At 55.8% G+C, this 57532-nt stretch carries 55 protein-coding genes (1 of these 55 cut by a window edge); 14 read left to right on the top strand and 41 right to left on the bottom strand.

Features of this window, described 5'->3' with window-relative positions; all coding sequences use genetic code 11:
• From IB237_RS17485 to IB237_RS17430, 12 genes are all read right to left on the bottom strand, one after another.
• Positions 1-1297, bottom strand: partial view of an FAD-dependent oxidoreductase gene (locus tag IB237_RS17485; RefSeq protein WP_192489984.1) — the 5' portion only. Its footprint begins 98 nt before the window's first position; 1297 of the gene's 1395 nt are visible here — the first part of the coding sequence; it begins with the start codon at positions 1295-1297; the stop codon falls past the left edge of the window.
• A gap of 19 nt (positions 1298-1316) precedes the next feature.
• Positions 1317-2102 (bottom strand): SDR family NAD(P)-dependent oxidoreductase, encoded by a 786-nt coding sequence (locus tag IB237_RS17480; protein ID WP_192489983.1) that lies wholly within the window; start codon positions 2100-2102, stop codon positions 1317-1319.
• A 569-nt stretch (positions 2103-2671) separates the two neighbouring features.
• Positions 2672-3934: a D-tagatose-bisphosphate aldolase, class II, non-catalytic subunit gene (locus IB237_RS17475; RefSeq protein WP_192489982.1), complete on the bottom strand. Its 1263-nt coding sequence runs from the start codon at positions 3932-3934 to the stop codon at positions 2672-2674.
• Between the two features lie 64 nt (positions 3935-3998).
• Complete coding sequence (locus tag IB237_RS17470) at positions 3999-4811, bottom strand: NUDIX hydrolase (protein ID WP_192489981.1); 813 nt, start codon at positions 4809-4811, stop codon at positions 3999-4001.
• Between the two features lie 86 nt (positions 4812-4897).
• Positions 4898-5662, bottom strand: a complete 765-nt coding sequence (locus IB237_RS17465) for a glucosamine-6-phosphate deaminase (protein ID WP_192489980.1) — start codon at positions 5660-5662, stop codon at positions 4898-4900.
• 54 nt (positions 5663-5716) lie between these two features.
• The gene (locus IB237_RS17460) at positions 5717-6814 is read right to left on the bottom strand and encodes an N-acetylglucosamine-6-phosphate deacetylase (RefSeq protein ID WP_192489979.1); all 1098 of its coding nucleotides are present in this window, start codon (positions 6812-6814) and stop codon (positions 5717-5719) included.
• Positions 6811-7752, bottom strand: a complete 942-nt coding sequence (locus IB237_RS17455; RefSeq protein ID WP_192489978.1) for an ROK family protein — start codon at positions 7750-7752, stop codon at positions 6811-6813. Before IB237_RS17455 ends, IB237_RS17460 begins: the two co-directional genes overlap by 4 nt.
• Positions 7749-8828: an SIS domain-containing protein gene (locus IB237_RS17450; RefSeq protein WP_210324010.1), complete on the bottom strand. Its 1080-nt coding sequence runs from the start codon at positions 8826-8828 to the stop codon at positions 7749-7751. The genes IB237_RS17455 and IB237_RS17450 overlap by 4 nt, the downstream gene beginning before the upstream one ends.
• Positions 8829-8894: 66 nt before the next feature.
• Positions 8895-9860 carry a hypothetical protein gene (locus IB237_RS17445; RefSeq protein ID WP_192489977.1) on the bottom strand — a complete coding sequence of 322 codons (966 nt, stop codon included), beginning with the start codon at positions 9858-9860 and terminating at the stop codon, positions 8895-8897.
• Positions 9861-9942: 82 nt separating this feature from the next.
• Positions 9943-11625: an iron ABC transporter permease gene (locus IB237_RS17440; protein ID WP_246788047.1), complete on the bottom strand. Its 1683-nt coding sequence runs from the start codon at positions 11623-11625 to the stop codon at positions 9943-9945.
• Entirely contained in the window at positions 11625-12704 is a 1080-nt protein-coding gene (locus IB237_RS17435) for an ABC transporter ATP-binding protein (protein ID WP_192489976.1), read from the bottom strand. Before IB237_RS17435 ends, IB237_RS17440 begins: the two co-directional genes overlap by 1 nt.
• A gap of 113 nt (positions 12705-12817) precedes the next feature.
• Complete coding sequence (locus IB237_RS17430) at positions 12818-13762, bottom strand: ABC transporter substrate-binding protein (RefSeq protein ID WP_192489975.1); 945 nt, start codon at positions 13760-13762, stop codon at positions 12818-12820.
• A gap of 341 nt (positions 13763-14103) precedes the next feature.
• On the opposite strand from IB237_RS17430, the gene IB237_RS17425 reads away from it, so the two are divergent.
• Positions 14104-15240 (top strand): ROK family transcriptional regulator, encoded by a 1137-nt coding sequence (locus tag IB237_RS17425; RefSeq protein WP_192489974.1) that lies wholly within the window; start codon positions 14104-14106, stop codon positions 15238-15240.
• Positions 15241-15372: 132 nt separating this feature from the next.
• On the opposite strand, the gene IB237_RS17420 is transcribed toward IB237_RS17425, so the two are convergent.
• Genes IB237_RS17420 through IB237_RS17385 form a run of 8 tightly spaced genes read right to left on the bottom strand, consistent with a single transcriptional unit; the run spans position 15373 to position 22195 of the window.
• A complete protein-coding gene (locus IB237_RS17420; RefSeq protein WP_192489973.1) occupies positions 15373-16131 on the bottom strand; it encodes an SDR family oxidoreductase in 759 nt (252 codons plus the stop codon).
• Positions 16132-16143: 12 nt separating this feature from the next.
• Positions 16144-17070 carry a dihydrodipicolinate synthase family protein gene (locus IB237_RS17415; RefSeq protein WP_192489972.1) on the bottom strand — a complete coding sequence of 309 codons (927 nt, stop codon included), beginning with the start codon at positions 17068-17070 and terminating at the stop codon, positions 16144-16146.
• An 18-nt stretch (positions 17071-17088) separates the two neighbouring features.
• The gene (locus tag IB237_RS17410) at positions 17089-18450 is read right to left on the bottom strand and encodes a dihydroorotase family protein (protein ID WP_192489971.1); all 1362 of its coding nucleotides are present in this window, start codon (positions 18448-18450) and stop codon (positions 17089-17091) included.
• Between the two features lie 46 nt (positions 18451-18496).
• Positions 18497-19312 (bottom strand): amino acid ABC transporter ATP-binding protein, encoded by an 816-nt coding sequence (locus tag IB237_RS17405; RefSeq protein WP_192489970.1) that lies wholly within the window; start codon positions 19310-19312, stop codon positions 18497-18499.
• Positions 19309-19962: an ABC transporter permease subunit gene (locus IB237_RS17400; protein WP_192489969.1), complete on the bottom strand. Its 654-nt coding sequence runs from the start codon at positions 19960-19962 to the stop codon at positions 19309-19311. The genes IB237_RS17405 and IB237_RS17400 overlap by 4 nt, the downstream gene beginning before the upstream one ends.
• A complete protein-coding gene (locus IB237_RS17395; RefSeq protein ID WP_192489968.1) occupies positions 19959-20738 on the bottom strand; it encodes an AroM family protein in 780 nt (259 codons plus the stop codon). The genes IB237_RS17400 and IB237_RS17395 overlap by 4 nt, the downstream gene beginning before the upstream one ends.
• Complete coding sequence (locus IB237_RS17390; protein WP_192489967.1) at positions 20735-21382, bottom strand: amino acid ABC transporter permease; 648 nt, start codon at positions 21380-21382, stop codon at positions 20735-20737. The genes IB237_RS17395 and IB237_RS17390 overlap by 4 nt, the downstream gene beginning before the upstream one ends.
• 15 nt (positions 21383-21397) lie before the next feature.
• The gene (locus IB237_RS17385; protein ID WP_192489966.1) at positions 21398-22195 is read right to left on the bottom strand and encodes an ABC transporter substrate-binding protein; all 798 of its coding nucleotides are present in this window, start codon (positions 22193-22195) and stop codon (positions 21398-21400) included.
• A 198-nt stretch (positions 22196-22393) separates the two neighbouring features.
• Here IB237_RS17385 and IB237_RS17380 point away from each other — a divergent pair, with 198 nt between their 5' ends.
• A complete protein-coding gene (locus IB237_RS17380; RefSeq protein WP_192489965.1) occupies positions 22394-23323 on the top strand; it encodes a LysR family transcriptional regulator in 930 nt (309 codons plus the stop codon).
• A gap of 109 nt (positions 23324-23432) precedes the next feature.
• The gene (locus IB237_RS17375) at positions 23433-24803 is read left to right on the top strand and encodes an amidase (protein ID WP_192489964.1); all 1371 of its coding nucleotides are present in this window, start codon (positions 23433-23435) and stop codon (positions 24801-24803) included.
• A 31-nt stretch (positions 24804-24834) separates the two neighbouring features.
• On the opposite strand, the gene IB237_RS17370 is transcribed toward IB237_RS17375, so the two are convergent.
• From IB237_RS17370 to IB237_RS17340, 7 genes are all read right to left on the bottom strand, one after another.
• Positions 24835-25890: an AbrB family transcriptional regulator gene (locus IB237_RS17370; protein WP_192489963.1), complete on the bottom strand. Its 1056-nt coding sequence runs from the start codon at positions 25888-25890 to the stop codon at positions 24835-24837.
• Positions 25890-27302 carry an amidase gene (locus IB237_RS17365; protein ID WP_192489962.1) on the bottom strand — a complete coding sequence of 471 codons (1413 nt, stop codon included), beginning with the start codon at positions 27300-27302 and terminating at the stop codon, positions 25890-25892. Before IB237_RS17365 ends, IB237_RS17370 begins: the two co-directional genes overlap by 1 nt.
• Positions 27303-27324: 22 nt before the next feature.
• On the bottom strand, positions 27325-28212 hold the full coding sequence (locus IB237_RS17360) for an ABC transporter permease (RefSeq protein ID WP_192489961.1): 888 nt from the start codon (positions 28210-28212) through the stop codon (positions 27325-27327).
• Between the two features lie 2 nt (positions 28213-28214).
• Positions 28215-29132 (bottom strand): ABC transporter permease, encoded by a 918-nt coding sequence (locus IB237_RS17355; RefSeq protein WP_192489960.1) that lies wholly within the window; start codon positions 29130-29132, stop codon positions 28215-28217.
• 61 nt (positions 29133-29193) lie between these two features.
• Positions 29194-30714 (bottom strand): ABC transporter substrate-binding protein, encoded by a 1521-nt coding sequence (locus tag IB237_RS17350; RefSeq protein WP_192489959.1) that lies wholly within the window; start codon positions 30712-30714, stop codon positions 29194-29196.
• Positions 30715-30728: 14 nt separating this feature from the next.
• On the bottom strand, positions 30729-31568 hold the full coding sequence (locus IB237_RS17345) for an ABC transporter ATP-binding protein (RefSeq protein WP_192489958.1): 840 nt from the start codon (positions 31566-31568) through the stop codon (positions 30729-30731).
• Positions 31561-32397 carry an ABC transporter ATP-binding protein gene (locus IB237_RS17340; protein WP_246788045.1) on the bottom strand — a complete coding sequence of 279 codons (837 nt, stop codon included), beginning with the start codon at positions 32395-32397 and terminating at the stop codon, positions 31561-31563. The genes IB237_RS17345 and IB237_RS17340 overlap by 8 nt, the downstream gene beginning before the upstream one ends.
• Before the next feature lie 106 nt (positions 32398-32503).
• Here IB237_RS17340 and IB237_RS17335 point away from each other — a divergent pair, with 106 nt between their 5' ends.
• The 5 genes from IB237_RS17335 to IB237_RS17315 all read left to right on the top strand — a co-directional run bounded on the left by IB237_RS17335 (position 32504) and on the right by IB237_RS17315 (position 38388).
• On the top strand, positions 32504-33436 hold the full coding sequence (locus tag IB237_RS17335) for a LysR family transcriptional regulator (RefSeq protein ID WP_192489956.1): 933 nt from the start codon (positions 32504-32506) through the stop codon (positions 33434-33436).
• Between the two features lie 708 nt (positions 33437-34144).
• Complete coding sequence (locus tag IB237_RS17330; RefSeq protein WP_192489955.1) at positions 34145-35026, top strand: lipid kinase; 882 nt, start codon at positions 34145-34147, stop codon at positions 35024-35026.
• 57 nt (positions 35027-35083) lie between these two features.
• The gene (locus IB237_RS17325) at positions 35084-36049 is read left to right on the top strand and encodes a magnesium and cobalt transport protein CorA (protein WP_192489954.1); all 966 of its coding nucleotides are present in this window, start codon (positions 35084-35086) and stop codon (positions 36047-36049) included.
• A gap of 491 nt (positions 36050-36540) precedes the next feature.
• Complete coding sequence (locus IB237_RS17320) at positions 36541-37326, top strand: ThuA domain-containing protein (protein ID WP_192489953.1); 786 nt, start codon at positions 36541-36543, stop codon at positions 37324-37326.
• Positions 37327-37332: 6 nt separating this feature from the next.
• Positions 37333-38388 (top strand): Gfo/Idh/MocA family protein, encoded by a 1056-nt coding sequence (locus IB237_RS17315; protein WP_192489952.1) that lies wholly within the window; start codon positions 37333-37335, stop codon positions 38386-38388.
• A gap of 94 nt (positions 38389-38482) precedes the next feature.
• On the opposite strand, the gene IB237_RS17310 is transcribed toward IB237_RS17315, so the two are convergent.
• On the bottom strand, positions 38483-38914 hold the full coding sequence (locus IB237_RS17310; RefSeq protein WP_192489951.1) for an OsmC family protein: 432 nt from the start codon (positions 38912-38914) through the stop codon (positions 38483-38485).
• 1200 nt (positions 38915-40114) lie between these two features.
• On the opposite strand from IB237_RS17310, the gene IB237_RS17305 reads away from it, so the two are divergent.
• The gene (locus tag IB237_RS17305) at positions 40115-40228 is read left to right on the top strand and encodes a hypothetical protein (protein WP_246788043.1); all 114 of its coding nucleotides are present in this window, start codon (positions 40115-40117) and stop codon (positions 40226-40228) included.
• A 15-nt stretch (positions 40229-40243) separates the two neighbouring features.
• On the opposite strand, the gene IB237_RS17300 is transcribed toward IB237_RS17305, so the two are convergent.
• Entirely contained in the window at positions 40244-41143 is a 900-nt protein-coding gene (locus IB237_RS17300) for a LysR family transcriptional regulator (protein ID WP_192489950.1), read from the bottom strand.
• Positions 41144-41274: 131 nt separating this feature from the next.
• Here IB237_RS17300 and IB237_RS17295 point away from each other — a divergent pair, with 131 nt between their 5' ends.
• The 4 genes from IB237_RS17295 to IB237_RS17280 all read left to right on the top strand — a co-directional run bounded on the left by IB237_RS17295 (position 41275) and on the right by IB237_RS17280 (position 44120).
• A complete protein-coding gene (locus tag IB237_RS17295) occupies positions 41275-41754 on the top strand; it encodes a carboxymuconolactone decarboxylase family protein (RefSeq protein WP_192489949.1) in 480 nt (159 codons plus the stop codon).
• Between the two features lie 66 nt (positions 41755-41820).
• Positions 41821-42573 (top strand): SDR family oxidoreductase, encoded by a 753-nt coding sequence (locus IB237_RS17290; protein ID WP_192489948.1) that lies wholly within the window; start codon positions 41821-41823, stop codon positions 42571-42573.
• Between the two features lie 33 nt (positions 42574-42606).
• Positions 42607-43029, top strand: coding sequence for a cupin domain-containing protein (locus IB237_RS17285; RefSeq protein WP_192489947.1), 423 nt, complete (start codon positions 42607-42609; stop codon positions 43027-43029).
• Between the two features lie 74 nt (positions 43030-43103).
• Positions 43104-44120, top strand: a complete 1017-nt coding sequence (locus IB237_RS17280) for a mechanosensitive ion channel family protein (protein WP_192489946.1) — start codon at positions 43104-43106, stop codon at positions 44118-44120.
• On the opposite strand, the gene IB237_RS17275 is transcribed toward IB237_RS17280, so the two are convergent.
• The 9 genes from IB237_RS17275 to IB237_RS17235 form a co-directional block, all read right to left on the bottom strand.
• A complete protein-coding gene (locus IB237_RS17275; RefSeq protein ID WP_192489945.1) occupies positions 44103-44591 on the bottom strand; it encodes an Rrf2 family transcriptional regulator in 489 nt (162 codons plus the stop codon). The two genes, IB237_RS17280 and IB237_RS17275, sit on opposite strands and share 18 nt — an antisense overlap.
• Before the next feature lie 410 nt (positions 44592-45001).
• Complete coding sequence (locus IB237_RS17270) at positions 45002-47746, bottom strand: TonB-dependent receptor (RefSeq protein ID WP_246788041.1); 2745 nt, start codon at positions 47744-47746, stop codon at positions 45002-45004.
• Between the two features lie 119 nt (positions 47747-47865).
• On the bottom strand, positions 47866-48723 hold the full coding sequence (locus tag IB237_RS17265; protein WP_246788094.1) for a FecR family protein: 858 nt from the start codon (positions 48721-48723) through the stop codon (positions 47866-47868).
• A gap of 203 nt (positions 48724-48926) precedes the next feature.
• A complete protein-coding gene (locus tag IB237_RS17260; RefSeq protein WP_192489943.1) occupies positions 48927-49445 on the bottom strand; it encodes an RNA polymerase sigma factor in 519 nt (172 codons plus the stop codon).
• A 619-nt stretch (positions 49446-50064) separates the two neighbouring features.
• A complete protein-coding gene (locus IB237_RS17255; protein WP_192489942.1) occupies positions 50065-50535 on the bottom strand; it encodes a nuclear transport factor 2 family protein in 471 nt (156 codons plus the stop codon).
• A gap of 104 nt (positions 50536-50639) precedes the next feature.
• Positions 50640-50966, bottom strand: coding sequence for a nuclear transport factor 2 family protein (locus tag IB237_RS17250; protein WP_192489941.1), 327 nt, complete (start codon positions 50964-50966; stop codon positions 50640-50642).
• Between the two features lie 13 nt (positions 50967-50979).
• Complete coding sequence (locus IB237_RS17245) at positions 50980-51963, bottom strand: trans-acting enoyl reductase family protein (RefSeq protein WP_192489940.1); 984 nt, start codon at positions 51961-51963, stop codon at positions 50980-50982.
• Positions 51964-52045: 82 nt separating this feature from the next.
• Positions 52046-52360, bottom strand: coding sequence for a VOC family protein (locus tag IB237_RS17240; protein WP_246788039.1), 315 nt, complete (start codon positions 52358-52360; stop codon positions 52046-52048).
• Positions 52361-52375: 15 nt separating this feature from the next.
• A complete protein-coding gene (locus IB237_RS17235; RefSeq protein ID WP_192489939.1) occupies positions 52376-53119 on the bottom strand; it encodes an SDR family NAD(P)-dependent oxidoreductase in 744 nt (247 codons plus the stop codon).
• Positions 53120-53255: 136 nt separating this feature from the next.
• Here IB237_RS17235 and IB237_RS17230 point away from each other — a divergent pair, with 136 nt between their 5' ends.
• Positions 53256-54128: an AraC family transcriptional regulator gene (locus tag IB237_RS17230; protein WP_192489938.1), complete on the top strand. Its 873-nt coding sequence runs from the start codon at positions 53256-53258 to the stop codon at positions 54126-54128.
• Positions 54129-54281: 153 nt separating this feature from the next.
• Here IB237_RS17230 and IB237_RS17225 read toward each other — a convergent pair whose 3' ends face one another.
• The 3 genes from IB237_RS17225 to IB237_RS17215 form a co-directional block, all read right to left on the bottom strand.
• The gene (locus IB237_RS17225) at positions 54282-55052 is read right to left on the bottom strand and encodes a LysR substrate-binding domain-containing protein (protein ID WP_210324009.1); all 771 of its coding nucleotides are present in this window, start codon (positions 55050-55052) and stop codon (positions 54282-54284) included.
• A 5-nt stretch (positions 55053-55057) separates the two neighbouring features.
• The gene (locus tag IB237_RS17220) at positions 55058-56725 is read right to left on the bottom strand and encodes an ABC transporter ATP-binding protein (RefSeq protein ID WP_192489937.1); all 1668 of its coding nucleotides are present in this window, start codon (positions 56723-56725) and stop codon (positions 55058-55060) included.
• A 113-nt stretch (positions 56726-56838) separates the two neighbouring features.
• Positions 56839-57532: ABC transporter ATP-binding protein (locus IB237_RS17215; protein WP_192489936.1), on the bottom strand; the 694-nt coding region annotated here is incomplete at its 5' end.

The raw sequence follows: 57532 nt of genomic DNA, 5'->3' as shown, positions 1-57532 counted from the left end.
CGATGCCGGCAGCCTGGCCAAGCGCAAAGCAGGGCGGCATGACGCGGATGGCACTCAACGCCTCATGCGTTGCTGACACGGCACGACCGGAAACCAAAAGACCATCGTGGATGCGCGGTACCATCACCCTATACGGGATCTGATAGATATTGGCAGCGTCGGGCCCTTCTCCACCCGTGCCGCCACCCGATCCCGTCGGATCGTGGATATCCAGCGGATAGCCACAGAGTACGACCACGTCTTCAAAGGCGCGACCGGAATGCAGATCCTCCAGCGTCAACTCGTAGTCGCCTTCGATGCGGCGGGTTTCCCGCACACCGATCTGCGTTGCGGTATCGCGCAACGTCGCCTCTTCGAAACCTGGCAACTCCTTGCGGAAGAAATCGAGAAGAGCTACGGTTTGCTCACGCCCCTCCACCTCGGCCAGTGACAGTTCGAGCGCATCGGCGCCGTTCCGTTTAAGCACCCGCCCGGTATTGATACGCCAGACCCCCGGCTCCATGGTCTTATAGAGGCCTATGCCGCGACGAGGCGCAGGGAAACGCCCCTCTTCCGTCGCCTTGGCGACAATCGAGGAAAACGGACGATAGTCGTCCGGGTGCGATCGAACATACTCCTCGACGACCTGATCATCGACATTTTGAACGCGAAAGAACAAGGTCTGGGGCTGGGAAAGCCCGTCGCTGTCACGCCCCTGCCGGGTGTGGACGCCGGCGTAGTGGGCGACATCGCCATCGGCAGAGCAATCGACCACCACTTTGGCGCGCGCGGCTCTCAAGCCACCTTTGCCAGCGCAAACAACACCGAGCACCCCGGGATTGTCGGCGTCGCGGTCGTCAACGATGGCGTCGACCACCATTGTGTGGAGCAGAAGTTCGACGCCCGCCTCAAGACACATGCGCTGGGCGACAACCTTTGCTGCCTCGGGCTCGAAAGGGGTGACCTTGTCATGTCCATAAACGATGAAGCCGCAATAGGCCGAACCAGCAGGAATGGCGCTTGGATGCAATGCGCCTCCCAACGCCATCATACCCTGCACGAATTCCTCGTAAATGCCCCGGATCAGCTGTGTTTTGCCATCAAGCGAATAGGACGTCATGCAGGGACCGACCAGACCTGCGGTCAGGTTGCCGCCCAAAAACCCATAGCGCTCGACGAGACGGACCCTCACCCCGAGACGGGCCGCCGCTACCGCTGCTGAAATTCCCGATGGTCCGCCACCGATGACGAGTACGTCGACATCATCGAGTTCGGGAACGTCGACCGAATAGGCATAATGCCGCTCTGTCTGATGCATCTTCTCCTCCCAGACTGATTTAGCGGAACATCGATCCGCCATCGACATCGAGCGCTGATCCATAGGTGAAACTGGCGGCATCTGAGCAAAGGAACATAATCGCAGCAGCCATGTCGTCCGGTCGACCCATGCGGCGCATCGGCAGATTACCAGCAATGCGCTCCTTCAGCGCAGGATCGATATGGGAATGCATTGGCGAGTCTGTTGGCCCAGGGTTCAGCGCGTTGATGCGGATTTTCTTGCCTGCCAGTTCTCGCGCTACAGATTTGACCATCGACAGGGTGGCCGCCTTCGATGCGGCATAGGGCGTATCGGCAATGAGCCCGCCACCGCCATGGACCCCAGCATCGGAAGCGGTGCATACGATATTGCCACCCTCAGGATTGTCGAGCATGCGTTTGACTGCCGCCTGAACCGTGAAGAAGGTGCCAAGCAGGTTGACGTCCAGCACGCGGCGCCAGTGCGCCCAATCCTGTTCAAAGATACGCTTGGCGGTAATGATTGCCGCGCAGGTGACCACGTTGTCGAGCCGCTGCAGATTGGCGTCACAATATTCGAATGCGGCCGCAATGCTCGCCTGATCGCTGACATCCACCCTTACTGTGTGGATTTTGGCTCCCGACCGCCGCAAATCGGCGCTGTAACGCTCAAGCCCGGCCTCGTCTCGGTCTGCCATGACCACTTCCGCCCCTTTGGACGCAAAAGCACGGGCGGTTTCAAGGCCCATTCCGCTGGCGGCACCCGTGATCAACACCGATCTACCGGCAAAACAGTTATCCGCAAAAGTCGCATATGTGTCTGGCATACTGGGTTCCTTTTCCTGGCCTCATAACATATCACCCACGCGGGTTTAAAAAGACCGGCTACTAAGAAACCTAGCAACTATGTTGGCTGGATGTAAAGATTATTTTTGCGTCGGCTGAATCAACGCCAACAAGATCGCCGTCGCGGAGTGAAGTTGACCCCATCTACCGCATTCAGCGGGTCCGCCCGGAGCGATATTTTGCCGGTTAACGGGGAGTTCAGCCGTGTTAAAGAGATCTGAACCAACAGTCCCAAAGCCGAGTGATTTGCAAACGGTAATTGCAGGCTGCTTAAATAGAGGGCCGTGCGCTCCTCTGGCCACGCGACGTCAGAATGTCACCATTGCCTCTCAACGCTCATCGATCATTGGAGGGCGGGGAACGTCTCATTTTATCTGAAGTCTTAATTCAGTGTTCCGCTTGGTTTCGTCGGCTAGGATTTCGCATGCGATTTTGAGCACACGTTCCGTATAATTCTTCGGTACACACGCCAGACCGCGATATGCGGGCGCTGGTGGACAATAGACCACCGCACGTCAGGCTCTTCTCAAACTTTCGAGTGACAGCCCCGTCAGTGGCCGCACGCTTTAGCATAATCACGCAACGTCGCCTGGACATAGGCAAGCTTTATCCCATCGAAATTAGCCACGACGTCGCCTGATCGCACTTTAGCAGTCAAAGGAGCGAGGTACTGGCTGATCAGTGTTTCAGGTATGGACCTATTCCCGATACGGGTTCTCACAACCTCTACTGCCTGTCGCGCAGCGGGCTGGGACCAATAATAGCGAATGCGGTCCGAATAACTGAAATGCCGTTGGAGGCGCTGTTGCGACGAAGTACCTGAATAATATTTAGCCCAGTGGTTGCGATCTCCCGTCATGATGTTTTCCATTGTTTGCTTCAGCATCGGGGCTTCACCATCAAGTTCCGACGCAATCAAATCCAACCCATAGAGCGCTTCCCGCAACGCAAACGTCAGGCCGGGACCAACCTTTAGAATGGCAAACCCGCCGCCCACGAGCGACGAAAGCGCCTCAGCAGTTTGGTAATCGGTCGAATGTGCTTCGAAGACCACATTGGGCATGTCGGTAAGCGATTGAGAGAGGTTCCTTGCTTGGTCCGGCCGGTAAGCCACAACATTTGCGTTGCCGAATTCGACACCGGGCTGCACAACCAAACCGATCACCCGTTGAAACGCCGCCTCCAGCCCGTGTTCCGCGAACGACTTGGAGTGCACATCATACGTCCTGCGCGCCGCGGCCGGATCTGTCACGTCAAGATCATCAACGGCATGAGAAGCACCACCTGGAACAGGCACTTCCGTTCCGACAATGTAGACGGGTGAAAAAGAGCTGTTGTCTTCGGCAACTGCTGCCAGCTGGGCTGCGCGCCGGGCCACAAGCTCATCGTCCAACGCTTCAGGCTCGCCAACGCATCCCATCGAGCAGTCGAGATGCAGCTTGGAAAATCCCGCACTGGCGTATGCTGCAACCATCTCCTTGGCCTTGGCCATTGCATCAGCGGCAGACAGATGTTTCCAGGGATTGGGACCTAGATGATCTCCGCCAAGGATGAGGCCTTCGGTATTGAAGCCCACACTGCCCGCGATCTCCTCAACAAACGTCCGGAATTTCGCAGGTGTCATAGACGTATATCCGCCGTCTTGATTCACCTGATTACAAGTGGCTTCGATCAAGACCGGCTGATCAATGTCGCGACCCAGTATCAAAGCCGCGCGAATGACATCGGGATGCGCCGAACAAACGGAGGTTATGCCATATGTTTCACCACGATCACGGCGCGATCGTAAAGACGTGAGTGTAGACGTATTCATGTAAATCTCTCAAATTGAGGGCAAAATTTCGCTGGCGGATGACCTGCATATCGTTGCGCGGTCATCAGCGGGATTTAAGGGCATACGGTTCAGGCGTGTGCCGCGACAGCGTTTCTGTTGCGCAGAAACGCACAGCCTTAGAAGCGTCCTCCCAACCGTCTTCCAGAAGCGGTGCGAGATAATCAACAATGCAGCCTTTGTTCACGCGGAAGAATTGGCTGAGTGTTTTAAGGTCGAACGTCACGGCATGGAGACGATCAAACTCGGGGAGTTCTCCGTCTGCCAGTTGTTTCGATCGATAACTAGCGAAAGAATTTTGCGCCTGCCCGGCGGTCATATCGAGAGACAGGGCGTAGAATATCCCGACGGTGGAATCTTTACCGCCACATTTTAAACCAAAGGGCCGAAACCATGCGATGTCTCTGACAAAATCCGGTCCAAGTTCCTCCATTACCTCGCGCTGGCAGCACATTCGTGCATTGAGTTCTCCATCGGCCCCAATTTCGACACCGCCTCCAGGAAACTGAATCCGGCCGGGGGATGACGTATGCTGCGCCATCTCGCCAAACAGCAGGTGGTTGTCAGAGGTCAAAATGGCGGCCGCACTAAAGAAAGCCTGGCAATCAAACTCATGGTTCAGGTCTTGGGCAGCGTAAAGATAATGCGCGTAGTCGGTCGTCGAAAGTTCGACAACCATGCCGGAACCTTCCGGAGTGACTGATGATGCGGCGAGCACCGGGCCGTTAAAGAACTGGCCGTTGTTGCTGATGCGAGCCCAGTATGTTTCGACTTTGGAACGATAACCATCGGGAAACGTCATTGCCGATTTGCTGAGGGCGGGCCGAACGTCCTGATTGATAAAGGTGATCTTCAGCATGGCGTTGTCCTCGGTCGGCATTGCGTTTGGAGGGTTTCGGACCGCAGCATCCGTTCTCAGCGATGTCAAAAACTGTCTTGGTTTTATCAAAGTGCGCTGGCAGCAGCGCTGTCGAGATACCAGTGGATGTTTCCATGAGACCTGAGCAATGAGGCCGGGCAATCGGTTGACGGCTGTTCCCGCAGACTGCGGCGAACTGCGGTCGCCTTTGCCGGTCCTGTCGCCAACATAATGATCTCGCGCGCATTCTGTATATCGGCGATCCCCAGGGTGATGGCCTGCGAGGGTACGGAGCGCAGTTCTACAAGACCAGGCTGGTTGGCTGACAGGGTTTCTTCAGAAAGATCGACGATCCGTACATGACTGTCGGGTGCCGAGCCGGGCTCATTGAAACCGATATGGCCGTTCGTACCCAACCCGAGAAGCTGTATGTCGACGCCACCGCTTTCGCGCAACAGGGCCGCATATCTTGCAGCCTCGGCTGCCAGATCGTCTGCGGCACCGTCGATGAGGTTGAGCTTGCCAGGATCGAAATCGGCAAGACCAAAGAGTTCGCGCTTCATGAACGCGGCAAAGGAATCCGGATGGGATGCCGCCAGACCACAATATTCGTCCAGATTGAAAGTCTCGACATCACGAAACGACACCTCGCCCTTAACAAACGCATTGATGAGACTTTTATAGACCCGGCGGGGCGTCTGGCCAGTTGCAAGACCCAGAACACTTTTGGGGTTTCGCTTAACGGTTGCGAGGAGGTGATCTGCGACCGCATCGGCAGCATCATTGGCCGTCGGAAATACCGTTATCAGGCAACCATCGCTGATAGCCGTCTTTTGCAATGAAATGTTCATTATTCCAATCCTCTAATGGGCCCGATCCTGCTACCCGATGGCCGCATTGCGGTGTCAGATCGCAACACGCCGCAGGGCGTCATCGAGCGCTATGATTTCGCTGGTGGGGGTTCCTTGGCGAAGTGCCGTTCGCTTGAGACCCATCACGTCCAGTGGGATCATGGCTGCCATCTGGTAAGCGTCTTCCAGTGACAGCCCGACATGCTGGACGGCGTTCGCAAGGCATGTGGCAAGATCGACATGCGCTCCGGCAAGAGAACCCGCCTGATTGATAAGTGCCCCATCCCGAACCCTTATTGTCTCGCCATAAAGTTCGAATTGATCGGGTCCGCCAATCGTCGCCATTGCATCGGAGACCATGAACATACGCCCCGGGGACGGACGCGCACGGCAGGCCAGAGCCACCATCGACCAATCGACATGATGGCCATCGACAATAATCCCGGCATAGGCATCCGAATTGATCGCCGCACCGAGGATGCCAGGCTCGCGCGAGCCCATGGGTGGCATTGCGTTATAGAGATGGGTGAAGCAGGTAACACCCGCTTCCAGTCCGGCTCTGGTTTCGTCCGCTGTTGCCGCAGAATGGCCTGCGGAGATGATCACGCCCATATCTGCAATGCGGCGGATCGTGTCCAAATCGACGGTCTCTGGCGCAAGCGTCAGCATCACTGGAATGCCAGCTGAACGCAGTTCTTCAAGGATCGCCAGTGTTGTTTCATCCATGGGCCGGATAAACGCAGGATTGTGCGTGCCTTTGCGCAACACATTGAGATGCGGACCCTCTATATGAAGACCGAGGAAGCCAGCCGTTCCCCAAGCGTCCCGTGCCGCTGTCGCGACCGCGCGCATACGTTCAGCTTCACAGGTGATGAGGGTTGGCATTACCCAGCCGGTGCCAAGAGAGCGTTGCGTCGTGACAATATGTGAGATTGACTGTGCCGAAGGATCGGAATTCAACATCACTCCGCCGCTGCCGTTCACCTGCAGATCGGTCAATGCCGGGCCAAGGAAATGGACCCGCATGTCCGGGTTTTCGTCGCTTTCAAGCGGCCGGAGTTCTCTCAGCTCACCGCTGGCGAATTCAGCCGCAAGCCCGGTTTGCATGGCACCATCCATCCAGATGAAATCGGCGGCGATGAGTTGGGTCATGAAAATGGGGCTCCAGACGGGTTAGATTGGTTTCGGCTTGCCATGATGGCGGCACCACGTGCTCCGGAGCTGTCACCATGGATGGCGGAGCGGATGGCCGGCATGCACATTTCGCCGAGCTTTATGGACTGAAACGGTTTTTCCAGCAGCGACACGACATCCGGAATGCTGGACAATCCGCCGCCCAGCACAATACAGTCGGGGTCGTGTGTAAGCTGGATGATCAGCAACAGTTCCGAGGCGATCTCTGCCCATAGGGACATTACCTCTTGCTGTTGCTTATCCCCGGCTTGCGCAGAGGCAACGATCTCTTCGGCCGTCACCGGTCGTCCCAACTTATGCCCGCCAAGTGCCGCCAGACCCGTGCCGGAGACATAGCGTTCGAAACATCCACGCTTCCCGCAGCCGCAGTCCCATAACGGCAAACCGTGAGCCACAGAGATATGGGCCGGAATGCCGATGTGGCCAATTTCCAGTGCCGAACCGTTCAGACGTGGCGTCAACCGACCGTCACACGTCAGACCTGCCCCGACGCCGGTACCCATGATCAGGCCAACAACGGTCTTGAACCCTTCACCGGCTCCACCATTTGCCTCCGACAGGGCAAACGCCTGGCAGTCGTTCATCAATGGCAGCCTGCGACCAATCCGTTCCTCCAGTATGGCGGCGATGTCGTAACCACTGGCTGGCAGGTTGGAGGTGAAAGCACGGCCCGTATGCACATCGACAAGACCAGGTATGGCCATTCCCACAGGTAACGCCTGGCCCTCATCCGAAAGCTGCTCGAGCCATCGGACCTGCTCGGCGAGGGCATCGATGAAATCGGCAAGCCGTTCCTTCGGCGTTGGGATGCGTCGCATTTCGACAGTCGCCAGATCGTTGGAAAACAGCCGTGCTTCGATCTTGGTGCCGCCGATATCGATGCCGCCGCAGATCATGCCCGCACCGGATAAAGCGTTACGCCGGAGACCACTCGAGAGAGATTTCCCTGTCCCGCAAACGGATTGTCGATGTTAAGCGCAAGTTCGCCTGACCATGCAACGGCCCACAACTGCGCCGCCAGCACATAAAGCGGTGCCTCCCAACGGGCGTCACCCAAGGTCCGAAGATTCACATCGCAACCCGTTCCACCAAGTGTCAGCACCGTGGCCTCTGGGTACTGCGCCATGATCTCGCGCGCCACATCGTGATCATAAAGCGCAGTATGCGCATCCGGATGGACCATGACGACGATAAGATCACGGCCGGTGATGACCGCCTTTGGACCATGGCGAAAACCAAGCGTGCTGTCCCACGAGGTCATGGTCTGGCCGGCCGTCAGTTCCAGAACTTTGAGCGCAGATTCACGGGCCACACCCTTCAGTGAGCCTGAGCCGAGAAAAACCACGCGGTCGGGCCTCGGCGGTGTCATAGCCTGCAGCGCTGGCAGTAGCGAGGATGCCTTGTCTGCGATCCTGTTGAGATTATCAGCAACATCCGCCCCAGTATCGAGGCAGGCCAGTGCAGATAACAGCATGGTCGTGAAACTGGACGTCATTGCAAAACCGCTGTCATGCGTCGCTTCGGGCAGCGCAATCACCTTTTGCTCTCCACTTCCCACAGGCGCACGCGTGGCAAGAGCACCCTTCGGGTTGCAAGTGATGTTCAGCCGCTGCACCTTGGGGAACTGCATATCGAGCAGATCAAGCGTGCCAATGCTCTCGGAGCTGTCACCCGAGCGGCCGAACTGCACGACGAGAAGATGCGGATCATTGCGAAGGCATTCGAACGGGCATGCCACGATATCGGTGGTCGGGATTGCCTTTATGATAAGTCCGTCAGATTGCGCAAAGCTCAATGCGTCACCGATAAAGGCCGAGGTTCCGGCACCGGCAAAGACAATCTCGGTGATCTGTTTTTCCTTGATCCAGGCACTGATTTCCTGTGCCTTGCCAGCAAGGATCGGACCCCATTCGGCCCAGATGCGCGGCTGTGCGAAAATTTCTTTCCATGTCTGGCTGTCCTGGGCCTGCATAATCAAATCCTGTTCTTCTTGGTTTCAAAGCCGGCCTGGTTGCGCGGCGGCAGCGGTGTTGTGGGTTCAGATCGCGACTGATCGTGGAAGCGTGGCAGAAAGGATCGTCCTGTCATCGCAGCTTTCGACAGAGGTCGAGCCTTTCACGGCAGGAAAGGCACCAGTCTTGTGAAAATCGACGGCTTCAACCCGCTCGAATTCCCTCTCCCAGTCGCCGACGTGAATTCCACCAGTCGGGATCGAGACGTAACCATCCGAGAAAATTTCGATGCTCGTCACGTCGTTTTTTGATAGAAGGACATCGGTCAAACCATCGATGGTGATGTCCTTGCCATTGATCGAGGCGTAGCCCAGCGGTTGCGTGCTATTGGCGTAATGGAATTGCGTGCGGATGCCGCCCTTTAGAAACTTTTCGGCGATTTCCAGAGCAGTCTTCGCGGTAGCAACGGCGGTGGCAATCGCTGTTGATGCCTCTAGTGCCGTCAAACGACCCGTCGCCACGGCTGCATCAAGACCATCAAAAATGACCCTGCGCGTCGCCATTTCGGCTTCGTCGCTGTCGTCCATCCGATCAGACAAAATCCCATGCACGGCAATACGTGCCGCTGTACTGACGGTATCGATCAGCTTGTGATGCTGATAGATGGTCTCGCCATTGATGCGAATGCCCGTGTCACCGAGTGCCAAGAGACGAAAATGATCGCCCGCGCTGACGACAATTGCCGCCGTCGTTGATGGTGGATGGGCAATGTTGCGCTCGATTGCCGCATCGCGGACGCTGTCGCTTAACGCCTGAAAGATCTCACGGCCCGACGCCGAAACAAGCGTGCCCGTAGCGGCAAGGCGCGCCGTGCATTGTGCGGCGCTTCGGGCTGCAATGCGACCGGAACTTTCGCCGTTGTAAAAGGCGCCAGTCGGATCGGTTGCGCCGTCGAAAACCGCCAGAAGTGTGTCCGGTTCGATGAGAATGATGTCATCACCCGGCTTGGCGCCGTTCTTATATTTGGATCGTGAAAATGCTTCGATATTCATAAATGCAGGTCCTGTTGGCGACAGGGGGCCGTCCGGCGCCCTGAAGCGCCGGTCACACCTGTCGATTGGCCGAGGCCGGGGATCAGACGAACGCGGATTCCTTACGATCCGAGAAACGGAAAACGATGAAGACACACAGTCCGGTCGAGGCCAGCAGCAAGGTTGACAGGGCGGCTGCCGTGCCAAACTCGCCGTCGATCACCTGCACGTAGATCAGCACCGGCATGGTCACTGTCCGCGACGTATAAAGGATAAGCGTCGACGACAGTTCGTTGATGGCAGTGATGAAGCTCATCAGCGAACCGATGATCAGGCCTGGCATCATCAGTGGCACGGTCACCGAGGCAAAGGTTTTTGCCGGTGATGCGCCGAGGTTAACTGCCGCCTCCTCGATCGATGGTTTGATCTGCCGCAGGATCGATGTGGTCGAACGCACGCCGTAAGGCAGGCGCCGGATGAAAACCAGAAGGATGATGATCAAGGCAGTGCCGGTGATATCGAATGGTGGATGACGGAAGGTTGCGACATAACCGATTGCCATGACCACACCCGGGATCAGGTAAGGCACCATCAGAACGAGATCGAGCGAACCGGAAACAACATTGTCCTTTCTGACGACGATGAAGGACAAGAGGCCGGAGACGACGGCAATCATGGCGACGGCTGCCAGTGAGAACAGGAAGCTGTTGTAAATTGCCTGCGGAGAATCCCGAAGAATACGCTCATAACTGCCAAGCCCAAAATTGCCGGTAAAGACGGGTCCGCTTGTCTCGAGAAACGATGTGTACACGACGGTAAATGCCGGCAGCATCGCAATGAAGACAACCAGATAGCAGAAGCCGTGCACGAGTAACGATTTCAGCGGTGACATTGACTTCTTGACGGGTCGGTTGGTCAGCGCGCTGGCATAACGACGCTTGGAGAGAATACGGCGTTGCAGCAGAAGCGCGATCATCGAAATTGCAATCATCAACATCGAAACCGTGACCGCCATCGTTGGCGTGCCGCCCATTTCGGATGTGTATTGCGAATAGGCGATGGTTGCCAGTGTGCGGACGCCGCGACCGAGAATGGCAGGCGTTCCAAAATCGGCGATCGACAGCACGAAACATATGATGGCACCGGTGCTGACAGCCGGGAATATCAGCGGCAAAGTCACCTTGTAAAAGCGCTGGAAAGCGGTACAGCCAAGATTTTCGGCAGCGTCCTCGTAGGACTTGTTGATCGTGTTCAGCGCGTTTTCCGTCATCAGATAGATGTATGGAAAGAATTTCAGGCTGAAGACCATAACGATGCCAGGAATTCCATAGATCGTCGGTGCCGGTATCCCAATAGCCTGTAGAGCGTTTGTAACTGCACCGTTTGAGCCGAACAGCATGATCCACGCATAGGCGCCGATGAACGGAGGTGCACAGAGTACCAGAACCGCGAAAGTGGCGATCACGGCGCGGCCGCGAATGCGGTAGCGGGACGTGCAAAACGCGAGCGGTATGCCGATCAGGCAGGCACCGAGCATCCCCATGAGACCGATCACGATCGTGTTCCACAAAGCCAGCGTGTAGAAACGCCGGGTCAGAACCTGCACATAGTTGGAAATGCCGAAATCGCCGGTTGACGCATCGAAGAAGCTGATCGCCAGGACATTGGCAATCGGCAGAAGCAGAAAAACCGCGAGGAGGATAACGGCCAGAGCGGTGATCACCGTCCAGAAACCGGGCATTCTCAAGCGGCTCAAGGGAGCGGATGTGGCAGTTGTCATAGCCATCAAAGCACCCTCGCCCCGGTCACGCCGTCCTCAAAAAGCTGCACGCTGCTGGCGGCAAATGCAAAAGTGGCATCGTCGTTGGGATGAAGCGCGATGATATCAGGCGTCGGCTTGGTGATCGCCTCAATTTCCTCGCCGGAGGCAAGCACGGCGGCGACGGCCATTTCGCGGCCAGTAAAGCTGACCTGACGGATTTTTACAGGCAGACGAATGAGATCATCGCCAGCTGCGGCATTGACCGAGATGAATTCCGGACGCACTGCGGCGACAAGCGGCTTACCGGTTGCCGCCCCTGTCAGTTGCGGCAGCACGACGGCGGTCCCTGCGATGGCAGCCTGTGCACCCTCTACCGAAAGTGCCATAAAATTGTTGGCACCGACGAAAGACGCAACAAACCGGTTGGCCGGACTGTTGTAGACTTCCCAGGGTGCTGCCGCCTGCTGGATCACGCCGCCATACATGACGCAAACGAAGTCTGACATCGCCAGCGCTTCTTCCTGATCGTGCGTGACGTAGATAGTGGTGATGTTCATTGACTGCTGAATAGCGCGCAGTTCGCGGCGCAGATCGACACGCAGCTTGGCATCAAGGTTGGAGAGTGGCTCGTCCATCAGCAGAACCTGCGGATTTATGACGAGAGCACGGGCAAGACCGACACGCTGTTGCTGGCCACCGGACAATTCGTGCGGCATACGCTGGGCGTAGGCCTTCAGTTGCACAACATCGAGAATATCTGCAACGCGACGCTCAATGTCACTGCGCGAAACCTTACGCTGCTTCAGACCGAAGGCGATGTTGTCTGCAACGCTGATATGCGGGAAAACTGCATAATCTTGAAAAACCATACCCACATTGCGCTTGTGCGCGGGCACGTTCTCAATCCTCTGGTCGGCAATCGCAATGCTACCGCTATCCTGCTGGTGAAAACCGGCGATCGTGCGCAGAAGGGTGGTTTTGCCACAGCCGCTTGGACCAAGCAGCGTAAAAAAAGAGCCGGACGGAATGGAGATATTGATGTCCGAAAGAGCGACGGTCGCCCCGTAACTTTTTCGGATGTTTGAGATTTCGACAGCGGACATAAAGCGTCTCCGTAGACCGTCAGGAGTTTTGATGCCTGCGGACGAACGAATGGGAATGGCGGATCAAATGGGAGAAACGGACACGGCAAACATGCCATGTCCGTCCGTTCATGTTACTGGATATCCAGCATGACATCGTTCCAGGTCTTCATGACCTGTTCGCGGTTCTCAGCGGCCCATGCAAAGTCGTATTTTGCATCCGGAACTTCAGACAGCGGCACGAGGGCAGCATTGGCTGCAACGTCACCACGGATCGGCCGACGACCATGTTTGGCGACAACCTCCTGGCCTTCCTTCGAGATGATAAAGTCGATGAAGGCCTCGCCGTTTGCTGCGTTCGGCGCCCCGTTGACAATGGCCATACCGTCCGGAGCAATTGCGGTGCCTTCCTTCGGATAGACGATATCGACCGGTGCGTTGCCAAGCTTGTAACGAAGCGCGGCGTCTTCGAGGGTAATGCCGATCGCCTGCTCACCATCATTGACGAAACGCGGCACGGCACCGGAGGATGTTGAGAAGACGGTGTTTGCAAGAATGCCCTTGTAAATTTCCCAGCCTTTTTCTTCAGGCTTAAAAAGCTGAAGCACGGTCGATAGCTGAATATATGCCGAACCGGACTGGTCGGCGCGAGCCGATGAGATCAGTCCCTTATATTCCGGCTTGGCAAGATCTTCCCAAGACGTGGGTACCGGGGCACCCTTTAGCGCATCACGATTGACGATGAACGCTGTGACAACAGCCGTGAAAGGGATCCAGTTCTTGCTTGGCGCCAGCGAGGGAGTAATCGCCGAAGCTTCTTTCGCCTCATAGGGCTGGAAGAGATCGGCGGAAAAATCGATGACGGTGCCATCAACACTCCACAGGACATCGGCCGCCGGTTTGCCGCTTTCCGCCTTGATGCGGTTCATCAACTCACCGGAACCGGCTTTGACGAGCTCGACCTTGGTGCCGGTCTTCTTCTCAAATGCTGGCAGCAAATCGTCCATCATCTGCTGGGGAGCTGCAGAGTAGATCACAACGGTCCCGTCAGCATGAGCAGCCGACAGCGAAGCGAACATAGCCGCACTCGTGGCGAGAGCGGTCACAAAATTACGAACATAGCCCAATGTGGCCTCCAGATTGTTTTGGTTCCCGAAAGCGCATGTCGATTTGCCGCGTCCAGTTTGCCTGGATCTATCAATCATATTCAGCGCTACGATTAATTTTCATTACGTAATTAAATAAGTCAAGACTGATTTCGCAAAACTATCATAATTTGAATAAGTAACTGTTATTGCTTATTTAAAGTCCGACCACCCCACAGAATTCATGCGCGTCCACGCAGGGGCAAAAAGAAATCAGATGCTACGTCTAGTGAACTAAGCTATGCAAATTGAGAGATGTGAGACAGGGGACAGATTTGATTAACCTCGGCTATAACGAACGTCGATTGATCGAAATGTTGCGCGGCCGCGGCGGCATGTCGCGGACTGAACTCGCGCGGGACATGGACGTTTCAGCTCCTACCCTCACACGACTGACATCGAGCCTGCTGGAGGCAGGTCTCATCCGTGAAGCCGAGGCTAATCGGACTGGTGGTTCCGGCCGGGGAAAACCTTCAACCGCTCTGGAGCTTGCTCCTGATGGCCTGTTCACTATTGGAGTCTACTTCAATCCGGATGATTTGAGGATCTGCGTGGCGGATCTCAATGGCAAGATCAGGGCGGAGGTTCGCGAAGATCTGAGCGATCACAGCTTCCGGCACATTATGAACATAGCAGCCCCAGCAACACGGGCGGTTGTCGCGGCATCAAAGGTCGACAAGCGGAGAATACTTGGTTGCGGCCTGTCATTTCCGGGCCATTTCTCTCGCAACCCGGGCCACGTCTTTCAAATCCCTCAGTTTACTGGCTGGCATGACGTCGACGTTGACAGGGATTTCCAGCCGTTCTTCGATTACCCGGTACATCACGAGAATGACGGTAAGGCTGTGATACTGTCTGAACTCTATTACGGTGTTGGCCGTAACCTCGCAAACTTCGCGATGATCTGGCTGACATATGGCATCGGAGGGGGTGTTGTTGTGCAGCGACATCTCTATCGAGGTAGCAACCGAAATGCCGGAGAATTTGGCGGCCTTTTCCCCAAATCACATCACCGCCCCTCAGGCCAGGATCTTTGCAATCTTCTGGACAGCAGCGGTGTCACGATCAATCGTCTTTGTGACATTGACGAAAGTTATTCTGATCACCCTATTGTTATGCAGTGGTTGGAGCGCGCGACGGATCAGCTTAGAAGCTTGGCGCTTACTGTTGCTAGAACACTCGATCCCTCCACGATTGTTTTTGGCGGGTCGTTGCCGGCCTGGCTCATAGCGGAAATTGTCGAAAGGCTTGGATCGCTGGAAACTCTCGGCGAGGACTTTTTCGTTGAGCCACCGGAAATCCGCAAATCGGAGTTAAGCGAAGTACCGCATTTAGGAGCCGCGACCATTCCACTCTATCGCGCGACGACGCCAAGCTACTACTCAGGTAGAGCCTTGAAAGGTTGGGCGTGATGGTATGCGCGGGGGCGCGCACATCCAGCTCTGACCGGAATGGCGACCAGCTTCAATCCCCGCGAACTATGCAATGCTCGAAATTTCGCTCGATCAGCACCATTGAGTATGAAGGCGTTCAGCCAGCACTCTTCATGCACCCCTAATCATTCCGCCATCAACGCGGATGGCGGAGCCGGTGACATAACTTGCATGTTCGCTGGCGAGGAAGACCGCGACGGCCGCGAATTCTTCCGGCTTTCCGTAACGACCGGCCGGGATTTCGGCGCGCGATGCTTCCTGCACGGCTTCCACCGTGTTGGCGGTCTTCTCGGCCCTGCCGGCATCCAGTTCGCGCACGCGGTCGGTGTCGATCCGGCCGGGCAGGATCATGTTGACTGTGATGCCGTGACGGGCAACTTCACCGGCCAGCGTTTTCGACCAGCCTGACACGGCGGCGCGCACACCATTGGAAAGCGCCAAGTTGGGTATGGGCTGTACAACGCCGGAAGACCCAATGGTAATGATGCGGCCCCACTTGCGGTCGATCATGCCTTCAAGCATCGCATCGGTGACCGCGAAGATCGAAGTCGCCATGCTTTCGAACGCGTTTGTCCAGCTGTCTTTCGACTGGCCGACCGCAGGACCAGCCTTCGGCCCACCGGAGTTGTTGACGAGTATATCGACGCCACCGGCAGCCTTGATCGTGGCGATCAGCGCTGCCACTGATGCGGCGTCGGAAAGATCAACGCTGATCGGAATGAAGCTCTCGGTCTCCTCCATCGCCGAGACATTACGGGCAGCGGCAAAAACTTTGACGCCCTCTGCGGTCAGTCCCTTGGCGATGGCGGCCCCCAGGCCGCGGCTGGCACCGAGAACGAGTGCGGTCTTGCCGGAAATCATAAAGTCCATGGTATCGATGCCTTACTTCAGTTCATCTAGTTTGCGTGTCTGACGCTCGATCAGTCGTTCGACTTCAGCGATGGCCTTGGCATTGAGAGAAGCGCCGGGACGGCGCTGTGCAGCGCTGGTGATGGCACCGCGTTTGGCCAGCACATATTTGCGGATAGCAAGGCCAAGGCCCGGCTGCTGTTCGTAGCGCATCAAGGGAAGATAAGCGTCGAACAGGTCCTGTGCTTTGTCATGATTGCCTTCATCGCAAAGGTGGCAGACCTCGACCATCATCTCCGGATAGGCAAACCCGGTCATCGCCCCATCGGCTCCGCGCTGCATTTCTTCCGGCAGGAACACGCCCGCATTGCCGCACAGGATGGAGGTGCGACGACGGCCCTTTGCTTCCGCCTCGCGCAGATCGGTGATCTTCTGCAGGCCCGGCCAATCTTCATGCTTGAGCATGACGATGCTCGGATGCGCCTCCAGGATCATGCCAAGCGTCCGCGACGAGATTTGCACGCCGGTAGACAACGGGAAGTCCTGCAGCACGACGGGGACATCGGTGCCGATGGTCTCGATGACGTTGCGGTAGTAACCGATGATCTGCTCGTCGGTGCGCAGGCTGGATGGCGGTGCGACCATGACACCGGCAGCGCCCATGTCCATCACCGCCTTGGTCAGTTCGCCGATCGCGGCCAGACCCGGTGCGGAAACGCCGACCACCACCTGTTTGTCGGCCGAACGGGCAATCGTCTGGCGGGTGATATCGATGGATTCTGCCTGTGTCAGCTTCGGCGCTTCTCCCATCATGCCGAGGATCGTCAGACCATCGGCGCCCTTGTCGTAATAGAAGTCCACCATTCTGTCGACGCTCGCCACATCGATGGCGCCGTTGTCAGTGAACGGTGTGCAGGCAATCACGAAGACACCCGATGTCTCGTTGTTGATCAGTGTCATATCTTTTGTCTCCGAAGGTCAGAACCAGCTGGACGTGCCGCGGGCGACATACTGCCCGTCACCGGCTGCGTTGACGACGTTTGTACCGTCAAAGGCCAGCTTTCCGCCGACATATGTCCGCGAAACCTTGACGGAGAATTCACGCCCGTCGAAGGGGCTCCAGTTCAACTCGTCATGCGCCTTGGCGGCGTCCCATACTTGCGCTTCAGCCTTCAGAATGGCGATGTCGGCATCAGCGCCAATGCTCAAGGAGCCTTTCTGGGGCCACAGGCCAAAGAATTTGGCAGGGCGTTCGCACAGTTGCTCGACGGTCAACATGACGGCATCATAGCCACGCAGTTCTGCACCGGTGAAGAAAGCCGGAAGCAGGGTTTCAAGACCGGGAACGCCCGCGCCCGCCTCGAAGATCGATGGTGTGAACTTGTTGTCGATCGGCCAGGAGGAATGATCCGAACTGACGAAAGCCACCCGGCCGGAGATAACGTCGCCCCACAAGGCTTCGATCTGACCGGGGCGGATCGGCGGGTTGACCTTCATCTTAGCGCCCAGTTCCGCGCCGTCGGCGTCAGGGTCGAACCAGAGATAATGCACGCACAGTTCGCCGGTTGAACGGTAACCATCAGAGAGGTAGTTCTCGACGATGTCGAACCCGCGTGTCGTTGTCAAATGCACGATGTGCGCATGGGCAGCAGCGGCGGCACCGAGCTCAAGGAACTGCGCTGTGGCCGCCATCTCGGCTGCCACGGGTCGGCTTTCCGAGTGAGCCTCGATGCCATCACGGCCTGCAGCCTTGGCTGCGGCGATGTGCGCACGCACGATTTCCTGGTCTTCATTGTGGACACCAAGCGGAATGTCAGTATCCGCAAGCGCGTTGAAAATTTCCAACGTCTGGTTTGAAGATATACGCGGAAAGCGAGTCGGGCTGCTTTCAAAGGTCGAAATCTTGAAGGCCACAACGCCACCCGCAATCAGACCGGCGATCTCATCTGTCGACTGGCCCGGCATGACGGTGCCATACAGCGCGACATTGGAGTGGGCATGCTTGCCAATAGCGGCAATCTTGGCGTTGAGCGTTGCCAGCGAGTTGAGCGGATCGGGATTGTCATAGGGCATGTCGACTATCGTGGTGATGCCACCCGCGACAGCAGACCGAGTCGTAGAGGCAATGCCCGGCAGGCCGCCATAACTGCAGGCGTGCGTCTGACCGTCGATGACGCCCGGTATGATCAGATCGTCACCAGCGTCGAAAACCTCGTCGCTCGCGGGCACCTCGCCCGTTCCAAGTGCAGCGATCTTCCCATCGCGTATACCGACCCATCCATGCTCAAGCAGACCATCAGGCAAAACTGCAGTGCCACGGATAACGAGAGAAAATGTCATGTTTCCATTCTTTCATTGGGTGGAGATTGATCTTAAAAAAGCACAATCATGCGGCAAGGAACGTTTGCACCCTTTCCGGCGCAAGGTCGGAAAACAATTCAGCCGGCGGTGCCTTGGCGTAAATCGAACCGTTTTCCATGAAGACCACCTCGTGGGCAACGTTGCGGGCAAAACTCATTTCGTGGGTGACAACAATCATCGTCATCCCCTCTTCTGCAAGCTCCTGCATAAGATGAAGAACCTCTCGCGATAATTCTGGATCGAGGGCCGATGTTGCCTCGTCGAAGAGCATGACCTTCGGCTCCATCGCAAGAGCACGAGCAATGGCTATGCGTTGTTGCTGGCCACCGGATAACTGTTCAGGCAAGCTGTCCAGCTTGTGCGCCAATCCAACGCGGGCAACAAGACGCCGCGCTCGATCGTTGGCTTCCTCACGGGTGCAAATACCCGAAGATACAGGAGCAAAAGCGACATTCTCAAGAATGCTCATGTTACGGAACAGGTTGAATTTCTGAAAAACCATTCCTGTCTGTCGCCGGTGGTGGCGCAATAATCTCTCACCAGCAGGAACAAGCCTGTTATTGCGCTCACGATGTCCCACAAGCTGTCCACCAACCCAGACCTCACCTGCCGTTGGCCGTGCAAGATAGTTGATGCAACGCAGGAGAGTGGTTTTGCCTGATCCGCTGGGACCAATGATCGCCGTGGTCGTCGCCTTGCGAATGGCAAGATCGATATTGTTCAAAATGCCCTGATCGCCAATTGAAAGCCCGACACCGCGCAACTCGACAGCATGAACAGCGTCCGGTTTTTCTGGCCAGCGTGGTGTGTAAGAATGTGCGATTGCGTGAACAGAACTCATGCGATTGCCATCCTTCGAGTACAGCGTTTTTCAATTGTGATCAGGAATGTGTTGATAATCGCGTAGATTGCACCCGCGACAGCGACCATTAGCAAAGGGTTCTCTCCCGAGTAGATGAAGGCACTGGTAGTGCTCATGATTTCGCTTACCGATATCGCCGACGCCAGTGAGGTCTCCTTGAACAGAACGGTCGTCCGCCCGATAAACGGTGCGGCGGCAATCCTGACGACCTGGGGAATTATTACCTTTATGGCAAAGCTTAGCGGGGGAATGCCAAGCGCATATGCAGCTTCGAACTGGTCCTGCGGAACGCCGTTATAACTCGCTCGAAATATCTCGAAATAATAGGCTGTCGCAAAAAGCACGAAGGCAATGACAGCAGCCGTCATTGGCGAGATAAACCATCCAAATGCGGTCGATCCATAAAACGCCAGAAACAGCAGGATGAGTGGTGGCGTAGTTTGTGCAAGCCAGCTGTAGAGCCTAATAAAAAGGCGCAGGGCTTTCGGCGCAGCAATATCCGCAACCGTCAACCAGACAGCCAGAAAGCTTGACAGAAATACGGTTGTCACCAAGAGAAACAAGGCATCTAGTGTTGCACTCGCCACTGATGGTGCAAGATTGAGAACTGTTGACCATATAGCGATCATGAGCTGACCTTCTCGCTCGCGCTGGAAAGCAATTTTGCGGCCATTGAAACCGACGCAACTGCTGCCGAAATAACGGGAACGCCGAGTTTCAGCGAGAGACTTTCAGCACCGTCTTCTCCTTGCCCGACACCGGCGCCATAAGCCCAGACCAGGATCAGGTCAGGTATGGTGGACCGGAATTCTTCAGCAGCAGCGTTGAGGTCGTTGCCATGACCGCAAAAGACGAGATTAAGGTCGCCTGCCCAAGTCTTGGCTGCCCATCCATCCTGTTGTTGCTGGCGTTGGCGGTCTCCGTAAACAAGAAGTCCTAAAGTTGCAGTTGGTTTGGTGTTTGCCAGCAATTGCGCATAAGCAGCCATCGCAATGCTTGGCAAGACAACCGGACGGTTTGATCGGAAGCTTGAAGCAGGAAACTCCTCGGCAGCACAAATGATGGTCAGATCAACACCGTCTTTCACTTCCAGATCATCGATGGCTTCCTGGACCAGCGGTATGAAACTGTCACGGTCAAACCAACGCGCAGTCCAACCCGGGCCTAGAGCGCTATGCTCACCCGACTGACGCAGATTGGAGCGAATAGCAGGCATGCCATCTTTCGCAGCCATAGACGCCAGCGCCTCGTGAGAAAGCCCATCAAGGACATGTCGCCAAATGACGTGTGCCTTGATACCCGTCTGCTTCAGCAGGCGTTGATGATAGCTGTCCAGATCAAGACGCGGCCCCTGCCCGAGACTAACGAAACCTATTTTCGGTTGATTCGGTTGGCTGGCGCTCATTTTGGACTCCATCGGCGCACGGAGGCCCGTGCAATTAGGGAAAGAAGACCACCAAGCAGGATATAGATTGCGGCAGTCGATAGCAGGATTTCAAATGGCCGGTAGCTCTCGGCGACCAGTTCGTTGGCCTTGGCTGTGAGTTCGGGGATTGTGATGATCGAGGCGACCGATGTACCCTTCAGGATTAGCGTTGCGTTCGAAAGCCATGTGGGAACGACAACAGGCAATGCCTGAGGATAGATGATCCAAACCCATACCCTCCATGCAGGAATACCAAGCGCACTTGCTGCCTCGTATTGCCCGGGATCGACCGATTTCAATCCTGACCGGAATATTTCCATCGTATAGGCAACCGCCGAAAGCATAAGTCCTGCCAGTGCTGTGACCAGCGCTGGTAGAACAATTCCAATCTCCGGCAGGCCGTAATAGACCAGAAACAGGATCACGAGTGTCGGCACGGAACGCATCAGTGTGCTGCAGGCCTGAATGACGCACGACAACGGTCCGGGTCTGCGAAGACCGCATACGGCAAGAGGCAGAGCGACGATCGTGGACAAGACGAGCGTAGCTGCTGTCAGCCACGCAGTTGTCCAGGCTGCCCGCAAAAGGATGGGCAGGCTCTCAACGAGAAAACCGAAATCCATGATCGCTGCCCGCTATCAGTTACGACCAATCCAGGTCTCTTGGAGCTTGGCGAGTTCACCACTCTGTTTCAGTCGCGCCAGTTCACCATTCACCGCTTCCAGCAGTTCTGGCTGACTACGGCTAACGATCAATGCATGGGTGTAAGGAGAAACGCCATCACGTTCGAAACCGGGTACAAGAATCTTCAGCGCCGGATCACGGTGAACATGATGGCTGGCGGTGATGTAGTTAATCGCAACGGCATCGATGCGACCATTCTTTAGATCGAGTATTTCCTCGGCAATCCCGGGATACGTCGTGACCGTGACGTCTTCACCGAATAAATCGGACAGCAGCTTGCCTTCCTGACCGCCACGCACGACCCCGATGGTTTTGCCTTTGGCTTCACCGACCGCAGCAATCGTTGCACCTTCAGCTTTGACCAGCAGGGTTGAAAAATTCTCCACCGTCGGCTCGGTCATGAACAGATCGGGCGATGCGAGCCTCTGTGAGGTACGGGCAGTCGCAGAGCAGATCATGTCGAACCGCCCGCTTTTCAGGCCGGGGATTGTCGCGGCAAAATCGACTCGCACGAACTCGGTTTTCAGCTTCAGGCCGCTGGCCACTGTGCGGCAAAGCTCCACGTCGAACCCGGTAAGCGCACCATCGCCACCCATCGTGGTCATGGGAGGAGCATTTCCGGTCGTCGCAATGGTGATCGTTCCCGGCGAAACAAGTTTGGAAGCATAGGCAAGTTCCTGCGCGCAAACGCTCGATGCGAGCGCCAGTGACGTAGAAAGAGGAATAGCAAGAGCGAATAGTCGTGAAAGCATGAATGGAGTTCCCTTGTTTTGTTATTGGGGAAAAGCCAGAGCCAAGACCTTCAACGGTGTGCATCTCTCGCTGCATGGCGCCTTCCCGTGACCGGATTGGAGACCATGATCTACTGTGCGTCCAATATTTTCCTTCTATATTTTCATAGGAAAATGCCTATGGTCTGAGCGGGAGGCAACGATTGCCCTGGAGTGCACATGAACCCGAATCTTCGGCATCTGGAAGTTTTCCGGCTTTTCTCCCGCGTCATGAGCGTCACCGAGACGGCGAGGCTATTACGCATAACCCAACCCTCGGTCAGTCAGGCGCTGAGGGATCTGGAAAACCAGCTCGGGGTTGAACTAATCATTCGTGGGAACGGTCCGCTCAAGCTGACCGCGAATGCAGAGTTGCTACTGAAAAACATGGAAGACGTTCTCGATAATATGCAGGCCCTGCGAGAGCGTGCCGCACGACTGCGCGGAGAACAGGATAACAGTCTTTCGATTGCAACGGTCCACCCCCTGACTGGATGGATTCTGCCACAGTCTCTTAGCCGGCTGAAGGACGCCCATCCGCAGACGCGCATCAGCATCGAGGCCTATTCCAGCCGTGAAGTTACAAGACGGGTTCAGGATCGTTCTGCCGATATCGGCTTTACGTTTCTGCCTGTCGAACATCTTGACATGGTTGTGAGACCGTTGATGGCAACGGAAATGATATGCCTGATGCCAGCGCATCACCCATTGGCAGGCACACCAGTGTTGACACCGGAAGCGCTGAAAGACGAAGTTGTCATAACTTTCGGTCAGCAGGTACGTCAGGAATTCGATGTACGCATGTCTTTCGACCGTAACACCAATGAAAGCAGCTTTCTAACCACTAACCTCTCCGTGGTGTCAGCGGACCTTGTACGGCAGGGTCTGGGCATAGCCATCACCCTACCCTTCGTACTGTCTCCACGCGGAAACGATGACCTTGCCGTCGCCGCCTTCAAACCGGAGATCCGCAGATCACTGGTTGCTGTGTATTTGAAAAAACCAGGACTTTCGCCTCTGGCCAAATCGTTTCTTACCCAGGTTCGTGAAGAGATGCGTGGTTTCGCGAAGCACCTGAACGAACTTGGCATATCCGCAAAACCGAACTAATCCGACATTAGTAATAGCCTATGCCTTTATCCGCGTTTCTTATTGGACATCCCCCCTGCTCCCCTTCAGCTTTGCCACATCAAAAACCGGCATTTCTGAGGAAGAAAAAATGAGTAAACCGTTATGGTCCTATTCCGCATCCGAGCTGCACTCGGCGTACAGAAAAGGCGAACTGCAACCGACCGCCGTTCTTGAAGAGGTTCTCAAGCGCAACGAAACCGTCAATCCCAACCTTAATTTGTTCGCAACAATGGACGTCGATGGCGCAAGAACGGCTGCGGCTGAAAGCGACAAGCGCTTTGCGCAAGGGCAACCACTCGGCGACTTCGACGGTATTCCAGTCACTATCAAGGACAATATCCATGTGAAGGACCTGCGTTGTGCTTGGGGCAGCAATTTGTTCCTCGATCAGATTTCGCCTGAAGATGAATTGCCCGTCGCACGGATCAGAGCACAGGGTGCTGTCATTCTTGGCAAGACCAATGTTTCGGAATTCACACTCGGCCGCGGCAATGTCAGCACGTTGGCTTTTGGCACGACGCGCAACCCATGGAACCCGGAACTAACCAGCGGTGCCTCCACAGGCGGCGGCGCTGCTGCCACGGCTTCCGGTGTCGCACCAATTGCTTTCGGAACCGATGGCGGTGGCTCCATTCGCCGTCCGGCAGCCCATAACGGACTTGTTGGCCTCAAACCTTCGACCGGTCGCGTCGCGCGCATCAACGGACTGCCACAAATCCTGCATGACTTCGAGATCATCGGGCCCATAGCGCGCACGGTCGCAGATGTCGCCCTGGCATTATCGGCTGTCGAAGGACCGCACCCGCACGACCGGTCATCCTACGGCTTCACAAAGGGTAAACTCACACCTGCGCGCAAGGGCTTGAAAGTCCTCTATGTCCCACAGCTAGCCGACATGCCTGTTGAAGAACCAATCCGTATTTCCTGTGCCAAGGCAGCCGAAAATCTGGCGTCGATTGGCTTTGAAGTCGAAACCGGCGCGGCTCCCTTCGATGTTGCACTGTTCGAGAAACATTGGCCGGCAATCGGCGGTTCCGGACTTGCATGGCTGCTGAAAGATACGGATTGGGAAGGTAATATTGGGACCGCCTATCCGCCGATGATCGAAAAGGGCAAGTCGCTCTCTGCGATCGACTATGTCGATGCACTGATGGCGTTCAGGGAAATCTACGCGCAACTCGCCGTCGCATTCGAAACCTATGACTTCATCATGACCCCGTCTGCAGGCGCAATGCCATGGAAAGCAGAGGAATTCGGGCCACCATATCACCGGGCGTTCACAGGATTCGTGAATTCCGCCGGTCTTCCAGGCATTAGTATTCCGTGCGATCCTGCATCGGATGGCATGCCAATCGGTTTCCAGGTCATCGCACCCTTCGGCGCTGACTGGGACCTGCTCTCGGTGGCCGCAGCCTATGAACAAGAGTTCCCCTGGGCGGATCGCTGGCCAAATATCTAATCACGAATAAATAGAAGCGGGCGTGGCGGTTTCAGGATTGACCGCCGCGCCCTAGTCCAATTGTCCAGACTGGGCTCAACACCATCAGACCGACAAGCCGGATGAGATGATGCGAACTGACAAAGCTCGGATCGAGGTTGAGGGCAAAGGCAAGCACGGTCATGGCCTCAACGCCACCTGGTGCGAAAGCCAGCCAGATCTCGTTGAATGGCAATCCTGTCAAAAAAGCCGCCAGCGCGGCGAAAAAGCCAGCAATAACAATCGCAAAAGCAATGCTTCCAAGTGCCGGTCCGCAAAGTGCTATGATAGCTGGCAGGCTTGTACCACGAAGTCTTGCACCGATGGCAGAGCCAACGACAATATAGGCCACGATCAATATTGGAGCAGGAAGTACGCCTTCGACGATCCCAGTTGCATGCAATGAACCGCTGGCCAGAAGAGCGCCAAGCAAGAGGCCACCGGGAATGCGTAATCTGGCGCAGATGAGACCACCAATGCTGCCGGCCACAAGCACCACTCCGATATCAAATACCGATGCCTGCCGGATTTCGATTTGCACAGGCCCTGCCGGACTGACATAGATCAGCAAAGGCACAAGTGAAACCAGAACGATTTGCCGCAATGTCTGGCTGATGGTGATTTTGACAAGATCCCCCTTGCTGTCGCCTGCAATTGCCAAAACAGCCGAAAGCGCCCCCGGGACAGAACTCAATCGCGCCGATGCCAGATCCCAGCCATGCCGGCGGATGAGATACTGTGTCCCGACAACCATGGTTGCCCCCACCGAAATAGCCAAGAGGGCTATGCTGGCAGGCCACTTTTCGAGTTTGACCAGCATTTCCGGTGTTATGCCGGCCCCCATGGAGGAGCCTAGCAAGATGAACGCTGCACCCCGAAATCCATCTGGAATTCGTAAAGGTCTCCCTGCGAACACGGCGATGATGACTGCAAGCATAGAGCCGCACAGCCATCCGGCAGGGAAGCCGGAAAGCTCGAGAAGCCCCCCGCCTAATGCACCTACAGCCAATGTCTCCAACACCCGGACAATCAATTGCCGGTCGAACAAACTCGTAAGGATGGATGACATCAGACTGTTGCCAATGCTGGCCAGCGATGAGCCCAGGGCTGAGCCTTCTCGAATTGTGTTGCAAAATCCAGAAGCAGACCATCCGCGCCATAGGCCCCAACAGCCTGCAAGCCCACGGGCATATTGTCGCTGTTCCAGCCTGCGGGTAGCGAAATGCCCGGATGCCCGCATGCATTCACCCAGTTGGTGAAAATTGCGTGACCACGGGGACCCGCATCCTTGCCATCGATAACAGGGGGAAACTGCGTGTCTCGCGGCCATGGATGAGCAGCAGACGACGGCGTTATGACGACATCGAAATCTTCGAACAATTTGCCAGCGGCAAAGCGGAAAGCATTGATCGTTTCAATAAACCCGACATAATCGCTGGCAGAGAGTTTGCCACCTGCCCTCGCCTGATCTGCAAATGCCGGTGAGACCAGATCGAAGAAGCATGGCATGTCCTGCGCGAGCTTGGCCAATCCTGCATTTGCCAGTATTTGCCAGCCATTTGAGATCGGCCCAAGGTCCAGTGGCAATGACCCACGTGTTATCTGATGGCCAAGGCGTTGCATGACATCAACAGATGCCGAGCATAGAGCAACGATCTCGGGATCGACAGGTGCTTCTCCGAAACGTTCTACAAACAGAATACGCAATGCTTTTGGTTCTTCTGCATCCAGAGATATTGGCCGGAAACCATATGACCGCTGATCCTCACTGGTTGCATGACCGATCACACTCATGATTACGCGAATATCATCGCTTGTCCGAGCAATTGGCCCAACAACCTCGCAGTCGGAAAGCAGCGGCAACAGGCCATTGTTACGTGGTATACGGGCAATTGAAGGCTTCAAGCCAACGATCCCTGTATAACCGGCAGGACGTCGAATTGAGCCCCCGCCATCGGTGCCCAGGGAATAGGGCGCAAGTCCGCCAGCAACCGCTGCCACCGATCCACCACTGGATCCACCTGGGGTCAGCGCCGGGTTCCACGGGTTGCCTGTCGAGCCGAAAACCGGATTTCCGGTAAAGCCGCGCAACGTAAATTCTGGGACATTCGTCTTGCCGAGAATAACCGCGCCCGCCTCACGCAACCGCTGAACGGGCAGTTCGTCGGTCTCTGCGCTAAAGTTTTCAAAAAGTCGCGTACCCCATACGCAGGGCATGCCAGCGACCAGGAGGTTATCCTTGACTGCAACAGGAATGCCGTCAAGCGGACCAAGCGGCTCACCGGCGCTGAACCGCATATCGGCTTGCGCGGCTGCGCAGCGCGCACCGTCTTTATCCAGATAAACGAAAGCATTTAGTGCAGGATCGATCCTCTCGATCCGCTCAAGATAATGATCCACGACTGCAATCGCGGTCAGGCTTCCATCCCGCAGACTTTCACCCATTTCGCGAAGGGTCATGCGATAGATATCTTTGGTCATACTGTTCACTCTGATCTGATGGTTATTGCGAGGCATCGGGTGCAAGAAGACTGCGCAATCCCTCGCCTAGAAAGGTTATTCCAACGACCAGCACAAAAATCGCCAGACCGGGAATGTTGACGAGCCAGGATTCGAAGAACACGAAGTCTTTGGCTTCCGCGATCATCAGGCCCCAAGAACTATCGGGTGGACGAATGCCGAGACCGAGGAACGAAAGAGCAGCCTCAAGCAGAATGGCATGTGCCATCTCAAGCGTGCCGACAACAATCAGCGGGCTCACAAGGTTTGGGAGGATTTCACCAGTCATGATGCGGAAATTTGATAGTCCAGCAGCGCGTGCCGCCAGAACAAACTCGGCATTGCGATAACGCATGGTCAGGGACCGTGTCACCACAAGAAACTGATCCCACAGAAAACAGGCGAGAATGAGCATCATCAGAGGCAACGAATTGCCAAGCAGGCCGACCAGCGAAATCGCGGCAAGCATGATGGGAAGGCTTAGGCGGACCGTCAGCAAAAACATGACGGCCATATCGATACGGCCACCGAAGAATCCGCCCAAAAGCCCAAGACCGATGCCCATGACCGCCGAGAGCAGGATGGTACCAAAGCCGATGATAATCGACAGCCTTGCTCCATAGACCAGACGGCTGAGATAATCCCGGCCGAGGTGATCAGTTCCCAGAATATGGTTCCAATTGCCACCTTCCATGAAGACAGGACGGATAAGGCGGTCGGTCAACGACTGCTCATATGGTGAGTGAGGCGCGATCCATGGTGCCAGGATTGCGACGATGGCAATCAGCCCGATAATGACCGCCCCCGTTGTCAGACCCCAGCGACCAACAGGAATACGGGGACCTTTCCAGAGGCGCGCTGTTGGTGTGTTTTCAGTCATATGCAGGCGCATGTTCAGTCCAATCTGATACGGGGATCGATCATCACGTTGATGAGGTCGGCCAGAAGCGTCAGGACGACGTAAGCGGAGGACACTGCCAGAAGCGCTGCCTGAACGACGGGGTAGTCATTCTGGTTGATAGCCTCCCAGGTCAGGTACCCGATCCCGTGAATTGCAAAAATATTCTCTACGACAACAGAACCACCCAGCAGGAAGCCGAACTGGACGGAGGCTACAGCGACAACCGGAACCAGCGTGTTGCGAAGAGCATGGTGTAGATAAATCTGCCACGGGCGCAGGCCCTTGGCGCGCGCGGTGCGGATATAGTCGGAACGCATCACTTCGATCATGCCTGCGCGAGAAATACGGATGATGGCCGGCATCGAGTAGAACGCAAGCGCCATTGCCGGCATTAGCAGGTGCTTGAAGGAACCGCCGCCTGAGATCGGCAGCACAGCGAACTGTAACCCGAGCACCAGAATAAGGATGAAGCTGAGCCAGAAAATCGGTGTCGACACACCGAGAAGCGCGATGAACAAGGCTATGCGATCCACCATCCCGCCAGGCGCACGACCGGCGGCCATACCAAGAGGAATAGCCATGGCCAATGCCATGACGATCGCAATGGCTCCCAGTGCCAAAGTCGCGGGCATTCTATCGAGGACCAGTGTGACGACAGGACTGCCGTAATAGAACGAAGTACCGATATCACCCTGCAGTGCCCGAAGAAGCCAATCCCAGTATTGCGCGATCAGCGGTTTGTCCCAGCCATATGTCTTGCGAAGAAAGTCGACATAGTCGGCGCCACTTCCCTCGCCTGCAAGTGAAATCGCCAGATCACCAGACATCTTGAGCATCACAAAACTCAGGAAGGAAATGGTCAGCATCACCAGTATGGCAAGGCCTAGTCTTCGGGCGATGTAATAAGCCATCTCTGTTCGTCCTTATGCGAAACTCCGCTCCGGCAGTCGTGGCGCCGGAGCGGAAAGATAATCATTTCCAAGTGGCGCGCCAGAATTCGACGTTCTCGTCTCCCGGAACAGGAACCGTCACATCTTTTGCCGTCACATAGTTGACCGGCATGCTGAACATCGGCACCCAATAGGCCTGATCTGCAATCTGCTTCAGAGCGGTTGCATAAAGCTCCTTGCGCTTTTCAGGATCGGCAATCGCACCGGCATCCTTCACCGCCTGCGTCACGACTGGATCACGCGACTGATCATCCGGGGATTCAGCAAAGAAGAACGGCAGGATGGCGCCCACGTCATTCACACCCGCCGAACCGAAGTCATCGATGACGATTGGAGTCTTGTGATCGCGACGCTGCTGGATGACGGCCGAATACTGCAGCCAATGAAGGTTCGCACGGATGCCAATGGCACCGAGATAACCGATGATGGCCTCTGCGACAGGGCGGCTGCGATAACCGTAGATATCGATATCGAAGCCATCCGCATAACCGGCTTCAGCCATCAGAGCTTTAGCCTTTTCGACGTCATATCCATATTGCGTGACATCGGCAAAGCAACCGAACTGCGATGGAGTGCACGCCGAAGGGACTGTCTTGGAGGCCCCGCCAACCAGCGACTTTGCCATGGCGTCGCGGTTAACCGCATGAGCGATAGCCTGGCGAACACGAACATCCTTGAGAGGGCTTTTCGCGTCGGAAAGGCCAGCAGCGTCCAGAGTAAGAAAGCCGATACGGAAAGTGTCTGCATTCACCACATCCACCATCGGCATCATCTTCAGGCGATCGGCCTGATCAGCCGGAATGTAATAAGCCCAGTCAACGCCGCCACTGATGAGCTCGGCAACCTGTGTGTTCACGTCCGGAACTGCCCGGTATACCAAGGTCTTGATGTGCGGCTTGTTCTTGCCACCGCCTTCGAAGTAGTCGTCATTACGTGTGAAGATCACATCGTTGCCGCTACCGCCGCTGATCTTGTAAGGACCCGTACCCACAGGCTTTTCGGCAAATCCCTGCAAGCCAACGCTTTCCCGGTATTTTTTAGGTACAATCGGGAGCTGAATAATGTATTCCAGAGCCAGAGGTGTTACCTGCTTGCCAACCACCCGAACCTTGAAAGGATCGACGATTTCGATCTTTTCAATCCAGCCACCGGTCATACGGTTGAAGACCTTATTTGCAGGCTCGGCGGCATACATGAAACTGTAGGCAACATCTTCGGCGGTCATCGGATCGCCATTGTGGAATTTCACGCCCTGACGCAGGTCGAATTCCCAGGTTTTGTCATCCACCTGCTTCCACGCAGTCGCCAGCAAGGGCTTCAGCTCGAAGGTATTCGGATCGCGATAAACAAGCGCATCATAGGCAAGCAAACCAAGCAGAAATCCCTCGCGGCCAGGCGAATGATAGCGGTCCAGACTTGGGAGCTTGGCCTGGAACGCGGCAACTAGGGTATCGTCATCTTTGCCAGCGAAAGCAGCTACAGGCATGAAGGCTATGCTTGCAGCAAAAAGAGCAAGGGTACTCTTTCGAGCTAAATTCAACATGGAGTATCTCCGATTCAAGATATGCTGGTTTGGGGAGGAATAAAATCTGGCGACACGAGCGGTCGAGCAAGATCCGGGTCCACCGGCAGAACAGCCGAGAGAAGCCGTCTGGTGTAGTCGTGAGTGGGTGACGACAGAACATCGTCAACAGGACCATCCTCAACGATACGCCCGTTGTACATGACGGCCACACGGTCGGACAATTCGGCTACGACACCGATATTGTGGGTCACGATTAGGTAGGAGAGGTTCATCTCTACCCGAAGTGTTTTTAGAAGCTCGAGTATCTGGGCCTGTACTGAGACGTCGAGCGCCGATGTCGGCTCATCACAGACAAGGATTCGTGGCTGATTGATGAGCGCACGCGCAATCGCAACACGCTGACGCTGACCTCCGGAAAGTTCGTGTGGAAACCGCTCGGAAAAGGAAACAGGAAGATCAACCTTGCGTAACAGGTCTTCAACACGATGCCGCGTTTCATCGTGACCAACTTTGCGTGCCGCCCTAAGCGGCATCGATATAATATCCAAGAGACGCTTGCGCGGATTCAGGGAGGCATAGGGATCTTGGAAAACCGGCTGCACCAGCGCCGCAAGCTGCAAACGGGAATAAGTCGAAATATCACGCCCGAAGACCTGAACGTCGCCCCGTGTGGGTTCCAGAAGTCCTAGCATCATGCGCGAAAGTGTTGTTTTGCCGGAACCGGACTCTCCGACGAGTGCAAGCGATTCCCCTTCGTACAACCTGAGGCTGACTTCATTTACTGCGACAAACGGCTGCTTCTTGCCTTTGATCGCGAATTCGCGGGTGGCCATCGCAGTTTCCATGGAAATGTTGCGGGCTTTGTCAAACATGACCAACACTCCCAATGACATTTCGTTGTGCCGCAATTAGCGGCTTGGCTTTCGGAACTGCGGCAATCAACGCTCGGGTGTAATCGTCGCGTGGGCTTTTCAGAACCTGGTAGACGTCACCAATTTCCACGACCTGCCCGGCCTTCATGACGGCAACCCTGTCGGCAATCGCCGCCACCACCCCAAGATCGTGGGTGATGAACAGAATGGAGACGCCAAAACCTGTCTGAATGGACTTCAGCAAAGACAGCACCTGAGCCTGCATCGTCACGTCGAGTGCGGTGGTCGGCTCATCGGCAATCAGGAGTTTCGGTTCGCACATCAACGCCATGGCAATCATTGCACGCTGGCGAAGTCCGCCGGACAGTTGATGGGGAAACTGCGTCATCCGGCCTTCAGGCTCCGTCATTCCAACGCGCGACAGCAGTTCGACAGCTTTCGCACGGGCGGCTTTCTTGTCCCGTTTGATATGGCGCAGATACACTTCCTCCAACTGCCGTCCCACCGTCATTGTCGGATTGAAGGCCATCATCGGATCCTGGAAAATCATTCCAATGGATCGTCCGCGAAGATCCTGCATCTGCCGTTCCGACAAGTGCGCGATATCCTGTCCGACAAAAGTCGCAACGTTCGTACGGCGGGATGCGTTTGGCGGTAAAAGACCAAGGATTGAAAGTGCCGTGAGTGACTTTCCGGAACCCGATTCGCCAACGAGGCAGAGGGTTTCTCCGCTGGCGATGCAAAATGACACGCCCCGGACGGCATGAAGAATGCCCGCCTTCATGGCGATGTCGACCTCAAGGCCTTTTATTTCAAGGATATTATCCAACGTGTTCCGGTCCTGCTTTATGTTCTTATGTTCCCGAGATTGAGAATTGCAGAGTTTTAACATTAGAACTAATACAAAAGCTCTATAGTGACATAAGGAAAAGATTATGAACCTCGGGATACGTCAGCTGGAGACGTTCCGGCTCTTCGCCCGGACCCAGAGCGTAACGGAAACAGCGCGGTTGATGCGGGTCTCACAACCGGCAGTGAGCCAGACGCTAAAGGAACTCGAGGCGCAGCTTGGATTTGCGTTATTCGTCCGCTCGAATGGCAGAACGCGTCTGACAATCGAAGCAAATAATGTTCTACCGGATGTGGAGCGGCTTTTTGCGCAAATGGCGACGTTGAGGGGAAAAGCCGAAGAACTTAAGGATATGCGGGCGGGCGCACTGTCGATTGCTTCAGTGCCGTCCTTTACGGCCAGAATCCTGCCAACCGCACTTGGAGCTTTTCGGGCAGAGCGCAGTCAGGTCAGATTGCGGCTTGAGGTCTATACCGCAAGTGATGTCGTCAGGCAGATCCGTCAGGAATATTGCGATATCGGCTTTGCGTTCATGCCACTGGACGAGGCGGGTGTAGCCGTCCAGCCTTTGCTCCGAATGTCTATGGTGTGCCTTGTGCCGGTCGGACATCCCCTTGCCTCAAAACCCATCATCACTGCAGGTGATCTGGAAAATGAAACCATCATTGTTCACGGCGCGCAGACGACCCCCGGTTTTGTGCTGCGGGAAAGCTTGAGAACTGAAGTCGAGAGTTTCCAGATACTGACGACAAACCAGTCGGTCGCTTCCCTCCATATGGTTCAATGCGGCATGGGTATAGCCTTTGCGCATCCGCTGGTTCTGCCTTTCGATCCGCTTGGGCAGGTCGTGGCAGTACCTTACGAACGAGACGTGCCTTTGACATTTGCCATGCTTTACTCCCGCAATCGTCCTGTCTCGCGTTTGGTTCTGCAGTTCGAGGCAATCTTGCGCAAATCGATCACAGCCTTCTGCCATGAACTGAAAGGAAAAGGACTGACTTGCGAGGTTCTCGTCTGATCGCCCTTGCGGGGCGTGGAACGTAGGAGCTTTCCATCGCCGATCCGAGTGAGCCAATCAGGCCAGCGACCATAGCACCACGTGTTGGTTGCCTGATCAGCAAGAGCCCGTTTCCATTGTGAGTAATCCGTCAAAATCGAAATAGTTGTTTTCTGACGATTGGTTACATTCGATTTCCTGAGGCGACCCAGAATGGAAACTTGGCTCATCCTGCTAAAGTTCAATAGCGCAACCCCAGCGTTAGAGGAGACCTCGCAAGATAGCATGCGAGTTCTTCGCCTTGAAAGGATTCGACCCGCAGTCGCAAAGTCGATTGATGAGTAGTCAAAAATGGCGAAATTCTCTCACTGCCGTAATCAACGCTACCCAAACGGTCGAAGGCATGCTGACTCGACATGCACGGACGACGATGTGTGATCAGGACCGATCTCACACCCAGGGTGCTAAGTCGCACTATCTAGGAATAGCAAGTATCGCGTCCTAACGCGAAATCCAATGCATAAGTCCACCGTGCTCTTCCTCACTCTTTTCATTGAGTGCTGCTAATCCCTCCACCATATCAATATCGGGAACACTTCCGCCTAACCCGTCATCGAGTTGGGAGAGCAGGTTGCCATCTAGTTTATCGCGTAGATGGTCTCAACGACGTCGGTGCTCATTGCGGTTTTGTGGTGCGCCACACATATGAAACGCATGAGCATAGAGACCATGATAGAAAAAACACGCTTCAAAAGAGCACTACTCCTGATTAATCCCCATGCCAGACGTGGGCGTGATAGCCTTGTTCAGGCACGCCAACTGCTCCTCCAGACTGGCTTTGATGTGGTTGAACCATCACAGGATTTTACAAACACGTCGGAGGCTATCGCGTCTCATAGTGACAGCGTCGATCTGGTTGTTGTTGGCGGTGGTGACGGCAGTCTCAACAACGCAGCACCAGGTTTGCTGGAAGCCGGATTGCCTTTGGGCGTTCTACCTCTTGGGACAGCAAACGACTTTGCACGGACGATGGGCATTCCGCAGGATCTTCGTGCAGCGATTGAGGTGATTTCTCGTGGCCGGACCATCGATGTGGATATTGGCACAGCCAATGGGCATGCGTTCTTCAACGTTGCCAGCATCGGTTTCAGTGCTGACCTCGCGGCATCGCTGACCCAGGATGCAAAGAAGCGGTGGGGTAAGTTGGGGTATGCAATCGTTGCCGCCCAATTGCTGGCGAAGTCACAGCTTTTTACCGCCGATCTCGACCACGACGGAAAGGTGGAAACTCTCAAGACCCTGCAGGTTTCTGTCGGAAACGGCCGGTTCTATGGCGGAGGCATGTCTGTGCATGCGGACGCCACCGCAACGGATGGAATGCTCGATTTTTATAGTCTGGAAGTGGACCATTGGTGGCGCCTGCTTGGCCTGTTGCCCGCGATCCGGCGAGGCACTCATGGAAACTGGCATGATGTCCGCGCCTTTTCCACCAAGGCACTGACGATCAGCACGAGCAGACCCCGCCCCGTCAACCTTGATGGCGAATTGAAGACACAAACACCTGTCGAATTTGCTATTTTCGAAAAGGCAATCAAGGTTTTTGTGCCATAAACACCACAATGGCATACCCGTCGCGATTCCAGCATGCCAGTTTAGATCGGACCATTCATGACAGTTGTTGGCTCTTACCTCTACCGAAACGGTGTGCGTGCCGAAGAAATCGCGCTGACTGGTGAGGTTTTCGAAGCAAGCGATGGCGATTTCGCATGGATTGGCCTGACAGATCCAAGCGTTGAGGAAATGGCAAGCCTTCAAAAGATGTTTGGTCTTCACTCGCTGGCGGTGGAGGACGCGATCAATGGCAAGCAGGTTCCAAAGGTCGATATTTATGGCGAGCAGTTGTTTGTTGTTGCCAAAACCGCTCATCTCGAAGGCGAAAAGATTGCTTATGGAGAAACCTGCATCTTCGTGGGCAGGCACCACCTGATCTCGGTTCGGCATGGTTCAGCCAGATCCCACCAGAACCTGCGGCGTCAACTCGAGCAGTCACCGAAGCTGTTGAGCCACGGCCCCGATTATGTGTTGCACGGCATTCTGGATTTCATAGTCGACGGTTACCTCCCAATGGTCGAAACGTTGGAGGACAAGGTGTTGGACATGGAAAAACATGTCCTTGTCTCCTTCCTTCAGCCCGAACAAATCAGGCGCATCTTCCGCATGCGCAGACAGGTCATCAAATTCCAGCGCATTCTTGGCCCGATGGCCGAAGTGGCAGGCAAACTTTCTCACCTCGATATGCCCTGCGTCGATGACGACGCACGGCCGTATTTCAAGGATGTCTATGATCACATGCGTCGTGTTGAAAACCTCGTTGGTGGTCTGCGCGAAATCATGACGTCGGTGTTCGAAGCGTCAAATTTGCTGGAACAACAACGCCAGGGTGCCATCACCAGGCAACTCGCCGCCTGGGCCGCGATACTGGCCGTTCCGACAGCCATTGCCGGCATATATGGCATGAACTTCGAACATATGCCGGAACTGAAATCGCAGTTCGGCTATCCAGCTGTCATCTGCGTCATTATCGTCTTGTGCAGCACCCTCTACTACCGTTTCCGTAAAAGCGGCTGGCTCTGAAGCTTACATATGCAGACTGTAGACCAATACTTTCAAAATTTAACGATGCTGCCATAAAGCACGCATTTCCTTCCTGAGGTTAAGTTTCAGGTGCGGCCATCTAGAGTACGTCTTCGGCATCTTGCGCTTCTTAGATGACGGGTTTGGGTCAAAAGTGATTATTGTAAATTATAAGCTTCTGAGAGTCGGTTCGGAGGCTCAGCTATCGGAGTTAGGCGACTGCACTCCAGCCCGGACAGAGGGATGAGTTGAGCATACGTGAGCCGCACCCGCACACCCTTTACACAGGTGTCTGCCGATCCTGTGTTTGCGGAACTTATCGTAAACTGCTGAGTTTGGATTTTGTAGGCCGTACAGGAAGACCAGCAGCCGGGACACCGACGTTTCACGGTCGCTGGCCAATTATAGTAATCTACAGACTAGTCGAGATGACGACCGAGCCTTCTTTTACCGGAGTCGAATTGCCTGCCAACTCATCAAGGAACATTTAAATGCAAATAAATACAGTCGTCTGGGGCGAGAATATTCATGAGCACATCAATGAAACTGTTGGCTCGATCTATCCTAACGGCATGCACTCCACCATTGCCGATGCGTTGAGCAAGCACCCAGATATCACTGCGACCACTGCCACCCTTCAGGAAAATGAACATGGCCTGCCCCAGGCAAGGCTTGATCAGACGGATGTCCTTATCTGGTGGGGACATAAGGATCACGGAGCGGTTGAGGACGAAATCGTCGAACGTGTGGTAAAACGCGTATGGGAAGGCATGGGCCTAATCGTGCTTCACTCCGGTCATTTTTCCAAGCCGTTTAAGCGCCTGATGGGCACCCCTTGCGCGCTGAAATGGCGCGAGGCCGGCGAGCGCGAACGTATCTGGACCATCAATCCCCGTCACCCCATTGCAAACGGGCTGCCGGAACACTTCGAGCTTGAAAACGAGGAAATGTACGGTGAGCAGTTCTCGGTGCCAGAACCGTTAGAAACGGTGTTTATCTCGTGGTTTCAGGGTGGTGAGGTGTTCCGCTCCGGCCTAACCTGGCGACGGGGCGCGGGGAACATCTTCTATTTCCGACCGGGTCATGAAACCTACCCCACCTATCACGACGCCAATGTCCAGAAGGTCATCGGCAATGCGGTGAAGTGGGCATACAATCCGGCGGGCGCGTTAAAGACCATCCACGATGCGCCGAACGTCCCCGTCGATCAGGCACCCGAGCCAATCGAGGAACGGGGCCCCAAACTGCACAAAGCGGGTGAAGCAGGTTACAGGTAATCAATTATGAAGCTTCTTATTCTTGGAACCGGTGGAATGGCGAACAGCCATGTCATGCATTTCTCGCAGATCTCAGGAGTGGAATTGATTGCGGCGGTCGATGTTGATGACGTCGTCGTTCGCGCCTTTGCCGTGCGCCATAATATTCCACTCACCTTCACATCGCTCGACGACGCGTTGGCCTGGGGTGAATTTGACGCAGCGGCAAACGTCACACCGGATGCAATCCATCACCCCACGACGTTGAAGCTGCTCGCTGCTGGTAAACATGTGTTTTGCGAAAAGCCGCTGGCGGAAACCTACGAAAAGGCCGCGGAAATGGCGGACGCTGCCGAAACAGCGGGGCTTATCGGGATGGTCAATTTGACCTACCGCGACGTCGCGCCGCTTCAGGCGGCACGGCAGATGGTGATGGAAGGCCGGATCGGTAAGCTAAGGCACCTCGAAGCTTCCTATCTTCAGAGCTGGCTTGTATCCAAAGCCTGGGGTGATTGGATGACGGAGAGCAAATGGTTGTGGCGTCTTTCCACCAAACATGGCTCTAACGGTGTACTCGGTGACGTCGGCATCCACATTCTCGATTTCGCATCGTACGGAGCAGGCAGCGACGTGGAGCGAATTTTCACGCGCTTGAAGACCTTCGATAAATATGAGGGCAACAGAATAGACGCCTACGATCTGGATGCCAATGACAGCTTCACCATGACGGCTGAATTTGAAAATGGAGCCATGGGTGTAATCCACGCAACACGCTGGGCAACCGGTCACCTAAATGAACTGCGTCTTCGTCTTCACGGTGACGAGGGTGCCCTGGAAGTCATTCACACTCCCGATTACTCCACGCTCCGCGGTTGTTTGGGCGACGATGTGGACAAGGCCATCTGGAGAGACCTCCAAGTAGAGCCCGTACCCACCAACTACGAAAAGTTTGCGGCAATCGTCATGGACGGAGGGATGGCGGACCCTACGTTTCGTCACGCCGCGAATCTCCAAAAAATACTTGATCTGTCAATCGTGACTGACCGGGAGCGACGTGAACTTAGCGTTACCCGTAGCGAGTGAAAATTAACCCGTTCAATCGGGATTATCCAAAACCGCCAGTGAAGAGTGTGGAAGCTGGCTTCATACCGGCTTCCACTGTCAAAAAGGAGATTGGTTATGACAGAGACACTTCCAGAGTGATTGGCACTGCAGACAGAGCCTTCGAAACCGGGCAGCCCTCCTTTGCCTTGTTCGCGATTTCGCTGAATGCGGCGAAATCGGCACCTGGAACAGAACCGCGGAGCGTCAAGGCGATTGCGGTGATCGCAAACCCGTCACCGGCCTTGTCAAGGGTGACCACGGCCGTAGTATCGAGGTCGGTCGCAGTATATCCAGCTTCTCCAAGCATTTTGGAGAGGGCCATCGTGAAACAAGCTGCGTGAGCTGCACCGATCAACTCTTCAGGGTTCGTTCCCTTGACACCTTCAAAGCGCGTGTTGAACCCGTAAGGATGCGAACTAAGAGCGCCGCTCTCTGTCGATATTTCGCCCTTTCCGTCCTTGATGCCGCCCTTCCAGTGAGCCGAACCGTTCTTTTGTATTGCCATAATAATGTTCTCCTTAGGTTTGATGAATTAGCCAACGCCGAGTGGCGGGCAGGCAGGTTTGTAATCGTCGGCAGGTCCCTAAATCATCCTATGCTTTGCGCTACTATATTGGTGACGATGCAGAAATTAAGAAAAGCCTCAGCTATCAAAAATGACGTGCTGCTAGGTAACCGCACGCACTGGCTACGCCAGTCAGCATTGTCCCACAAATGAGGTCAACAATACTCATCAACACGGGCCAATCAGAGTTCCAGCATAAGCAAGGCTAATTAGTTTCATTCATTGACCTCCTGACCGGTCGTTTTAGCTACAAGAGAACACAACAGCGTCGGACTTGTTCCGGCTTCGTGGCGTCAACTCGCTCAGAGCCTTCAAGCTGGAACGTACGTTGCGGTACTACTGGCAACGTCACCACGTGAGCACACGCCTCGAATGGATTTGAAACAGCAGTTCCAGAACCAATTGATGAGTGGTCAATAATGAAAATGCCAACTGATTACTGTCCCGGGCGTACCGATTGAGACCGACGAACCGCGATGGGCAAAAAGTGAATGTGACACACAGATAGGTGGCATCCGTCGTCGTATGGCTAACGAGTAGTTTAATCCGATCAGCTCATTTGGTCGGCTTTGGGCTCTTTCACTTACCTGTCGCGCCAAGCTGGCCCTCACGTCACGGCAGGGTCTGTTCCGCGTTTGTGTGCACGTCTTGTTCTCGCTTTTGCGGCATGTCTGGCATGTCTCAGTTCTCCCATCATTGGCTGCCACCATCCACGAAGACGCTCATATTCGCCCGGCTCGGATTTGGTCGTCCACGGGCTGACGAGTTCTTCGAGCGTGGCGAGCCTCCGCGCTGCCCAGACGTAATCTTCGACCGTACGGGGTAATGTTCAGTGATCTCCGCTGGATCAACAAGCTCTCCTGTCACTTGCATGACGACTCCGATGCCGTAGCTCGGTGTTGAGACCGGCCGCTCGATTGGTGGGAGGGAGTTCACGCTTGGTACTGCCAAACGACGTATGCGTCGCTCCCTCGCCCGCCGCTTGGCTTTTGCTTCCTCCTCAGTGCCTTTGCGTGCTTCGGCCCGTTCTCGGCGTTCACCAGGCTCGGCTTTTGGGCGGCGTCCTCGATTGTTTCCCACCAACGTTGCAGATCATCGTAGGATGCGAAGGCAGCAAGGCTGCGTCGTAGCAATGAGTCATTGTCACAGATCGCTCAATCCTTCGGTTACAACTCAGACAGTGCCTTTGCCGCCACATTCCGGCGCGTTGTTGGACAGTCTCCTGCGCGCTACTGCAGCCTGCACCGAGACTAGGCGGACGCTTAGCTGTCACGGACCCATCAGCGCATCGGAGCGCACCGCTTCAATGATAAAATCAAGCACTGTCCGTACACGAAGGGGAAGGTGCCTGCGCGACGCGTAGACGACATTAATTGGCAGACGCGCTGGCGGAAAATCAGGCATGAGATTGACCAGCCTTCCGGCAGCGATATCTGGGCTGGAGAGAATATGTGAAAGCACAGCTAGTCCGCCACCAGAAAGTGTGGCGCGATGCGCCGCGGTCGCATTGTCGAAAATCAACCGCGGAGCCACTTTGACTTGCACCAAGTCAGCACCATTCAAAAATGTCCAAAGCCGTCCCTCTCCTCCGCGACTGTAACAGATGATGTTGTGCCCAAGGATCTCGTCGGGCGTCACGGGCGCAGCGTGTGCGGAAAGATATTCGGGCGTCGCGACCAGATAGGCAGTCGTCCAGCCGATCCTCCTGCAGATCAAACGATTATCGGTAATTTCACCGAGCCGGACTTCTAGGTCGATCCCGTCTCCTATCAAATCGGACGCCTCTTCTCGGAAGGTCATTTCGATCGTCAAAGCCGGATATGCATCAAGGAAGGCTGGAAGTTGCTTACTGAGATAGAGGCCGAGTGGCGCCGGGAGACAGACCTTCACCTTGCCAGAAGGAAGCATTCCCTCGGGAGGCCCTGTTTCGCCAAGCGCTTCAACCGCCTCGATTGCCCTCAGCGCCATCGGCAACATCTGCTCCCCTTCGACTGTAAGCGATAGCGCATTGGTACTCCGATGTAACAAACGCATGCTGAAATGCGCTTCGAGCGATGACACCTGACGCGAGACGGCTGGCTGCGTCACCCCGAGGTCCAGAGCCGCGGCGGAAAAAGAACCTGTTTCCACGACCCGCACAAACGTTTTCAAAGCACAAATCACGTCCATCGCCCGTCCCCTCATACTTCTGAGCATAAGCGTTATGCGTTCAGCTTAAGCAGCTTTTGATTGCACGTCCAGTGATTACGGATATTTTATATCCATAAGGATATTATGAGTCCTTAATAACGGAGATAACTATGTCACAGCGCCTGAACTACGCCGCCCAGTCCCCGGAATTTTTCAAGAAGATCTCTGAGCTCAGCATGTCGTTGAAGGATAGCGCGATCGAGCAGCCAATCCGCAATCTCGTCAATATTCGTGCCTCGCAACTCAATGGCTGCGCTTTCTGCGTCGACATGCATATCAAAGAAGCCAAGATCAGTGGCGAGCGTGAACTGCGGTTACATCACGTAGCAATCTGGCGCGAATCCACCCTATTCGCTCCACGCGAGCGCGCAGCACTTGCCTGGACAGAAGCGCTTACAGAATTGCCCGCGGGCGGCATCCCGGATGAACTCTACGAGCGGGTTCGTGGTCAGCTTTCGGAGAAAGAAGTATCCGACCTGACCTTCTCGATCATGACGATCAATGCGTGGAACCGCATCAGCATTGCTTTCAAGTCGGTGCCAGGTTCTGCCGACAAGCTCTATGGTCTCGAGAAGTCCGGCCTGAACTGAGCGGCTGGCGAACGGCTCCCCCAACAACGAACAAAAACGTCAGCGCGTCTGACAAAGGAAAATATCATGAAAATCGTTATCATCGGCGGGACCGGACTGATTGGTTCGAAAACCACCGAACGCCTGAGAGCGAAGGGTCACGAGGTCATCGCCGCGTCCCCTAACACCGGTATCAATACGATCACTGGCGAAGGTTTGGCAGAGGCACTGATCGGCGCCGAAGTCGTGTTGGACCTCGCCAACTCACCATCGTTTGAAGACGGGGCTGTCCTTGAGTTCTTCGAAACGTCTGGCCGCAATCTGCTCGCAGCCGAAAGAACAGCGGGTGTCAAACATCATGTTGCCCTGTCGGTTGTCGGAACCGAACGCCTCCAGGAAAGCGGCTATTTCCGCGCCAAATTGGTTCAGGAAAAGCTGATCAAAGACGCTGGCATTCCCTATACGATTGTCCATTCAACCCAGTTCATGGAGTTTCTGGCGGGCATCGCACAATCAAGCATGCTGGGTGGAAAAGTTCATCTTTCACCCGCTTTCGTCCAACCGATCGCTTCGGACGATGTCGCCGATGCCATGGCCGACGTCGCCTTGGCCGCTCCGGTCAATGGTGTGGTCGAAATCGCTGGGCCAGAGCGTTTTCATCTTCACGAGCTTGTCGCGCGCTATCTGCAAGCGAAAGCTGATGGCCGCGAAGTCGTCCCAGACCCTGAGGCGCGGTACTTCGGCGCACGGTTGGACGATGGATCGCTGGTCAGCGACGCCAACCCGCGCCTCGGCGCAATTGATTTCGACACGTGGTTCGCCACGGCACCACGCAAGTAACCACCGAGCGAATTCCTAGAAAGGATAAATCCAATGGTAAGACACGGCATCGCGGTTTTCGCCAGTGTGATCTTCTCCACCTGCACCGCTTCCGCCCACGACACCAAGACTGGGCCGGCATCGAATGTCACGGTGGTGTATGAGCACCAACTGCCCAACGTTCCCGGCAAGAGCATTAAGGGTGTGCTGGTCGAGTACGGCCCAGGTGGCTTTTCGGAGGCTCATACCCATCCGCAGTCGGCATTTATTTATGCCACCGTACTCGAGGGCTCGATCCTCAGCCAGGTTAACGATGGCCCGGTCAAGGAATACAAAGCTGGCGAAAACTTTTCGGAATTACCGGGTGACCGTCACGGGGTCAGCAAGAATGGCAGTGACTCCAAACCTGCAAAGCTACTAGCGGTGTTTGTGGTCGATAATGACCAAGAGGATTTGGTCTTCCCGATTAACAAATAAATTCTCAAGGGCGAGATGTCGCTACATCTGGCCTTTTCTTCTGTTATTTCTTTAGTTAATCGGAGCGTCGCGCCATGTCCAGTCACTTTGGATTTTTCGCATTCGCGGTGGTGAATGCACTCGGCGTGATCGGCATCATCATCTGGCTCCTCCAAGGTCGGAAGAGACCGACTGCTCGGTTGATTGTCCAGATCCTTTTTTTTCTGTCGATGACCACCGTACTTGTTTGCGCCGGCATACTCCCATACCGGGTCGCCGCAAGCGAACTCCCGGGTGCGCAAGCTTATCTCGCGACATCGGCACGGGTTTTCTGGTGGGTACATTTTGCTTGGGCAGCGATCGGCATTGTCAGGCTCTACATCGTCCTCGACCGTCGGCCACAAGAAGCGCGGCTGATTCAGGATCTGATTATCGCTGGCGTGTATGTCGGGGTAACCTTATCAATTATCGGCTTCGTTTTCGGAGCACCGATCGGCACACTCGTTGCAACGTCCGGAGTGGTGGCGATCATAGTTGGGCTTGCATTGCAAAACACGCTAAGTGACGTATTTTCCGGGATCGCGCTGACACTGGGCAAGCCGTTTTCGATCGGAGACTGGATTAATCTTGCCGATGGCACGGAAGGACGCGTGGTCCAGAACGATTGGCGCTCCACACAGATCCTGACACCTGCTCACAATATCGTCGTTTTGCCAAATAGCACACTTGCCAAAATCGGGCTTACCAATCTCACTCGCCCCGACGAAACACACCTGATTGTGTTGCCGATGAGGATTTCTGCCGACCGCAAGCCTTCAGAAATCGAGGATGCTCTTATATCCGTTTTGCAGACATGCCGATGCATCGTTCAGGATCCAAAGCCGGTCGTAGCGCTGAAGGGCATTGATGCTGTCGCACTCGATATTGAGCTTCAGTTCCGTGTAACGAGCCCGGCCAAGCGAACGCCGGCGCGCAATGAGGTCATCAATGCTGTTCACCAGCAACTAGCACGTTCAGGAATGTCATTTGCAATGCCTTCGCACAGTTTCCTCGTGTCTGCCGCGACGATATCGGGAAATACCGTCGCGCGATCTTCAACCCGCGCGCTTTAGCACCCATTCAAACGTTCCTGCCCATATTGCCGGATCAACCTCCTTCTCCAGCGTTCTGCCGAGATCCGCAAACGTCGCCCTACGCAGCGCGGCACGCCAGGCTTCGTCCGCCTCCCACATGATACGGGCGATCGCGCACGGGCCACTCTCGCAGAAGTCCTTCGGACGGCAGGGATTGTTGGCGCGAATGTTTTGGCAGACAAAGGTGCGGCCACTGCCCTCCACTGCTTCGACAACGTCGAGAAACGTCAGTTCTCCGGCAGGCTTGGCAAGCCGATATCCACCTGATGGCCCCAGCGTCGTATGGACGAGACCTGCTTGAGACAGACTTTGCAGTGCTTTAGAGAGATACTCCTTTGGCAACCCATGCAGTTCAGCAAGCGCCTTTGTTGAGAGATATCTCCCCTCTGGCAAACCCGACAGGATGGCGCAGCAGTGTAGCGCCCACTCAACTTGGCTTTTGAGGATCATGAAAGCAATTCCGGTAACGCCAAAGGGCGGCAATTAAGGATATATAATATCCCTATTGCGGCAAACTGTAAATGGCGTCCAACGCCATTTTAGCTTTAGCAGACGTCCCGCTCGGCATTGATTCCGACCTGTGTCCGAAAGGTCGAATTGATGTGTAGTCAATAATGTCGCTGATCACGACGACGAAGCGATCAGCACCGCACATTTCGAGCGCTTCAGGTCCACAATCCGTGCATCGAAGACAGTCGCGACAATTTTCAATTGTCGCGTTGATGATGTCCGAAGCGGTGTGTGGATCATTTCAGCCGCGTCGAGCGAGCAAGAGTTGTCAAAAGTACCAGATTAATTGATCGAACTTTGTCTTTTGCCAATGATCGCGCGACCGCTTGCTCGCCCGATCATGTTGAAGGTCAAAACTTCGCGGTAAGAGACACATAGAAAGTTCGACCCGGCCCGGGCTGTGTCACAAGTGATAGGGGATCGACGTAAAATTTGTCGAACAGATTCTCAATGCGGCCGGTAGCGGTCAGGCTGTCGGTTATCTTGTACTCTGCGAACACGTCGACCAGCGTGTAAGGCTCCCATTTCACCAGCGAGATAAAGCTGCTGGCGCCAGCGACGGTGGTCTCGCCATGACCGATCGCGCGTGGGCCGGTATAGTTCACGCGCCCACCGATCGTCAGAGCATCGTCGAAGAGTTTTTGCGATAGCGTCAGGTCTACAGAATATTCAGGCGGAACTTGATTGGTCGCGTAGTCCGCATAAAGCGAGGAGTTACCGCAACTGTCTGCGGTACGGCAATACTCGACGTCGAGGTAGTAGTTTGCTGCGAGTTCGGCAGTAAAGCCACCGAGTTCGTAGCGGCTGGACAATTCTATTCCGCTGAAATTGGCCTCATGCATATTGAAAAGACGCATGGTTTGTACATTCAAGCCATTTGTCGGAATGGTCGCAAATTCGCGTGCGATGTAATCACTGACGCTCCAGTTGAAGTATCCCAGCTTCAGCATGCCGCGGTCGCCCGCCGCGAACAAATCGTCCCTGACGAAGTTTGAGCCGATTTCCCAGTTGCTGGAACGTTCGGGCTTCAGTGTGGGATTAAAGACGGTGCTGAATCCTGTCAGCGATTCCATTATACTCGGCGACCGCATCGTATCCGAGTAATTCACGTATAATTGGGTTCCTTTGATCGGCTCGACTGTTACACCGAACGAAGGGCTAAAACCGCCACCATCGAGCTTTTGGCCATAGGTGGCAGGGTCGTAGTTATTGGGGCTTGCCTGTGCGCTGCGATCCTCGGCCCAGTAACGCTGGTAACGCAGCCCGGAATTGATCGTCAGCCAATCTAGGGCGTGCCAGGATGCTTTTCCATAGATACTTGCTTCACGCCGGTCACCGTCGCGCAGCCCGGCGCCTTCGAGCATACGCGTATATGCGCTTGGCGTGGTGTCCTCGTCCTTGTAGGAAAGGCCATAGTTCAGGCTAAACAAGCCATAGGATGTATCCAGTTTAGACGTATTTGACACGTCGCCACCCCACATCGTCGTGTCGGAGCCAACACGAAAATCGTCCGGGAGACCATATCCTGAAGGCGGGGGATTGAGCCAGTTTCTGAGGCGAATGGGATTGCGCTGCTCCAGCTTGCTGATCCAGAGGTTCGACTTTACGTCGAATAGGTCGCTGTCGTCCGGGTTCCACCGGTATTGAGCGGTGCCTGTATTCAGCCTGATGCCCGTCGTCTGAGCTTGTTGGGTCGGCTGGCTGTATTCTGAACCAAGCGTCGATGCCAGAAGATCGCCAGCCTCGCTGCGGTAGCCATTGTAACCTAGCTTCACGCTGTGCCCGTCGCCGAAGCGGACAGTACCTTTGGCGATATAGGATTCCGTCCGTAGTTGCGTGTTGAGCACTTCCTCACCTGCCCGGTAAGCTGCGATACCCTGGTTTTCGAGGTAGTCGCGGTAAAGCAGGTACTCGGGGCAATCGCCGTTAGAATAGCAAAACTGGCGCGGACCCGTGCTCACGATATTGGCGGAAGGACCATGCCTGCCCGCAAAATAGTTGCCACGCTCGCGGTAGGCGTAACCAGCGAGCAGGTCGACATTCTCAGTGTTCATGGCGCCCACGACGCTGGCCGAGCCCTGCGTTGGTTTAAGGAAAGCCGGGCGGTCCAACCCGTCCGGGGAGCCCGTGGCCGAACCGTATCCACTGCTCGGATCGTTCGTGCTACCAAGCGGGTTGCTGATCAAGTAGCCGCCCTTGTTACCGCGCTCCGGCGACGTCGTGTTGGTGCCGGAACCGCCTTTGATGCGCAGGCCGAACTGTTTCCCATCCTTGACGATATCAGACGCGTCCAGTGTGCGGATTGCGACAGTACCCGCAACTCCCGAGGAAGCTGCGTCGGAACCTTTGGTGATGTCGATGCCAGCAATCAGATCGGGATCTACGAATGTGCGGTTGGAAATGCCTTGGTAGCCCTGGTAAACCGAAATCTGGTTCTCGGCATCATCTACTTTAACCGTAACGCGCCCCATGCCCTGCATGCCGCGTATGTTGGGATCGATTGAACCTGCACTGTTGCGTGCACCCGCCGAGATAACACCTGGTGTGCCGCGGAATATGTCGCCTGGCGTAGAGCCACGAAAGCGCTCGATGTCCTCTTCCGAAATGTAGTCGGTTGCGGCCGCTGTTCGATAAGGATCGTAAACCGCGTTTCCGCGACCACCCTCAACATTGATTGTGTCCAGCACCAAGGAGCCGTCTGTCGCAATAGCGGAGCTCTCATGTGCTGCCGCGACACGATCTGTAATGACGACGTTGGTGGCATCGGCGAATGAATAGCCCAGGCCCGATCCCTCTAGGATGCGTGCCAGCGCCTGCTCGCGTGTCGCCGCCCCCTGGACACCAGGCGAGGACTTGCCTGCGGCAAGGGATGCGTCATAGGAGATTTGCGTTCCGGACTGGCTGCCGAAGGCTGCCAGCGCGCTGGAAAGCGACCCTGCTGGAATTTTGAAATTCGTCTGCGATGAAGATTGTGCGAACGCTTCTGCGCGCACCAGTGCGATACTGGCCGGCAGTGCAGTCGTCGCCAGTAAAACCGTGACCATTGCCTTACGGCTGACTGCACCAAAAATGAATGTCCGAGATTTGTGGCCCATATCCAAACAACTCCGCTTCGCAATTGGGAGAGCTGGCATTCCTGATCGCTTTGTAATGCAGCCCCTTATATTGCTTTACGAATGGGACACCGGAATTTTCTGTTTTTTCCTGAAGTTTTTTAGACGGTGTAGATCACGGTCACCACGGAGCCGATTCCACGCACTTTCGCCCCGAAAGGCCTCGCTACCGCCTCAAGCGCCCTGACAGGATCGCTGAGGTCGAACACGCCGCTGACCACCCGCGAACCAAGGGAGGGATCGGCTATGAAGACTTGGCCTGGAATCCAGCGCGAAATCTTGGCAACCATCGCTGCAACAGTCTCTTGATCTGCGACGATCCGGCCGCTGCGCCAGGCCCCGAACTCAGACGCCTCGCGCGTACCGCGCACCACCTGACCGGCCGCAGGATCGAAGGTGATCCAGTTGCCGGCAACCATTCGCTCGCCCTCGCTCAAGTTCGTATCCGGCGCGAGCGTTTTTACCTCACCATGTTCGACTGAAACGGAGATAAACCCTGCGTCGCTCGAAACATCAAATTGGGTCCCGAGCGCCGTCGCGGTCACCGAGCTGGAGCGCACGGAGAACGGTCGCAAGGCGTCGCTAGCCACTGCAAAATTCGCCATACCTGCCAAAAGCTCCACCCCGCGGTGCGTATCCGAGTAGGCAAGTGCGACTGCGCTTTCGGGGCCGAGTGTCATGATCGTGCCATCGGACAAGTCGATACGCCGAATTTCGGCAGTTTCGGTGAGATGGTCGGCACGCATGCGTGTAAGTACGTCAGGCAGCACCATGGAGCCGGCTCCCATAGCCCCTAATCCGACCGCGCCACCAATCATGAAACTGCGTCGCGACAACCGTCCGCCGCTCTGTGCCCTGCGCTCTTCGGCCAAAATTTTGCCTGTCATCCCGTGGATCTCGGCAACGCGCGCCCAGACTGCAGCATGTGCAGGACTACGTGACGCCCACACGCGCACCATCCGCACCGGAACCGGATTGGCCGGATCGTTCTGAAGGCGAATAGCTAGGTCGGTCGCCTCCCTGAACAAGCGACGATCCTCAGTTTGGCCAGCCATCAATTCCCTGCCTGCGCTTTCTCGTCGGTAGCGGAGCTGTAAACGCACGTTCCGCATCTATCATTACGAATGAAGCGCGGAGTTTTTTTGTTTTTTCGGATAAAATCTTATCTGCTAACCGTCAAGCGGGCGTCGATATGTTCGTAGGCCGTGCGGATAAGCGTCCAGGTGCGCGACACCGACAGGTCGAGCTCGGCCGCCACTGCCGCGATCGTCATATCGTCCATGCGGTGCAGTTCGAACGCCTTGCGGGTGCGTGCTGGTAGTTCCGCGAGTGCCGCCTGTGTCAACGCCAGTCGCTGCCTGTCGTAAACGATTGTTTCCGGGGACGGCGAAGGATCAACGATTGTTGCTAAGTCGTCTGGCGTAAGGTCAACATATGTCACAAGCCGCTGGCGCCGTTGATGGTCGATTCCCAGATTGCGGGCGACGCGGAATAAGTAACCTGCGGGGTTAGGGCTGGCTCCTTGCTCGGCCGGTGGGGAGGATAAAACGCGGACAAACGTATCCTGGGTAAGATCAGCGGCGGCTTCCTCGTTGATCCCACGACGGCGAAGCGACTGCGAAATGTCGCGAGCGTGTCTAATGAAAAGGTTCTCGAAATCCCATATCCGTCGCTTACCCATCCGCATAGCTCAGCCAGAAAACTCAATAATCATAAATGTTGACTATTGCAGGCAAGTTTTTTTGGCAAGCGCAATGTGAAATTCCGGAAGCGATGAAACCACAAATAATCGCGATTAGTCTCTCGGCCACAGACCCGCTCACCGTGGTGGCATGACGGAAAGGTGGCTGCGAAACCGGACGAGATAATCGATGGCTCAGGACGTTGGGACGTTAACCTGAAAGTTGACAATGAAAAAACGTCCTGTCTGCACACTCAATAAATGCGCTAGGTTTAGGGCGCATGTGTCATCCATCGATTGACACGTTTAATTGCAGGACGGTTGCTCAGCGAAAGGCACATCGAAGAGTCATATAACCGACGATACGTCGTTCCTATGATTGCAATGTGGTACGACTAGGGAAGAAGAGACCCATCGGCAGTACGGCCGAGTGCAAAAGGTCGTCCTGCTTAAACCCAAGCTGGCATGCATCTTGCGCTTGATGATTGAGTAGTCAATAATCTTGAGCCCATTTGCCCGTTCGCCAGAAGCGGTCATCGCGCTACCCTGCCGCAATCAGCGTCTAGGCGATGGAGATAGTTTGTCGACCCCCGTTCTCTTCGAGCACAGGTAGTAAGAGCTAGATGCCAGCGAGAACTCCGATGTCGCCGGAGCGCCAGATATTGTCGACCGTGTTGCGGGTGATGACCCAGATGTCGCCGTTCCTCTTCAACTCGACATCGTAGCGGTTCTTCATAAGATAATGACGCGAGGGATCGCTGCGGGGAAGGTGCTGCGCCTCGACCAAAACATCCATACGTGCGGTGTCGCCATCGATCGTCACCCGCGGATTGCTGACGGAATGCGTGGTATCCAGGGAGGAAAGCGATGTCGTCAGCGCCGAGACTATGACATCCCTGCCCTCGTTGACCGGATAGTCGAAGCCGGCCTTGGCAGCAGCCGGCCGGAAGTCGGAGATGGCATTCTCCGCCAGCGAGGAGGCAAGCAGATTATTGTCGCGGAGATCGATACCTGCAGCGAAGCGATAGACAGCCTCGACGACGGCTAGTCTGTCTGCTGCGTCCCGTGTGAACGATGGCGATGTGGTCATGGACGTGCTCCTTCTTGTGCCGGTGGCCTGCGGAATGCAGACCGTCGTCGGCATCGGCGCGCTGGGCGCCGATGTTTCTGGTTCGATAGGACTGGTGAGATCTGCTATTCGAGATCGGCGTCTATGCGCTCGATCAGGCCGGTGGCATTGTTTGCGATCTTCAGGATACCGATCTCGTGACCGAAATCGCCTGTGAAATCGAGCCGGACATCCGAATGGACGCTGTCCAGTTTTTCGATGGACAGCAGTTTGCTCACGGTGTTGTATCCGACGAAGAACCGCTCAAGGTATCGGCGGACACCATCGCGACCGACGAAGGCATCGCCTACCGAAACATCGTCGATCACGGCGTCGGCTGCGAACAGGGACAGTGCCCCTTCGACGTCGAAGGCATTGGCGGCCGCGATGAAGGACTGGACGAGCTTCTCCATGGTGAAGGGTCCCTCAGACATCGTTAATCGAGGTGTCGGCGATGGTCTGTGCGAAACCGGCGCCGAACAGGGCCGCGGGTGTCTGGAAGCCTGGGCGGACTTCGCCGCCTAAGGCGCGCCGGCCGGCCTCGGCTGCCGCCATGGCCGTGAACGTGTAGCCGTTGACTGTATCGAGTAAGGAATGTGTAACCTTGCCATCCGCGCCCGTGACTTCGACGGATGCCTGGCAGCGGTTTGCCAACCTCTCGTCTTCACTCGGTCCATCAGGGAGTGTCGAAAGGTTACCCTGAGGAAAACCGTCGCCGGTAACATGCAAGAAGGTCTCGACATCGGGAACGCCCGTTGCCCGCCAGATGGTGATGAGGTCGGGCAGCGTCACCGGGAAGCAGTCGACCGCACCCTTGCCGAAATCGAATTTCCGAAATCCGTCGGCGGCAATGGCGACAAGATCTCCGTTCACCCGCGCCAGGGTCTCGACGGTGACGTTCTCCATGGCGCTGATCGCCGAACCGCGTGACAGCCCGCCCGCCACATGCAGCGCGATGCTGATCTTGCGAGGGTCGTTCACACGCGACACCGCATGTGCCGCGAGGCTACCAAGCATGGCGACACTTCCGCCACCGCCCGGCATGAGCATGACACCTGCAGCCTTCGCGTCGTCGTCCAAAGTCTCGGCCAGGCGATAGCTGTCGAGTTCGGCGGCGGTGTCGAGATAGTGCACACCGTTGCGGATAGACGTCGTCACCAGGGCGTTGGCCGTGCGCATAAACGGACCGGCGCAGTTCAGGAGGACGGAGATGCCGACCAGACCGGCATCGATCGCTGCATCATCGTCGAGACCAAAGACGCGGTATTCGACGCCGAGTTCCGCGGAAAGCGTCGAGAGGCTTGCTGCGTTTCGGCCGGCGAGAACGAAGGGCGTGCCTGCCGCCTTCGCATGCGCCGCTGCCATGCGGCCGGTATAGCCCGTCGCGCCGTTGATCATCAGTTTTATCATGTCAGTGCTGCCATTCCTTGAAGACAAATTCGAGACTGTAGCTGTCCGGATCATTGACCTGGGCGGCGTAATAATGCGGGTCTTAGTGGAGCTGTGCTCCCGGCGGATGGATTTCCGAGGCGCCTGCCGTCATGGCGGCGGCGAAGGCTGCGTCGACCTGGGAAGTGCTCTCTGCGATAAAACCGACATGGGCTGCGCGGCCTTCGACCACACCTTCGCGGAGCCAGAAGAATACCCGGCCGTTCGCGCCGAACCCTTTCAAATCGGGATGACCGGGAGGGCCGTCCTTTCCCTCGTAATCAGGGGCATGAACGATGCCGAGTGGGGCCAGTGTCGCCTCGTAGAAGGCGATCGAGCGATCGATGTCGTTGACGGAAATGAAGATATGGTCAAGCATATAGCTCTCCTTCGTTCAGATGATGTAGCCGCCCGCGACCTCGATGTTCTGGGCGTTGATCCAGCGGTTCTCGCAGGACAGTAGGCTGGCGACGACGCCACTGATCTCTTCCGGCTCACCGACGCGGCCAAGTGCCGTCTGACCTGCCAGCATCGTCTCGAACTCGTCGTTCAGGCCGCCGCCAAGTTCGGTGCGGATTGCGCCGGGCGCGATCGAGTTCGCCCGGATTCTCCGCTCGCCGAACTCCTTGGCCATGTAGCGGGTCAGGACTTCCAGACCACCCTTGAAGGAGGCATAGGGCGCGACGCCTGAAGTCGCCACGCGCGTCGTTGCACTGGTGATGTTGATGATCTGGCCGCCGTCAGTCATCAGCGGCAGCAGGATCTGGCTCAGGAAGAACGGCCCCTTGAGATGGACATTGAAGAGCTCATCGAACTGTTCTTCCGTCACAGTCGCGATCGGGTTGAAGAGGCCGTATCCGGCATTGTTGACGAGATAATCGAAATCGCCCCGGCCGAAGACAGACCGCAGGTCCGAGACAACTGCATCACGAAACGCCGGGAACGTGCCGGTGTCGCCGACATCGAGTTTTAGGGCAACGGCCTTACCGCCATTTCCGATGATTGCCTTCACGACATCATCCGCTTTTTTGGGGTTGCTGTTGTAGGTTACGACCACACCCATTCCTTTGCGGGCGCATTCGATGGCTGTGCTGGCTCCGAGACCCCGGCTCCCCCCAGTGACGATGACGATCTTCATGGCTGTTTCCTTGTCCGTTTGGTGTGGCCTGAAGGTACGTCGGCGCCGTCTGGCCCGCTCACCTATTCCTCTCTGAAGCTTGCCTATTTCTGCTTTCCCCTTGCAAAGGCCCTCCCGAACTGTCACGGTCTGCACCATGGAAAAGCAACTTCAGGAACTGCGCGTTCTGGCCTCGACTGCGGAAAGCCGCCGAACGGAAACGGGAATTCCCCGTGTTGCGATGGTTCAGGGTGAGATACCGGAGCATCGACTTTCGGCCGTCTACGAGCCGATGATCAACCTGATCCTGGCTGGTTCGAAGACGATGACGGTGGGCGAACGGACATTCGCCTACGACCCTGCGACGTATTTCGTGATGTCGGTCGACCTTCCGGCGGTGGGATCGGTTCATCCTTCTGTGGCGGGGGAACCCTATCTCGCGGTCAGCCTGACACTCCACCCGCCTACGGTCGCCGCTCTCATCAGCGATCTGCCCGTGCAGGTTTGCAGCAAGCTGTTCGGCTCTGGCTTTTCCGTCGCGCCGGTCAATGACGAGTTCCTTGACGCCTGGGTGCGTATGCTCCGGTTGACGGACCGTCCGGACGAAGTCGCCGTGCTTGCACCTGCTTACGAGCGTGAGATCCTGTTCAGGGTGCTACAGGGCCCGCTGGGCTGGATGCTGCGGGACATTGCCGCGCCCGATGCGGCGATGTCGCGGATCAGCGTTGCGATCCAATGGATTCGGGAAAACTTTGCCAAGCCACTGAGGGTTGAGGTTCTCGCGGAGATGGCAGCTCTGAGCGTCTCGGCCTTCCATAGACACTTCAAGGCAATCACGGCGCTCAGCCCGATCCAATATCAGAAGCAGGTCCGCCTGCTGCACGCGCGCAGGCTTTTGATGGCTGGAGAAGGAACGGCAACGTCGGTAGCCTTCGGTGTCGGGTATGAAAGCCCGAACCAGTTCAGCCGAGAATATGCAAGACAGTTTGGGCTACCACCCTCGAAGGATGTCGTGCGTCTTCGAGGCTGATCTGTGTGACGGACACCTAGGCCGGGATGCTTTCATCCAACGATGGCTTAGGGCCGAAAACGGCTATCGCGAAATGTAAGCTCTTGATGGGATGTGGACTCACGACCCTGTTATCGCAACTCGGCGGCGCAGGCTGGTGGAAAATGCCCGCTTTCAAGGTGTTCGGTTTGGCGATCGTACTTCCTTAAGAAGCCAGTTCGCAAACACCTGTATTGGCCCATCACTCAATCGGATTGCCTCAGGCAGGACGAGGCAGAAAGTCTTGGAAATTGACATGCCATCGGGCCAAGGCGCGATCAGGCGACCTTCTGCCAACTCTGTCTCGATGTAAAGGCGCGGCACCAATGCAACGCCGAGACCGGTCAAAGCGGCTTCGATTTGCATCGAGTGAAGATCGTAACGAGCACCAACCGCAGGATTGGTCAGGGCGATCCCGGTTTCCTGCGCATAGTGTTGCCAGGCATCCGGGTTCTGGCGCCGATGGAGGCGCGGCAACTCGTCCAGAGATACCGCGCCTTCTCCTCCGCGGAGAAGCGCCGGATGGCAGACCGGAACCAGCATCTCATGCAGCAAGCGGTGCGTCCGCATTCCCGTCCAGGCAGGATGCTCAAAATGGATGGCAGCGTCGAACCCGCTGCCGGTGAGAACGAATGGCTCCATCCGTTCCGCAAGATGCAGGGTGATATTCGGATGCCGCTCCTGGAACGACTTCAGACGCGGGATGAGCCAACGCGTGGCGAATGTCGGCAGGATTGCGATGTCGAGGCTCGCGCCGTCGCTCGGCTGCCCCATCAGATATTGACTGTCACGCTCCAGCCGGTCGAGTGTCTCGCGAACCTGAACCGCATAACGCTCTCCATTCGGCAAAAGCCGGACGCGATTGCCAACCCTTTCAAACAGCGTGACGCCGAGGAAGGCTTCCAACCGGCCTATCTGCCGACTGACTGTTCGGCGATCTGACCGTCCTCAACCACGGCGATACGGTCGGCATTGGTGATCGTCGCCAGACGGTGGGCTATCACCAATGTGGTTCTGCCTTGCGACAACTCGGCCAGTGATTGCTGGATGGCGCGCTCTGTTTCTGTGTCGAGCGCCGAGGTCGCTTCATCAAGGATCAGGATCGGTGGGTTTTTCAGGAAAATCCGGGCGATGGCCAGTCGCTGTTTCTGACCGCCGGACAGTTTTACGCCGCGCTCACCAATGACGGTGTCGAGGCCGGAAGGAAGCGACGCGATAACCCCATCCAGTCTTGCGCGCCGCGCTGCCTCGGTAATTTCCTCCTCGGTGGCATCGAGACGACCATAGGCAATGTTTTCACGGATGGTACCAGCGAACAGAAACACGTCCTGCTGCACAATGCCGATGTTGGAGCGCAACGATCTGATTGTCATGTCACGGATATCAATACCGTCAACAGTTATGCCACCGCTCGTCACCTCGTAAAAGCGCGGCAGCAACGAGCAGATCGTCGTTTTGCCAGCCCCGGATGGGCCGACAAAGGCAATCGTCTCGCCTGCTTTTACAGAAAGGTTCAGCGCCTTCAGCACGGGGTTGCCCGAACTGTAGCCAAAACTGACGTCCCTATAATCTATGTTGCCTTTCAACCGTGCGACATTTACGGCGCTTTCGCAGTCTGCAATGTCCGCCTTGGTATCCAGAAATGACACGTAGCGCTGAAAACCGGCGATACCGCGCGGGTAGGTCTCGATGATCGAATTGATCTGGTCGATTGGTCGAAAGAATATCCCGACCAGCAGAAGGAAACCGACGAAACCGCCGGCGCTCAATTCGCCGCGCACTACGAACCATGCGCCTGCCACCATGACGACGACCTGAACGAAACGCATGGAAAGATAGGATAGTGACATGGATGCCGCCATCGTCCTGTAGAATTCCAGCTTGGTGGTCAGGTAGTTACGGTTGTTTTGCGCGAACAATGCCCGCTCATGATCCTCGTTGGTGAAGGCCTGCACCACGCGGATACCACCGACATTTTCCTCGATACGTGCATTAAACTCGCCGATCCTGCCAAAAAGCGCATGCGAGTTGGCCATCATGCGCTTGCCGTAAAGCGTCGTGACAACGGCAGTGACCGGAACGATGACCGCTGTAATCAGCGCCAGCGGCACATGCACCCACGTCATCAGCAGGAAAGCGCCGATCAACGTCATGAGCGCAATGAACAGGTCTTCGGGGCCGTGATGGGCAACTTCGCCAATTTCTTCGAGGTCCTTTGTCAGCCTGGCCACCAGATGCCCGGTCTTCTGGTTGTCGAAGAAGCCGAATGAGAGTTTTTGAAGGTGATCGAAGGCTTTCCGCCGCATCTCAGTCTCGATCCTGAGACCGAGCATATGGCCCCAGTAAGTCACGATGACCTTAAGGCCAGCATTGACGAGATAGATGACCAGCAAACCGACTGCGGCAAGGGCGATCATGCCAAACTGGTTGGTTGGCAAAAGACGGTCGATGAACAGTGTGACTGCGATGGGAAAGGCAAGTTCCAGAAGACCTGCGGCAAACGCACTCGAAAAATCAAGCGCAAACAGGCCACGATGCGGACTGTAATAGCCGGCAAAGCGTTTCAAAAGGTCTTTCACGGGGAACCCTCCCTACAGAGATATCTCTCACAAACTATGACGAACGGGATGGCCTGTTCCGGTAAAAAACATGAATGCCAATCTCGGTTTTACGCAGCTCCTACTATTGAAACCTAATCGGAGCGGAGATGCCGGCGGCTGTGTGGCACGATCATTGGTGTGTTGGTTATTGGATCGGGAATGACCACAGCTGGCATATCGAAGACATGCTCAACCAGCTCTGACGTGACAATGTCCGCCGGTTTTCCCTTGGCGACGATGCCGCCGTCCTTCATGGCGATGAGATGGGATGCATAGCGGCAGGCGTGGTTGAGATCATGCAGCACAGCGATGATGGTGCGGCCCTGATCATTGAGATCGGCCAGAAGATCGAGCAGCTCGATCTGATGGGCGATGTCGAGGAAGGTGGTGGGTTCATCAAGCAGCAGGATCGGGGTTTGCTGCGCCAGCACCATGGCCACCCAGACCCGCTGGCGCTGACCGCCCGACAGTTCGTCCACCATCCGTCCGGACAGATCCGTGACGCGCGTTGCCTCCATCGCTGCGAGAACGGCCTCCTCATCCGCCTTCGACCATTGCCGCAGGAATGACTGATGCGGATATCGACCGCGGGCAACAAGATCAGCCACGGTGATACCTTCAGGTGCAATGGAGGACTGCGGCAACAGACCCAGCCGCTTTGCGGTTTCCTTAGCGGGAATGTCGGTTATGTTTTTGCCGTCGAGGATCACCTGACCGGAGGAAGGTGACAGCAGCCGCGACAGGGCACGCAGCAGCGTGGACTTGCCACAGGCATTCGGCCCGACA

It is taken from the genome of Agrobacterium sp. AGB01, from assembly GCF_014851585.1.
Classification (GTDB): Bacteria; Pseudomonadota; Alphaproteobacteria; order Rhizobiales; family Rhizobiaceae; genus Agrobacterium.
This window is presented reverse-complemented; position numbering and strand designations above follow the sequence as displayed.

What these genes read in the sequence shown, in the direction of transcription:
- IB237_RS17480 (WP_192489983.1), bottom strand. Translation starts at nt 2,102, where the DNA reads ATGCCAGACACATATGCGACTTTTGCGGATAACTGTTTTGCCGGTAGA.
- IB237_RS17475 (WP_192489982.1), bottom strand. Translation starts at nt 3,934, where the DNA reads ATGAATACGTCTACACTCACGTCTTTACGATCGCGCCGTGATCGTGGT.
- IB237_RS17470 (WP_192489981.1), bottom strand. Translation starts at nt 4,811, where the DNA reads ATGCTGAAGATCACCTTTATCAATCAGGACGTTCGGCCCGCCCTCAGC.
- IB237_RS17465 (WP_192489980.1), bottom strand. Translation starts at nt 5,662, where the DNA reads ATGAACATTTCATTGCAAAAGACGGCTATCAGCGATGGTTGCCTGATA.
- IB237_RS17460 (WP_192489979.1), bottom strand. Translation starts at nt 6,814, where the DNA reads ATGACCCAACTCATCGCCGCCGATTTCATCTGGATGGATGGTGCCATG.
- IB237_RS17455 (WP_192489978.1), bottom strand. Translation starts at nt 7,752, where the DNA reads ATGATCTGCGGCGGCATCGATATCGGCGGCACCAAGATCGAAGCACGG.
- IB237_RS17450 (WP_210324010.1), bottom strand. Translation starts at nt 8,828, where the DNA reads ATGCAGGCCCAGGACAGCCAGACATGGAAAGAAATTTTCGCACAGCCG.
- IB237_RS17445 (WP_192489977.1), bottom strand. Translation starts at nt 9,860, where the DNA reads ATGAATATCGAAGCATTTTCACGATCCAAATATAAGAACGGCGCCAAG.
- IB237_RS17440 (WP_246788047.1), bottom strand. Translation starts at nt 11,625, where the DNA reads ATGGCTATGACAACTGCCACATCCGCTCCCTTGAGCCGCTTGAGAATG.
- IB237_RS17435 (WP_192489976.1), bottom strand. Translation starts at nt 12,704, where the DNA reads ATGTCCGCTGTCGAAATCTCAAACATCCGAAAAAGTTACGGGGCGACC.
- IB237_RS17430 (WP_192489975.1), bottom strand. Translation starts at nt 13,762, where the DNA reads ATGTTCGCTTCGCTGTCGGCTGCTCATGCTGACGGGACCGTTGTGATC.
- IB237_RS17420 (WP_192489973.1), bottom strand. Translation starts at nt 16,131, where the DNA reads ATGGACTTTATGATTTCCGGCAAGACCGCACTCGTTCTCGGTGCCAGC.
- IB237_RS17415 (WP_192489972.1), bottom strand. Translation starts at nt 17,070, where the DNA reads ATGACACTGATCAACAACGAGACATCGGGTGTCTTCGTGATTGCCTGC.
- IB237_RS17410 (WP_192489971.1), bottom strand. Translation starts at nt 18,450, where the DNA reads ATGACATTTTCTCTCGTTATCCGTGGCACTGCAGTTTTGCCTGATGGT.
- IB237_RS17405 (WP_192489970.1), bottom strand. Translation starts at nt 19,312, where the DNA reads ATGAGTTCTGTTCACGCAATCGCACATTCTTACACACCACGCTGGCCA.
- IB237_RS17400 (WP_192489969.1), bottom strand. Translation starts at nt 19,962, where the DNA reads ATGATCGCTATATGGTCAACAGTTCTCAATCTTGCACCATCAGTGGCG.
- IB237_RS17395 (WP_192489968.1), bottom strand. Translation starts at nt 20,738, where the DNA reads ATGAGCGCCAGCCAACCGAATCAACCGAAAATAGGTTTCGTTAGTCTC.
- IB237_RS17390 (WP_192489967.1), bottom strand. Translation starts at nt 21,382, where the DNA reads ATGGATTTCGGTTTTCTCGTTGAGAGCCTGCCCATCCTTTTGCGGGCA.
- IB237_RS17385 (WP_192489966.1), bottom strand. Translation starts at nt 22,195, where the DNA reads ATGCTTTCACGACTATTCGCTCTTGCTATTCCTCTTTCTACGTCACTG.
- IB237_RS17380 (WP_192489965.1), top strand. Translation starts at nt 22,394, where the DNA reads ATGAACCCGAATCTTCGGCATCTGGAAGTTTTCCGGCTTTTCTCCCGC.
- IB237_RS17375 (WP_192489964.1), top strand. Translation starts at nt 23,433, where the DNA reads ATGAGTAAACCGTTATGGTCCTATTCCGCATCCGAGCTGCACTCGGCG.
- IB237_RS17370 (WP_192489963.1), bottom strand. Translation starts at nt 25,890, where the DNA reads ATGTCATCCATCCTTACGAGTTTGTTCGACCGGCAATTGATTGTCCGG.
- IB237_RS17365 (WP_192489962.1), bottom strand. Translation starts at nt 27,302, where the DNA reads ATGACCAAAGATATCTATCGCATGACCCTTCGCGAAATGGGTGAAAGT.
- IB237_RS17360 (WP_192489961.1), bottom strand. Translation starts at nt 28,212, where the DNA reads ATGCGCCTGCATATGACTGAAAACACACCAACAGCGCGCCTCTGGAAA.
- IB237_RS17355 (WP_192489960.1), bottom strand. Translation starts at nt 29,132, where the DNA reads ATGGCTTATTACATCGCCCGAAGACTAGGCCTTGCCATACTGGTGATG.
- IB237_RS17350 (WP_192489959.1), bottom strand. Translation starts at nt 30,714, where the DNA reads ATGTTGAATTTAGCTCGAAAGAGTACCCTTGCTCTTTTTGCTGCAAGC.
- IB237_RS17345 (WP_192489958.1), bottom strand. Translation starts at nt 31,568, where the DNA reads ATGTTTGACAAAGCCCGCAACATTTCCATGGAAACTGCGATGGCCACC.
- IB237_RS17335 (WP_192489956.1), top strand. Translation starts at nt 32,504, where the DNA reads ATGAACCTCGGGATACGTCAGCTGGAGACGTTCCGGCTCTTCGCCCGG.
- IB237_RS17330 (WP_192489955.1), top strand. Translation starts at nt 34,145, where the DNA reads ATGATAGAAAAAACACGCTTCAAAAGAGCACTACTCCTGATTAATCCC.
- IB237_RS17325 (WP_192489954.1), top strand. Translation starts at nt 35,084, where the DNA reads ATGACAGTTGTTGGCTCTTACCTCTACCGAAACGGTGTGCGTGCCGAA.
- IB237_RS17320 (WP_192489953.1), top strand. Translation starts at nt 36,541, where the DNA reads ATGCAAATAAATACAGTCGTCTGGGGCGAGAATATTCATGAGCACATC.
- IB237_RS17315 (WP_192489952.1), top strand. Translation starts at nt 37,333, where the DNA reads ATGAAGCTTCTTATTCTTGGAACCGGTGGAATGGCGAACAGCCATGTC.
- IB237_RS17310 (WP_192489951.1), bottom strand. Translation starts at nt 38,914, where the DNA reads ATGGCAATACAAAAGAACGGTTCGGCTCACTGGAAGGGCGGCATCAAG.
- IB237_RS17300 (WP_192489950.1), bottom strand. Translation starts at nt 41,143, where the DNA reads ATGGACGTGATTTGTGCTTTGAAAACGTTTGTGCGGGTCGTGGAAACA.
- IB237_RS17295 (WP_192489949.1), top strand. Translation starts at nt 41,275, where the DNA reads ATGTCACAGCGCCTGAACTACGCCGCCCAGTCCCCGGAATTTTTCAAG.
- IB237_RS17290 (WP_192489948.1), top strand. Translation starts at nt 41,821, where the DNA reads ATGAAAATCGTTATCATCGGCGGGACCGGACTGATTGGTTCGAAAACC.
- IB237_RS17285 (WP_192489947.1), top strand. Translation starts at nt 42,607, where the DNA reads ATGGTAAGACACGGCATCGCGGTTTTCGCCAGTGTGATCTTCTCCACC.
- IB237_RS17280 (WP_192489946.1), top strand. Translation starts at nt 43,104, where the DNA reads ATGTCCAGTCACTTTGGATTTTTCGCATTCGCGGTGGTGAATGCACTC.
- IB237_RS17275 (WP_192489945.1), bottom strand. Translation starts at nt 44,591, where the DNA reads ATGATCCTCAAAAGCCAAGTTGAGTGGGCGCTACACTGCTGCGCCATC.
- IB237_RS17270 (WP_246788041.1), bottom strand. Translation starts at nt 47,746, where the DNA reads ATGGGCCACAAATCTCGGACATTCATTTTTGGTGCAGTCAGCCGTAAG.
- IB237_RS17265 (WP_246788094.1), bottom strand. Translation starts at nt 48,723, where the DNA reads ATGGTGCGCGTGTGGGCGTCACGTAGTCCTGCACATGCTGCAGTCTGG.
- IB237_RS17260 (WP_192489943.1), bottom strand. Translation starts at nt 49,445, where the DNA reads ATGGGTAAGCGACGGATATGGGATTTCGAGAACCTTTTCATTAGACAC.
- IB237_RS17255 (WP_192489942.1), bottom strand. Translation starts at nt 50,535, where the DNA reads ATGACCACATCGCCATCGTTCACACGGGACGCAGCAGACAGACTAGCC.
- IB237_RS17250 (WP_192489941.1), bottom strand. Translation starts at nt 50,966, where the DNA reads ATGGAGAAGCTCGTCCAGTCCTTCATCGCGGCCGCCAATGCCTTCGAC.
- IB237_RS17245 (WP_192489940.1), bottom strand. Translation starts at nt 51,963, where the DNA reads ATGATAAAACTGATGATCAACGGCGCGACGGGCTATACCGGCCGCATG.
- IB237_RS17240 (WP_246788039.1), bottom strand. Translation starts at nt 52,360, where the DNA reads ATGCTTGACCATATCTTCATTTCCGTCAACGACATCGATCGCTCGATC.
- IB237_RS17235 (WP_192489939.1), bottom strand. Translation starts at nt 53,119, where the DNA reads ATGAAGATCGTCATCGTCACTGGGGGGAGCCGGGGTCTCGGAGCCAGC.
- IB237_RS17230 (WP_192489938.1), top strand. Translation starts at nt 53,256, where the DNA reads ATGGAAAAGCAACTTCAGGAACTGCGCGTTCTGGCCTCGACTGCGGAA.